Raw genomic sequence first — 55,834 nt, 5'->3', positions numbered from 1 at the left:
CGGTGGAGCGATTCACCCTGGCCAACGGATTGCGGGTGGTGCTCACCCCCGACCGCAGCGCCCCGGTCGTCGGGGTCGCGGTGGTCTACGACGTGGGCATCCGTTCCGAGCCCGAGGGCCGCACCGGCTTCGCCCATCTCTTCGAACACCTGATGTTCCAGGGCTCGGAGAACCTCGAGAAGCTGGCCCACTTCCGGCACGTGCAGGGCGCCGGGGGCACCTTCAACGGGTCGACCCACCTCGACTACACCGACTACTTCGAGGTGCTTCCCTCGGGCGCGCTCGAGCGGGCGCTCTTCCTCGAGGCCGACCGCATGCGCGGGCCCCGGCTGACCGAAGAGAACCTGCTCAACCAGATCGACGTGGTCAAGGAAGAGATCCGGGTCAACGTGCTGAACCGGCCCTACGGCGGGTTCCCCTGGTTGCGGCTGCCGCCGGTGATGTTCTCGACCTTCCCCAACGCCCACGACGGCTACGGCTCGTTCGGCGACCTCGACAGCGCCACGGTGGCCGACGCCCAGGCGTTCTTCGACCGCTACTACGCCTGCGGCAACGCCACCCTGGCCGTAGCCGGCGACTTCGACGTGGCCAAGGCGACCGAGATGATCCACCGCCACTTCGACGACGTGCCGGCCCGTCCGGCCCCGCCCCGCCCCGACTTCGACGAGCCCGACCTCACCGGCGAGAAGCGCGACGTCTACACCGACAAGCTCGCCCCGTTGCCCGGCGTGGCCAGCGCGTGGCGCGTGCCCGACCCGATCGGCGACTTCGAGGCTTACCTTCCCTACGTCGTGCTGGCCGAGGTGCTGACCGACGGCGACGCGTCCCGTCTGGTCGAGCGCCTGGTGCAGCGCGACCGCACGGTGACCAGCATCGGCGGCTACATCGGTTTCATGGGCGACGAGTTCCAGGTCCGCAACCCGACCGCGATGCTGCTCCAGGCGCACATGCCGCCCGGTGGCGACGCCGAGAAGGTGCTGCGCACGGTCGACGAAGAGATGGACCGCCTCGCCGCCGACGGCCTCAAGCCGGGCGAGCTGGAGCGGGTGCAGGCCCGCATCGCCACCCACCTGCTGCGGGACACCGACTCGGTGCTCGGCCGGGCGCTGCCGATGGCGGTGCTCGAGCTTCAGCGCGGTCGTCCCGAGATGCTCAACGAACTGCCCAAGCTGATCGGCGAGGTCACCGAGGCGCAGATCGTCGCCGCGGCCGCCACTTTGCGCCCCGAGCGGCGCGCCACCGTCGAGGTCGTCCCTGGAGCCGGAGCCGCCGCATGACAAGCAAGTCCCTGCCCGACCTGATCCCGGACGCGAAGCTCAAGCTGCCCAAGGAGGCCGAGCGCACCCTGGCCGGCGGCCTGACGGTGATCGCCATCCGGCGTACGTCCGTGCCGCTGGTCGAACTGCGGTTGCGGGTGCCGTTCGGCAAGACGCCACTGCCGCGCGCCACTGTGCTCTCCCAGGCGCTGTTCACCGGCACCAGCACCATGACCAGCGTCGACATCGCGGCCGAACTGCAGGCGGTCGGTGGCGGGCTCTCGGCCGGGCTCGACCCCGACCGGCTGCTGGTGACCGGCAACTCGCTGGCCTCGGGCCTCGACCGGATGCTCGAGATTCTGGCCGGCGTGCTCACCGACCCGGCCTATCCGAACGACGAGGTGGCGACCGAGCGCGACCGCCTGGTCGACCACATCCAGGTGGCCCTGACCCAGCCGGCCCACCTGGCTCGCACGGCGCTGCTGAAGCGGATGTTCGGCCGTCACCCGTACGCGATCCAGACGCCCGAGCCCGAGCAGGTGCGTGCCGTGCGCCCGGCCCAGCTGCGCGCGCTGCACGCCGAGCGGGTCCGTCCCGAGGGCGCGGTGCTGGTGCTGGTGGGCGACCTCAACCCGGAGAAGGCGATCGACGCCGCCGAGAAGGCGCTGGGCAGCTGGACCGGCCCGGCCAAGGCCGTGGTCGTCCCGCCCACCCCGGCCCTCGAACCCGGCCCGCTGTTGCTGGTCGACCGGCCCGGCGCGGTGCAGTCGTCGTTGCGCATGGCGCTGCCCGCCCTCGAGCGCACCGACCCCGACTACGCCGCCCTCCAGCTCGCCAACCTGGTTTTCGGCGGCTACTTCTCGTCCCGCTGGGTCGAGAACATGCGGGAGGACAAGGGTTACACCTACGGCCCGCACACCGGCATCGAGCACTATCTGGCCGGCTCCGCGCTGGTGCTCTCGGCCGAGGTCGCGACCGAGGTGACCGGCCCGTCCTTGCTCGAGACCCTGTACGAGCTGGGCCGCATCGCCAGCCTGCCGCCGGGCGAGGACGAGCTGGAACAGGCCCGCCGCTACGCGCTGGGCACCCTGCGCCTGGGCATGTCGACCCAGGCCGGTCTGGCCGGCCTGGCCAGCATGTACGCCAGTTTCGGCCTCCGCCTCGACCACCTGCGGCAATACTCGGCCGCGCTGGCCACCGCCTCCCGCGAGCAGGTGGCCGAGGTGGCCGCCCGCTTCCTGGCGCCGGCCAACGCGGTCACGGTCGTGCTGGGCGACGCCGACAAGGTCGAACGCCCGCTGTCCGCCCTCACCACGGTGGAACGAAGCGCCGCGTGAGCGCTCCCGAAGAGCCCGACGTCAGGGAGCAGCCCAGCGGTCTGGTCGACGCGCCGCCGCTGGCCCGCAGCACCCTCGACCGGGCCGCAGCGCACCGCACCGACGACGAGTGGCTGGCCGCGGCCTGGGGTAGGGGCCAGGTCATCGTCGTCGACCTGGCCAAGGGCGGCCGGGCCCTCGCCACCGAGGACCGGCTGGTGCTGCTGCCTTCGGCCGAGGCGCCCGAGGGGGAGCATTGGCTCCTCGGGCTCGACGCCGACGGCACCCCGCTCTGGACGGTCGACGCGGCGCTGCCCGAGGCCGGGGACGCCTCGGCGGTCACCCTGCGCGACGTCGGCCACCTGCTCGACGACCGCGACGCCGGAATCTTCACGACCGCCGTGGCACTGGGCAACTGGCATCGCAGCCACCAGTTCTCGCCGCGCACCGGGTTGCCGACCACGGCGGTGGAGGCCGGCTGGGCGCGCAAGGACGCCGAGGGCAACACGATGTGGCCCCGCACCGATCCGGCCATGATCGTGCTGGTGCACGACGGGGTCGCCGGTCCCGAGGGTCGCTGCCTGCTCGGGCACAACGCCGCCTGGGGCCGGGCGGCGGACGGCGGCCTGCGGTTCTCGTGCCTCGCCGGCTACGTCGAGCCGGGCGAGTCGGCCGAGGCCAGCGTCGGTCGTGAGGTCGGCGAAGAGGTCGGTCTCGACCTGACGTCGCTGCGCTACGAGGGCAGCCAGTCCTGGCCCTTCCCGGGTTCGCTGATGCTCGGCTTCCACGCCACGGCCGACCCGGAACAGCCGATCCGGCTCGACCCGGCCGAGATCGACGAGGCGCACTGGTTCACCCGGGACGACATCGCCAAGATGATTGCCGGCGATTACCACCATCCTGATACGGGTGTCCCGATGAGCCTGCCGATGCGCTCTTCCATTGCGTTCTATCTCATCGAGCGCTGGTTGGGCGGTTTGGCCCGGTAACGGAATCAAGTTCGTCTAATCAGAGAAGTTTTCTTATTACCAAGTAACCAAAAGAGGGCCCAGCCGCGTCTCGGTTTACAAAGACCGAGAGGCGGAGATCGATGACGCAGGTGCAAGCGCCCGCATGGGCCCCGATGACCGCGGACGAGCGGGCCCGTTTCGACCGGGACGGCTTTCTCGTGGTGCCCGGAGTGCTGTCCGAGAGCGAGATCGCGCTCGCGCGTGACGCTGTTCTCGGCGCCTTCGAGCGGGCCGGGCAGCCCGGTGGGCACGGCTTGGGCTCGACGGGTGCGCTGCACCAACTCTCGGCGGTGACCTCCCTGCCCGAGCTGGCGTTCCTCCTCGACCACCCGGTGGCGTTCCGCTACATCTGGTCGCTGCTCGGCTGGAACGTGCACGTCTACCACTCCCACATCGACGTGCACCCGCAGATCCACGAGAAGCAGAAGGACTGGTGGCACTGGCACCAGGACGGTGGCCGGCAGAACCGGGAGCTCGAGACCGACCCCCGCCCGACGATGTCGGTCAAGCTGGCCTACTGGCTGTCCGACGTGAGCGAGACCGGCCGGGGCAACTTCACCGTGCTGCCCGGCAGCCACAAGACCAACTGGCTGCCCGGCCCGCCGAGCCGCGGGGTCCCGTGGCCGCAGCCCGAGGGCGCGCTCCAGATCACCGCCAACCCCGGCGACCTGGTCGTCTTCGACCGTCGTCTGTGGCACGCGCGCTCCGACAACTACTCCGAGGTCACCCGCGTCGGCGCCTTCTTCGGCTACACGTACCGCTGGATCGCCGGCCGGGACGACGTCGCCGACCTGCCGGGCACCCCGGAGTGGGCCGGCTTCAACGACGTGCAGAAGCAGCTGCTCGGGCACTGCCCGCAGGGTGACGGCAGCGGCGACCACGCCTGGGGCCACTACCCCGAGACGACGCCGCTCTACGGCGCGCTCAAGGAGAAGGGCCTGCTCGACTCCAGCATCCCGGCTCTCATCCCGTAAACGCCCACATCCCGATACCCTACGCATGTGGGGCAAAGCGGGACATTAGACAAAGCGGCGACCGCGGCGGGCCGCCTTCTCCTCGATGCGCTCGGCGAGGAGGGCCCGGCGCGGTCGCTGTCGCGTCTGGGCGGCTCGCCGCAGGCCGTCCGGCTCCTGCACGAGCTCTTCACGGTGGCGGTGCGGCGCAGCTTCGTCGGGCGTGATGCCCGCGACGTCACCGGCTACATCCGCGACCTGCTCGAGTATCAGGCGCTGCCGGTCGGCGGGCAGCTGGCCCGCCAGTCCGAGGCGGTGGTGCGCTCGGCGCTGGGCGAGCCGGAGCTGGCGTACGCGATCCCGGCCCTGCGCCGGGCCGAGATCATCTGTCTGGTGGTGGGCGACCTGGCACGGCCGCCCGGCGTTCCCGCCGACGAGCTTCTCGCGCTGGTCCGTCAGGCCGAGGCGCGGGTGGCCCGGTCGTGAGCCCGGTCTTCTCGCCGGCGCCGGGCGTGCGCACCGGAGCCGGGCGCTACCTGCAACTGGTGGCGCACGAGGAGGCGCCTCAGGAATTCGACGCGCCGGACGAGGACGCGCGCCAGCTGTGGGAGATCGCTTTCGGACTCGCGGCTCGGCGCCGCTTCGAACCGGAGAGCTCCCTGGCCGAGATCAGGCGCACCGTGGCGGCCGGACTGCCGACCCTCGAGGCCGAGATGCTGCTGCGCGCCGCCCTGGGCGAGAAGGTGCCGGTGGACGAGATCGACGAGAGCGTCCGCACCGGCGCCCACCTGCTGCTCTTCGCCCGCCTGGTGGAGGAGATGGCCCTGACCGACGGCGAGCTCGAGGGCCTGGTCGCCCGGGCCGAGGAGCTCGCCGCCGAACCGGAGCTCAGCCGGCGGCCAGAGCTGACAGATGCTCCTTGACCTGGACGATCGACGGGTTGGTGAGGGCCGAGCCGTTGTCAAACTTCAGGGTCGGAACCGTCTGGTTGCCGCCGTTGACGCTCATCACGAACTCGGCCGCTTCGGGCTGCTGCTCGATGTCCACCACCTCGTAGGCGATTCCCTCGCGGTCGAGCTGCGACTTGAGGCGGTGGCAATAACCGCACCAGGACGTCGAGTACATGGTCAACATCGGTCGGGAACTCCTTCGGCTGGGTCACATGGCACAGCGCCTTCCGGCACAACGTCGGACCCGGGTGCCATGATTCCCTATCGTGCGGACTGATGCGGTGCTGGCCGGGCTCGACCCCGAGCAGCGGACGGCGGTGACCGCCCCCGCCGGCCCGGTCTGCATCCTGGCCGGCGCCGGCACCGGTAAGACCCGGGCGATCACCCACCGGATCGCCTATCGGACGCTGACCGGCGAGGTGAGCCCGCGGCACATCCTGGCGGTGACGTTCACGGCGCGGGCGGCGGCCGAGATGCGATCCCGGCTCACCGAGCTCGGGGCCTCCGGTGTGCAGGCGCGCACGTTCCACGCGGCGGCGCTGCGCCAGGTGCGCTACTTCGCGCCCCGGCTGCTCGAGGGCCGGGCGATGCCCGAACTGCTCGAGAGCAAGGCGCGCATGGTGGGTCTGGCCGCGGCCCGGGCCGGGGTGCGGGCCGACCGCACGGGCGCGCGCGACCTGGCCAGTGAGATCGAGTGGGCGAAGTCCTCGCTGGTCGAGCCGAGCGAGTACGCGGTGGCGGCCAGGAAGGCGTTGCGCGAGCCGCCCTTCGAACCGGCCAAGGTGGCCGAGGTCTTCACCGCGTACGAGTCGCTCAAGCGCCGCCAAGGCGTGATCGACTTCGAGGACATGCTGCGCGCCGCCGTCTGGGGGATCGAGGAGCACCCTGACGTGGCCGAGCAGATCCGGGCTCAATACCGTCACTTCGTCGTCGACGAGTACCAGGACGTCAACCCGCTCCAGCAGCGGCTGCTCGACGCCTGGCTGGGCGGGCGCGACGACCTCACCGTGGTCGGCGACGCCAGCCAGACCATCTACTCGTTCACCGGCGCCACCTCGTCGTACCTGATCGACTTCCCTCGGCTGCGCCGCGAGGCCGTGGTCGTCCGGCTGGTGCGCGACTACCGCTCCACGCCACAGGTGGTCGGGCTGGCCAACGCGGTGATCCGGCAGGCCCGCGGCAGCGAGGCGAGGCTGCGGCTCGAGCTGGTCGGTCAGCGGCCACCGGGCGCCGAACCCGAACTGAAGATCTTCCCGGACGAGGCGGGCGAGGCGGTCGCCATCGCCCGCCGGTGCCGCGACCTGATCGCGTCGGGCACGCCGGCCAGCGAGATCGCGGTGCTCTTCCGGACGAACGCGCAATCCGAGACGTACGAGAAGGCACTGGCCGAGGCCGAGGTTCCCTATGTCGTACGGGGGGCCGAGCGCTTCTTCGAACGGCCGGAGATCCGCCAGGCGATGATCGCGATGCGCGCCGCCGTCCGGTCCACCCCCGGCGAGACGCCACTGGTGACGGCCGTGGTCGACGCCCTCGCGGCGACCGGCTGGCAGCGCGAGCAGCCCCCGCCCGGTGGCGCCGCCCGCGAGCAGTGGGAGGCGATGGCCGCGCTGGTCGCCCTGGCCGAGGACTACGCGAAGGCCCCCACGGTCGAGCCGATCGGGCAGGCCGGGGCCGTGCAGCGCGACGTCACGCTGACCGCGTTCAACGAGGAGCTGAGCCGGCGGGCCGAGCAGCAGCATGCGCCCACGGTCGCCGGCGTGACGCTCGCCTCCCTGCACTCGGCCAAGGGCCTCGAATGGGACGCCGTCTTCCTGGCCGGCCTGGCCGACGGCACGCTTCCCACGACGTACGCCAAGACGCCGGACCAGCTCGAAGAGGAGCGACGCCTGCTCTACGTGGGGGTCACCCGGGCCCGGCAGTGGCTCTGGCTCTCGTACGGTCAGGCGCGCTCGCCGGGGGGCCGGGCCCGCCGTCCCTGCCGGTTCCTGCCGCAGCTCGAACGCACCTCGGCCACCGAGCGCGCGGGCGACCGCAGTCGGAAACCCGACCGAAGGCGCGCGCAGGTCTCGTCGTGCCGCATCTGCGGGGCCACCCTGATGGCCGGGGCCGACCGCAAGCTCGGCCGCTGCCCGACCTGCCCCTCGGACCTCGACGAGGAGCTGTTCGAGCGCCTGCAGAAGTGGCGGGCGGCCACCGCGGCCGACCTCAAAGTGCCTGCTTACGTCGTCTTCACCGACGCCACGCTGGTGGCCCTGGCCGAGCGCCGCCCGTCGTCGCCGGCCGAGTTGCTGGCGATCGCCGGGATCGGGGCCCGCAAGCTCGGTCAGTACGGGGAAGCGGTGTTCGCTCTCGTGGGTGGCGCGAGCCCCGACGAGGTCGCTCAAAAAAACTTTGAAAACTAGTCCGTTAATTCGTTTGCCTCGGTTGCTACGCCAGGCATAACCTCAGTTCACACCTCGCCGAGCAGCAATGTTCGGCGGGCCCGCAAAGACGAGTGCAACGCAACTGGAGGAGGTGGCAACGATGGAGATCTACACGATGACGATGCAGCCCTCGCTGCCGCTGACCCGTGCCTGCGCTCCGTACGCATGGCTGCCGACCGCACCCGTCATGGTGCCGGTTCTGGCTGCTGAGCGGGCTCCGGTCTCGCGGGTGCACCAGGTCTCCGTCCAGGCCGAGCTGGGCGTGGCACCGAAGCTCCCGCTGATCGATCGCACCAACGGCACCACTGGGTTCAAGGGCATCAATGTCTCCGTCGCCAAGCGCTACACGGATGGTGGCAGCGGTGTCCCGCCTCGAGGAAGGCCGGTCTGACAAACAGACCTCCGGCTCACCTCGAGGCCGCGGAACCCGTAACTGGGATCCGCGGCCTTAATTTTTTGCCGGCTCACCGGCCGGATGCACGACCTGAAGGCGATCCAGAAGATCGAAGAGAAGAGAGAGGTGACCGGGCTTTATGAGTCTGGCGCTGGCCCCACTCGACGTGAGCGTCGAGATCGAGGCAAACCTGCCCTGTCGGAAGTTCGACCCGGACCTGTGGTTCTCCGACTCCCCGGCCCAGCTGGAACTGGCCAAGTCGCTCTGCGGGGACTGCCCGCTGCGCGTCGAGTGCCTGGCCGGGGCGGTCGAGCGGAACGAGCCCTGGGGTGTCTGGGGCGGCGAGATCTTCGAGCGCGGTGCCGTGGTTCCGCGCAAGCGGCCGCGTGGCCGTCCCCGTAAGGCCGATGTGGCGCGCGACGCCGAACTGGCCCACGAGGTCGAAGAGCGGCTCGCCGCGAACGGACTGGAGTCCCGCAAGACCGTTGGTCTGGCGGCCTGAAATGACCATCGTCCCCGTCCCCTCCTACCGAAACGAGACAACTGACATGTACGCGAGTGGAGCGACCAAGATGAGACTTCTCCAAGAAGCGTTGAGCAGGGCCCGAATGCGTCGGCCTCAGAGTGACTACACACCTGAGGCACACCGTCCCGCTCGCCAGGTAGCCATGGAGGCGCGTCACACCGCCTCACGCGAACTCGGCGGTCGGCGATTCTGATACCCGAAGCTCACTGAATGCCGAACGAGATGACGAGAGGCCCGTCCGCTGTCTGCGGGCGGGCCTTTCGCTGTGGATGGAGTCAGCGCTTATCGCGACCGACCGTGCGCTCTGTGGACGACGCAAGTGCTTGCATCCGAATGTTGCGTAGGCTCTTCGCCCAGGTCCCTTGGGTGGGCGGGGGAGGCGGTGGCTCACCCGCCAAGATCGTTTTTGAGATTCCTTGTGGATCAGGCTTGTGCGGAGAGGAACACCCGGGCCGCGGCGGAGAGATGCGCCGGGTCGTCGACGTGGCAGAGCTCGCGGGCCGAGTGCATCGAGAGCAGCGGCACGCCGACGTCGAGCGTGGGGATGCCGATGCGGGCCGCGGTGATCGGGCCGATCGTCGAGCCGCAGGGCACCGAGTTGTTGGAGACGAATTCCTGATACGGGACGCCGGCGGCAGCGCAGGTGCGGGCCCACAACGCGGCGCCGGTGCCGTCGGTGGTGTAGCGCTGGTTCGCGTTGATCTTCAGCAGCGGGCCGGCGCCGGGCAGCGGGCGGTTGACCGGGTCGTGGCGGTCGGGCCGGTTGGGGTGCACGGCGTGCCCGGCGTCCGACGAGAGACACCACGAGCCGGCGATCGCCCGGGCCAGGTCGGAGCGGTCGCCGCCGAGGGCCGCCGAGATCCGCTCCAGCACGTCGGCCAGGAAGGGACCGGCCGCGCCGGAGCGGGTCTCCGAGCCGACCTCCTCGTGGTCGAAGGCGGCCAGCACGGCGATCGCATCGGTGGGCTCGGCTTCGAGCAGCGCGGCCATGCCGGCGTGCACCGACGACAGATTGTCAAGGCGGCCCGAGGCGAACAGCTTGCCGTCGGCGCCGAAGCGGGCCGGGGCGTTGGCGTCGACGGTGATGACGTCGTAGCCGGCCACGTCGGTGCTGCCGATGCCAGCCAGGCCGGCCAGATGGGCGACGATGTCGGCGTTCTCGGGGCTGCCCACGCCCCAGATCGGCTGGAGTTCGCGCTGCTTGTCGGGGGCGAACGAGTCGTTCACGGCGCGGTCGAGGTGGATGGCGAGGTGCGGGATGCGCGCGAACGGCCCGGTCCGCACCAGGTGCGGGGTGCCGTCGCGGTGCACGACGCGGCCGGCGAACTCGAGCTCGCGGTCGAACCAGGACGGGACGACCGGGCCGCCGTACACCTCGACACCGGCCTGCCACCAGCCGGACGTGACCGTCGACGGCTTGGGCTTGAGCTTGAAACCGGGGGAGTCGGTGTGGGCGCCGAGGATGCGGAACGGGGTGCCGCGACCGGCGCCGGCGGGCAGCGCCAAGGCGATGACCGAGCCGTCCCGCACGATCGTGAGCCGGGCTCCCGGGCGTACGGACCCGCCCCAGTCGGCCGTCTCGTCGAGCGGCTCGTAACCGGCCGCGCTCAGCCGGCGGGCCACCTCGGCGGCCGCGTGGTACGAGCTGGGCGACGCCGAGACGAAGGCGGCCAGGTCATCTATGTGGGCAGACGCGTCCATGCCGCCCATCAGATCATGGGTGGCTGCCGGTGGGTCACCCGACCGGCGCGAAGCCGGGCAGCCACTTCTTGAGGATCTCGCGGTAGGGCGCCTCGGCCTCGAGCTGGCTGAGGACGCCGATCGAGCCCAGCGTCACCCGGTGGATCAGCAGGTAGGACGGCGGCAGGTTGAGCTTGCGGCTGAGCTGGTAGGCCGGTGAGCGCGGGCTGCTCAACCGGGTCGCCTCGCCGCGCAGCCAACTGCGGGTGAAACGGAACCTCTCGACCGCGACCGGTTCGATCATCGGGCGCAGGAACTCGAGCAGGCCCTGAGCGTCGATCTCGTCGTCCTGCTTGACGAAGCCCTCTTCGCGGAGCCCGTCGGCGACCCCGGCGGCATCGCCGTCGAGGGCCAGGCGGACCAGCCGGCCGATCGGCTCGGGGTGGCCGCCGGGAAGCCGGGCCACCGCGCCGAAGTCGATCACACCGAGGCGGCCGTCGGCCAGCATGCGGAAGTTGCCCGGGTGCGGGTCGGCGTGCAGCAGCCCGGCCCGTGCGGGCGCCGAGAAGTGCAGCGTCGCCATCAGGCGGCCGGCCTCGTCGCGTTCCTCGACCGTACCGTCCGAAATGATCTTGGACAGCGGGGTGCCGTCGACCCATTCGGTGACCAGCACCTTGGGTGCGGCGGCGATCACCCGGGGCACGTAGATCTCGGCGTCGTCGGCGAACGCCTCGGCGAAGGCCGTCTGGGTCTCGGCCTCCATCGCGTAGTCGAGCTCTTCGGCGATGCGTTCGCGGAGCTCGGCCAGCAGCGGCTTGATGTCCATGCCGGGCTGAATGATCTTGAACATGCCGGCCAGGCGGGAGAGCTGCTTGAGGTCGGCGATCAACGCGTCGCCCGCGCCCGGGTATTGCACCTTGACCGCGACCTGAACGGTCTTGGGCTTGGCGTTCTTGCGCGCCGGCGGCAGCTTCCAGACCGCGCGGTGAACCTGGCCGATGCTGGCCGCGGCGGCCGGGCTGTCGTCGAACTCGGCGAACTTGTCGCGCCAGTCGGGGCCGAGCTGCTCGGCGAGCGCCTTGTGCAGGCTGGCCACCGGCATCGGTGGTGCGGCCTCTTGCAGCTTGGTCAGCGCCTGGCGGTAGGGGCCGGCCATCTCTTCCGGCAGGGCGGCCTCGAACACCGACAGCGCCTGCCCGAACTTCATCGCGCCGCCCTTGAGCTGGCCCAGCACGCTGAAGAGCTGCTCGGCCGTGCGGCGCTGGATGTCCTCGGAGATCACGTCGGAGGCTATTCCGACGGCGCGCTTGCCGAAGCCCAGTGCGGTGCGCCCCGCGAAGCCCAGCGGAAGCGCGGCCAGCTTGGCGGTGCGGGCCGCCGCACGCCGCGGAATGTCGCTCACCAGATCATTGTGACCGAAGTCGGAAGCTTCGACCGCCCGCCTCGATGCCATTTGTCCGCTGAGAGTGGGAAAGTCCATCACTATTCCCGGCTTCATTGGCGTGCCGGTCGGTTGCGGCGGCGTGCCGGGCGTAAACAGTCGCAGCTCGGATGAGCCGGCCACGTGCGCCGGCGCAGGCGGGACGGCGAGGTCAGCTCGGTCGAGACACCCAGAGTCTCCGGGGCGCCGCCGTCGACGAAGGTCAGAACCTCTTCGATCGCGTACGCGGTGGCGGCGAGCAGGGTCGCCACGGTGCACGGCTCGGGGCCGGTGCGGGTGGGCGGGCCCGGCCAGCCGGCGTCCCGGTCGCGGCGGTGCAGATCGAGGCAGGCCAGGCACGGGCCGCCGACTGGCGGGACCAGGGGACCGATCACCGCGGCGCCGTCGCGGATCGTCACGGCCAGGTGGGGCTGGCGGCGTTGCGCGTGGGCGGCCGCGAGCAGGGTGACCGGCATGTCGGAGTCGAGCTGCACGACCAGGGTCGCGGGCCCGCCGCGGACGGCGCCGGTCTCCATGCCTGGCACCACGCGTTCGAGAGCGGCGGTGACCGCCTTGGCGCGGGGGCGGCCGACGTCGGAGCCGCGGAGGGGGCCGCCGGCCAGCTCACCCGGGTGGACCAGCCCCGGCAGATCGGGGTGCACGTGGCCGACGCCCGCCTCGGCCAGTGCCACCGCGATCGGAGCGCCCAGCCGGCCCCGCCCGGTCAGCACCACCTGGGCGGCATGGCGGCGGCGCAGGCGGGAGGCCGGAGTGCGGGTGGTGCCGCCGCGCAGAGCGAGGACGGCAGCCTCACCGGTGAGCCGGTGGACGGACGGGATCGAGTGTGGCAGCAGCGAGGCGGCCGGCACCGCCAGCCCGGCAGCGCGCAGAGAGTCGACGATCGCCTGGGTGTCTTCCGACGGGACGCCCTTGGCGGCCGCGTGGAGCAGCACCAGTCGCTCGGGCCGGGTGCCGTCGAGCAGGTCGAGCACCAGGGCGGCGCGGGGATGAGGGAGGCGCAGCACGAACGCCCGGGACGGGTCGGAGCCGAGCTGCAACTCGCCTCCGGCACGCCAGACGCGGGGGAGGCCGGGGATGAGCGTCGGTCGGTTCACGCATCACAGGATGTCACTGCAGGGATGCGGAGCGAATAAGTTGTCCACAGGCCGCGATGGGGCCGGACACGCTCTGTCCACAGGTTTCCGCGAGTTATCCACAGGCCCGTGGGTTTATCCACAACCTCACTCAACGTGCGCCGGAGGGTGTGGATATGGCGGTGCGGAGAGATGTGCCGGGGAGGGCGACACGCCCTCCCCGGGTGGGTGAACGGCCTTGTCGCAAGCTCGATGATGGCCTAGTGGGACCAAGCTCGCGAAGCCGTTCGACTGCTCAGGCCTTGGCCTTGCCCAGAATGCGGTTCACGGTCGTGCCGCAGACCGGGCACTTGCCCTTGGCCATGTTCATACCTGTCTTCGAGACCTCTACGGTGCCCTGGAAGTCGCGCTTCTCCTTGCACTTCACGCAGTAGCCGTTGTACGTGTTGTCGGCCACGGTTCCTCCTCGTCATGTTGTCGGCCGGGTCGGCCCGATGCCTGCTCGCGGTGGCAGGCCGCGACCTGTGTTCGGCGCTGGACCGCTCCGAGACCACGTGGATGTGGCCACCCGTCGGGGCGGTCACTACCCAGGTCAGGCCAGTTCCATGTCAGCGCGGCGTCGGCGGTGTCACCGACGACGTGAGTGTGCCCGTCCGAAACGCCCTTTTTGGGATGTTGTGGCGCAACACGCCGTACGGTGCCATCAAACGGGCCGAAATGGGACGGCGAACGCGTTGGCCGACGGATCCCGCCGTGAGCTAGGTTGGCGGATCAGCGCCGATGTTGCGCCAGTGGAAAATTTTTTCGGTAATACGCGGACGAAGCACTCAAATCTCACGAGTGTCGTGCGGCGTACTCTTGCGGTGACATGGGTCTCACGGATTAGCGTCTCAACGTGAACCCGAATCTGGGCCGCGCGAGCCGGTAATGGCCCGGACGCGCAAGCCTGTCGTCGAAGTGCGGCGTAGCCAGCGCCGCCGTCGCACAGTGTCCGCGTACCGCGATGGTGAGCGCGTGGTCGTGCTCATCCCCGACCGGTTCTCCCGCGCCGAGGAGACCGAGTGGGTCGAGCGGATGCTGGCCCGCCTGGCCGCGCGCGAAGAACGCATCCAGCGCACCGACGACGAGTTGCTCATCCGGGCCCGCCGCCTGACCAGCCGCTACCTGTCCGACCACGCCGCCCGGGTGCAACCGGCGAGCGTGCGGTGGGTGACCAACCAGAACGGCCGTTGGGGCTCCTGCACGCCCGACGACGGCACGATCCGCATCTCCCACCGCATCCAGGAGATGCCGGACTGGGTGATCGACTACGTGTTGCTGCACGAACTCGCTCACCTGGTCGTGCCCAGCCACAGCGCCCGCTTCTGGGAACTGGTCAACCGCTACCCGAAGGCCGAGCGCGCCCGGGGCTACCTCGAGGGCATCTCCGCGGCGACCGGGCTGGTCCTCGCCGACGACTAGTCTGGGGCCGTGGTTCGACGGGTGGTTGCGACGCTGCTGGTGCCGGTGCGGTGGAGTCCACCCGGTGTTGATCTGAGCGCGTGGCGGGCGGCGCTCGCCGAGGACGTCGTGGATCTGCTGGCGCGGCTGTCGCAGGCCGAGGGCGCCATCGCGGCCACCGCCGACGACCTGAAGCTGGCCGAAGAGATCGCCTGGCCCGGCATGCGGATCTACGAGGTGCCCACCGCGACCTACCTGCCAGTGCTGGCCGCGGCCACCCGGGACGGCTTCGACCAGGCGGCCGTCATCGCGGGCGACGCGCCCGACGTGCCGGGCATGATCCTGGGCAAGTTGCTGCGGCCGCTCGAGAACAAGGCCGTCGCGGTGGCCCCCGGCGGCCCTGGGAACGGCCTGTTCGGGCTGGCCACGAGCCTGCCGGCGCCGGATTGGCTGGTTGATCACGAGCTCGACGACGCCACGGCCCAGGTGCTGCGCCGCAATGCGCCCCAGCCCGGGGACGTCTCGTCGACACCCGAGTGGCGGCGGCTGCGCGGGGCCGCCGAACTGGCGAGCCTGGATCCCGCCCTGGAGGGCTGGGAGAACACGCGGGCGCTGCTCGGCGGCTGAGGCCGAGCAGCGCCGTACGCGTCAATCGGTCTTGTCGCCCTGGTCGTCCCTGCCCTCGCCGGGATCGCCCTTCGCCTCGCCGGAATTGCCCTCGGCCTGGCCGGGCCCGAGGTTGTCGAGCTCGCTGATGTCCCAGTCGGCGCTGCCCTGGGCGAAGGCCTGCGGGTCGGCGAAGTCCTCATCCGTCGGCAGCAGGTCGGGGTGGCCCCAGAGGGCATCGCGGCCCTGCACGCCGCGGTGGTCGGTGACGGCGGCCCACAGCACGCCCGCCTCACGCAGGCGGCGGGGGCGGAGCTCGAGGCCGACCAGGGCGGCGAACGTCTGCTCGGCCGGCCCACCGGCGGCCCGGCGGCGGCGGAACGCCTCACCGAGCTGGACCACGGAGGGCAGGCGGTCGCCGGCGGCGCGGTCGACCACGTGGCCGACCCAGCCCTCGATCAGCGCCAGCGCCGTCTCGAGGCGGGCCAGGCTCGCCTTCTGCTGCGGGGTGTCCTCCGGGGTGAAGATGCCCTCGAGCGCCATCGCCTGCATCGACTCGGGGTCGGCCGGGTCGACCCGGCTCATCGCGTCCTCGATGGCCTCGCGGTTGACCGTGATGCCGTTCGCGTACGTCTCGACGGCGCTCAGCACGTGGGCCCGCAGCCACGGCACATGGCCGAAGAGGCGCTGGTGGGCGGCCTCGCGCAGAGCCACGTACAGGCGTACCTGGTCTTCGGGGATCTCGAGTCCGTCGCCGTACGCCTTGATGTTGGCCGGCACGAGCGCGGCGGTGCCGGTGGGGCCGAGCGGCAGGCCGATGTCGCCGGCCGAGAGCACCTCGGCCGCGAGCTGGCCCAGCGCCTGGCCGAGCTGGCCGCCGAAGAGCGCCCCGCCCAGCGTCGCGACCATCGACTGCATGGGACCGAGCTGCGCCTTCGCCTCGTCGGGGACGAGGTCGCCCATGGCGCCCACCATGCGGCCGGCGATCGGGTCGCACAGCTTCTTCCACACCTCGAGCGTGTTGTAGATCCACTCGTTGCGGTTCCAGGCGGTGGCCGTGCGGATGCCGCTGGGCAGCGCGGACGCCGGGTCGAGCCACAGGTCGGCGAGACGCAGCGCCTCTTCCACCTGATGGCGCTCGAACATGTTCACCGCGGGGTCGCCGGCGGCGGACAGCTGGCTGGCGGCGACCTGCCGGGCCAGGTCCCAGTTCACGGGGCCGCTGCCGGGCCCGGCGAACATCTGCTGCAGCTGCGCCATGAACTGCTGCATCTGCTGCGGGTCGGAGGGGTCGGGTGGCTGGGCACCCGGCAGGGAGAAGCCGAACGGGATATCAGGCACGTAGCCAACGGTACGCGCGAAACGGCCGCTCGGGACCCGTGGCGGTGTCAGCTCAGAGAGAACTCAGGCAGGGGCGATAGTCTCTCGCGCATGAGACGTCGTGGTGTCACCGTTGTCCTCGGCGCCCTGATCACCGCCCTGCTGGCCGTCGGTGTGATGGCCGCACCCCTGCCCTACGTCGTGCTGAAGCCCGGCCCGACGGTGAACACGCTCGGTTCGGACAACGGCGCCGAGGTGATCCAGGTGACGGAGGCGAAGACCACGACGTCGGCCGGTCAGTTGCGGCTGACCACCGTGAACGTGCAGTCGCAGGTCGAATTGGTGTGGGCGATCAGCAGCTGGTTGCGGTCGTCCGACGCGGTGGTGCCCCGCGAGCTGATCTACCCGCCCGACCGTACGGAAAAGCAGGTCGAGCAGCAGAACGCCGAGGAGTGGACGGCCTCGCAGGACAGCGCGATCACGGTCGCCCTGACCAAGCTCGGCTACCCGGTGCAGACCGTGGTCGCCAAGGTCGGCGACGGCAGCGCCGCGACCGGCATCCTCAAGGCCGGCGACGTGATCACCGCGGTCGACGGGACCAAGGTCACCGATCCGGGGAAGCTGACCGAACTGGTCCGGGCCAAGCCGGCCGGAACCGCGTTGACCATCGCCTACACCCGGGGCGGCAAGCCCGCCACCGCCAAGGTCACCACCAAGGCGGCCGAGGACAAGGTGCCCCGGCTCGGCATCGAGATCGACACGAAGCAGAACGCGCCGTTCAAGGTATCGATCGACCTCGACAAGATCGGCGGGCCGAGCGCGGGGCTGATGTTCACGCTCGGCATCATGGACAAGCTCGAGCCGGCCGATCTGACCGGCGGAAAAATAATCGCGGGTACGGGAACGATCGACAACGACGGCAACGTCGGCCCGATCGGCGGGATCCCGCAGAAACTGGTCGGCGCCAAAAAGGCCGGCGCTCAGATCTTCCTGGTGCCCAAGGGCAACTGCGCCGAGGCGGCGCGCAACGCTGTGGACGGACTGCCGATGGCCGAGGTGGCCACGGTGGACGACGCGCTCACCGCCCTCAAGACCTTCACCGGGGGTGGCACCCCCAAGCCGTGCTCGGCTGAGTGACTGATGACGTACTGTGAGACACCGGCCCGACTGATATGTGGAGCCTCCGTTGGTTATGCGTAACAGCCCTCTGCCAAGGATGAGCCGACGCGGTCGCGTCACCGTCGGCGTCCTGGTCGGGGTCTTCCTTCTTTTCACGCTGCTCGGGTGGGGCATCGACGCGTACACCGATTACCTCTGGTTCAACGAGGTTGATTTCGTCAACGTCTTCTCCGGTGTCCTCCTCACCCGCCTCCTTCTCTTCCTGGTTGTCGGCGTGGTCGTCGCGCTGGTCATCGCCGGGAACCTCTACCTCGCCTACCGCCTGCGCCCGATGTTGCGGCCGCACTCGGCCGAACAAGCGACACTCGAGCGCTACCGCATGATCATCGCGCCGCGCCTCGGCACCTGGATCACCGTGCTCACGCTGATCATCGGCTTCTTCGCGGGCCTGTCCGCGCAGGGCCGGTGGAAGGACTGGATGCTCTTCCGCAACGGCGGGAGCTTCGGCGTCCAGGATCCGGAACACAAGGTGGACGTCGGGTGGTACGTCTTCGAGTTCCCGATGTTGCGCTATGCGCTCGGGGTGGCCTTCACCGCCGTGGTGCTCTCGGTGCTCGGCGCGCTCGCCGTCCACTACATCTTCGGCGGCGTGCGCCTGCAGGGCGTCGGCGACCGGATGACCACCGCCGCGCGGGCTCACCTGACGTCGCTGGTCGCGCTGTTCGTACTGCTCAAGGCGGTGGCGTACGTGCTCGACCGGCGCGCGCTGCTGCTCGAGCAGCACGTCTCGCCCGGGCTCTACGGCGCCGGCTACACCGACGTCAACGCGCTCTTGCCAGCCAAAGAGATCCTCGCGTACATCTCCATCGTGGTCGCGATCGCGATCATCGTGTTCTCCAACGCGTGGATGCGCAATCTGGTATGGCCGGGCGTCTCGCTGGCCCTGCTCGCCATCTCGGCGGTGGCGATCGGCGGCATCTACCCGCTCGCCGTCCAGAACTTCTCGGTCAAGCCCAGCCTGAGCGAGAAGGAAGCGCCGTACATTCAGCGCTCGATCGACGCGACCAGAGCGGCCTTCGGAATCGACAACACCGAGATGGCGCCCTACCGGGCCAACAACGTCGTCCCGCCGGGTGGACTGGCCAGCGACAGCAGCGCCCAGAATGCGCGTCTGATCGACCCGCAGCTTGTCTCTCAAGGGTTCACCCAGTCGCAGCAGTCCCGCGGCTTCTACGATTTCGGCAAGAAGCTCGACGTCGACCGCTACACGATCGGCAACGACACCGCCGACTACGTGGTCGGCGCCCGTGAGATCAACGACGACAAGCTGACGCCGCAGCAGCGCAACTGGCTCAACCGGCACACCGTCTACACCCACGGCTACGGCCTGGTCGCGGCCCCGGCCAACCAGGTCGTCTGTGGTGGTCTGCCGTACTTCGTCTCCGGCTTCCTGGGCGACGACCGGCCGCCCGGCTGTTCCTCGGCCACCGAAGAGATCAAGGTCGACCAGCCGCGCATCTACTTCGGCGAGCAGTCCAGCGAGTACGCGATCGTCGGTCAGGAGGACGACAACCGCAAGGTCGAGTTCGACCGCCCGCAGGAAGAGAACAACGACGCCGAAGAGCTCTACACCTACACCGGTCAGGGCGGCGTCGAGATCGGCTCGTTCTTCCGGCGGCTGGTCTTCGCGATCAAGAACACCGAGAGCAACTTCCTGCTCTCCGACGCGGTCAACTCCGATTCCCGGCTCATGTACATCCGCGAGCCGCGTGACCGGGTCGAGAAGGTCGCACCGTTCCTGACGATCGACGGCGACCCCTACCCGGCGGTGGTCGACGGGCGGATCACGTGGATCCTCGACGGCTACACCACCTCGGCCAGCTACCCGTACGCCCAGAAGGTCAACCTGGCCACCGAGACGCAGGACGAGCTCACCGGTCAGGGAACGTTCGCGCTGGCCCGCGACGACGTCAACTACATGCGCAACTCGGTGAAGGCGACGGTCGACGCGTACGACGGCACGGTCAAGCTGTACGAGTTCGACGAGAACGACCCGGTGCTCAAGGCCTGGAACAAGGCCTTCGGCGGTGACCTGATCATCCCGAAGGCGGACACTCCGGCCTCGCTCGAGGCGCACTTCCGCTACCCGCAGGACCTGTTCAAGGTGCAGCGGAACCTGCTCACCCGGTTCCACGTGACCGACCCGCAGGCGTTCTTCTCCGGCCAGGACTTCTGGCAGGTGCCGAACGCGCCCGACGCGCCGTCGAGCAACCAGAAGCAGCCGCCGTTCTACCTGAACGTCGAGCTGCCCGAGCAGGGCGAAACGAGGTTCCAGCTGACAGCCGGCGTGACACCGGCCAACCGCGAGAACCTGGCCGCCTTCATCTCCGGCTCGTACGTGGACAACAAACCGGTGCTTGAAGTCCTCGAACTACCGGATCAGACGGTCATCCCCGGCCCGGTCCAGGTCCATCAGAAGATGACCAACAACGCCTCGGTGCGACAACAGCTCAACCTGCTGTCCAACAACGCGCAGAGCCAGGTGCTGTACGGCAACCTGATCTCCCTGCCGGTCGAGGGCGGCGTGCTGTACGTCGAGCCGGTCTACGTGAAGACCGGCAACCAGGAGAACGCCGCTCCGCTGCTCCAGAAGGTCCTGATGTCGTACGGCGACGGCGGTACTTACGTGGTGCTCGCCGACAACCTGAAGGACGGCCTCGACCAACTGGTCACGCAGGGCAAACGCGCCCAGACCGGGAACAACAACACCGGTGGCAACAACAACACCGACAACAACAGCGGCAATAACAACAGCGGCACCAACCCACCGCCGCCGGCCCTGACCGGCGAACTGGCCACGGCTGCGGCCGCGGTCGACAAGGCCATCGCCGACGTCCGCTCCGCCCAGCAGTCCGGCGACTTCGCCCGGTACGGCCAGGCGCTGCAGGCGCTCGAAACCGCGATGAACAACTTCGAGACCGCCAGCGAGGCCGCGGGCGGGACCCCGGCCCCTGACAACTCGACGAACCCGTCGGCGCCGGCCAATCCGTCCGGAAACCCGTCACCGACACCCAGCGGCTGACATCCGAGGGCTGGTGACCCACCCGTGTGGTGGGTCACCAGCCCTCGTTTTGCAGCCAACGGCAGGGTTGCGCTAGTCTTAACAAGCCGACGCGGGGTGGAGCAGCTCGGTAGCTCGCTGGGCTCATAACCCAGAGGTCGCAGGTTCAAATCCTGTCCCCGCTACAAGAGAAGTGCAGCTCAGAAGCCCTTCACCCATCCGGGTGAAGGGCTTCTGACATTCCACACCTCCGGCACCCGCCGCCCCACCGCGCATCCCGAACGCCGCCCCACCACCGCGCATCCCGCGTCCGCCCGCACTTGGGTTCACTCGGACCCGGGCGCCGGTTTCGCTTCAGCTCCATCGGGCGGCATGGGAGGGCCGTCTCATTTGGCACGGGCCGCGGTCGTTCGCAGTGCTCAGCTTGCCGCCCGACGATCACGCCGATCGCTTTACACCACTATCAGGGACGCCACTCGGCGGTCGGGTGCAGGGGCGCGCCGGGCACTTCAGAGGATCGATCGTCATGGGCCCCTGGTTGTGCCCGTTGTCGAGTTCCTGCCTTCGTCTTGGCGGCGCTCGCGATGGCGTCCCTTCGCCGGGCGATCGGGCCGACGGCCACCTGGTACGCCTTCACCGTCCTTGCGTTGCTCGGATTGCCGGTGTTGCTCGCTGATCAGGTAACCGGACTGCCCGCCATGGCTGTCGGCGCTCACGCATTACGTGAGCGTCAAACCACTACAGGTAGGGAAGCGCTGACACCATGGCCTGGCATGGGTTGCGAGGGCTGGTCCGGAACCGCCCCACGCCCCGGCAGGTGGCCGCCGAAACGCTGCCGTTCGAGGAATGGACGATGCGGCTCTGTCACCACCAAGGCGACGAAGGAGCCGCCCTCCTGCTCACTGCGGCGACATCAGCGAACGGCTCACGGCGCTGGCCGGGTCCGGAGCCACCCCGGCCTGCCCGAGCAACGGCATCACCAAGTCCAGGATGGATGCCGCCTGGGCCGATCGGCTGGACATCGGCGAGAACCAGGAGATCAGCATGCGCGTTCCGAGGCAACTGCCGGTCCGCTGGCAGCGAACCGTCGACACCGGCTCGTTCTTCAAAATCCGGATAGTCACCACAGAGCCCACAGAGCCCACAGAGCCCAGAGAGGGGCCGCAGAGGCCGCCTCACCAACCCGGCACCGGAACACCGAGGCGAGTCCCCCGGGTCGCGACGAAGTCGCCAACCCCCACCGCGACGAAGTCGCAGGACCCCCCGCACCCGCCCCACCCGAGCAACCACCGCACCGTGGGGTCTGGGGGCTCGGCCCCCAGGAATAAGCGAAGAGGCCCCGGTCCGCGCATTCCGCGGACAAGGGCCCCTCGACTCGTAGCGGGGACAGGATTTGAACCTGCGACCTCTGGGTTATGAGCCCAGCGAGCTACCGAGCTGCTCCACCCCGCGTCGCCAGGTAAACCCTACCCCGTGCCCTCCGCATCGACCAAAACGGGGTCGGAGGTCTCCCGAAAACGCCACCAGCGCGCGGCCATCGGCCTAGACCGTCGTCGCAGCCGCCACCGCTGCCACCAGCGACGATAACCATCTGACACCGGCACTGCCCCTACGGCCTCAGGCACCACCGCTATCGCGGCCGCATGGCCATCGGCCAACAGCCCAGTTGTCGAGGCGGCCAATATGCCCAGCGGCGACAAGAACTCCGATGATCGGCACCTCATGACCTCATGCGGATTGCCGTGCATCCCGTATCGCAGACCGCCATGTCGCTAACGGGCACCCTCGGCGACCGGGAACACCGGCATTCAACGTTCGTTGCCGGTGGCCGATGCCGCAGCCGGCTGCGGCGCCCGACGTTGGCTGGAGCTCGTGAACCGCGAGCCCCGACGCGCTGGTGCGCAACAGCGTTGGGTTGCGGTACTGCTGGTCCGCGACGCTGCTGGTCCGCGACGCTGCTGGTCCGCGACGCTGCTGGTCCATGGCGCTGCTGGTCCGCGACGCTGCTGGTCCATGGCGCTGCTGGTCCATGGCGCTGCTGATCCGCCAGCCTGGGGGTCGTGGCGGCTACGTCTGGACCTGTGGGTGGTACTCGTGGGCTTCCAGGCCGAAGGTCCAGGCGACGCCCTCTCGGGCGGTGCGGACTGTGGGTGGGACTCGGAGCCAGTAGATGCGGCTGGTGCCGTCCGGCTCGGGGGTGGCGTTTACGACCTCGACCATGGCCAGGGGCTCGTCGCCGGGTAGCGAGAGGAACCAGAGGGTGCCGGTCTCGTCTTTGTGCAGGGCGCGGGCGCCGGCTTCGCGTAGGTAGCGGTCGTAGCCGAAGTGTTCCAGCATCACTCGGCGTAGTTCGGCGTTGGTCTCGGCGCCTATGCGGTCGGCGGTCAGGGTGGGTAGTTGGGCGGCCAAATCGGTGGGGATCGGCATTCCGCGCCAGGCCCACAGGGCGTAGCCGTCGGGGAATTCCATGGCTGGGCCCTCGCCGCGGTGCAGGCGGCCGACGTTGTCCCGGGCCACTCGGGTGGGGCGGTCGGTCAGGATGGCGTAGTGGGAACCGGCCCACCACCAGCCGCTGTTGCGGGCCACTGCGGCCAGGCCGGTGAGGTCGTGCAGCAGGGCGGCGTCGGGGTGCAGGCGGTCGGCAGCCTCGAAGGTGGCGAGCCACACGCCGTCGTGCTGGCCGTAGATGGCGTCGAGCAGGCGGGAGCGGGCTGCCCGGCCCAGGGCGGCCGGTAGATCGGCGGTCAGGTCTTCGCCGAGGCGCTGGCGTAGGCGTGCGGCGACTCTGTCCATCACCAGGGACCAGGAACGTCGGCCCGCTGCGGCGGTGAGCTGGGCCCAGCCTTCGACGCCGAGCACGCGTGATGCTCGCTCGCGGGCGGTCGCCCAGGGCTCTGTGCGGATCTGCCGGCGTACGGACGTGTTGCCCGTTTCTGTCGGGGGCCGACCCTGACGCTGCAGTGCTGCCTGCACCTCGGCCACCCAGGGCGGGCCCTCGGGAGGTGCGCCGGCTAGGAGGGCGGCTGCTACCGCGCCGGCTCGGGGGGATGGCAGCCAGAAGATGTGTTGCGGTTCAGCCAGGCCTGCTTGGCGGTAGGCCTCTCGTAGACCGGCCTCGGCGGCGGGGCGGTTGGCGGGGGCTGTCTCGAGGGCGGCGGCCAGCCACTGGTCTTCGATGGCGGCGGCTGTGGCTTCCTGGGTGCTGGTCAGTCGCATGGCGGGCTCAGTCGGCGACCGGGCGGAAGGAACCGGGGACGTACTCGCGCTGGCGGACCACTCGGTAGTGGCCGGCCGGGAGCGAGATCGGGCCGTGTTCCTCGTGGGTGACTCGGCCGTACTGCGGCGCGTCGATGAACATGCGCTCGGGATCGTCGAGGTCGGCCAGCAGGCGCAGGCCGGGGCCGCCGATCACGTGGGCGTGACCGGTGGCCTCGCCGCGGGCCAGCACCATGCGGCCGCGGCGGTCGCGTGGGACGGCCGAACACTCCGGCACGTCGCCCTCTGCCACGGGCACGATCAAGACGTCACCCTGCCGATACATAGGCCCCTCCCAGCTCCAGCAACGCACGAACCGTATCGCGCATGTACGACACTTTTCCGGGTGGAGATCTGCCGTCGTCGAACTCGGCGAACAACGGATCACCGTCATGGGGACAACTGAGGTTGGCGGCCGTCAGGTGGTGGGCCAGGCGGCGGGGATGCGTTCCAGGAGGCCGTCGGTGTAGACGTCGCGCAGGGCCAGCGGCTTCAGGTGGACGTACCCGATGTGGCAGTCGCAGAGGTTGTTGGTGCAGGGGCGGGGGTGCAGGGCCGCGCGCCAGCTGTCGTCGTAGAGGTTGCCCAGCGGCGTCTGGATGAAGTGGCAGCGCCGCACCGTGCCGTCGCCCAGCACGGAGATGGCTGTCTCGCCGGCGTGGCACGGCAGGCCCAGCGACGGGTGCGGGCGGACGCTGTCGCCGAAGCGGGGGTCGAGTGCCGTCCAGCGTTTCTCTTCGTCCGCGGTGTAGACGTGGCCGTCGGCGGCGTTGATCCAGAGGTACACCGAGGGAGGCAGCGAAGCGCGTAGTGCGAGCGCCTCGTCGTAGTGGGCGGGCAGGCCGACCACGCCGACCGAATAGCGGACGTCCAGCTCGTCCAGTTCACGGCAGCGTCGCAGGAAGCGGGCCCGGGTCACCTGGCCCGGGTGGTAAGTGGCCCACAGCGCGGCGACCCGAGTGTCCGCTGTGGACAGGAACGAGACCCGGGCGGCCAGGTTGGTCTGGATCGCCACCCGGGCGACGTGCGGCAGGTGGGAGAGGCGGACGATCGTGTCGCGGTACCAGCTGCGGGTCAGGCCCTCGCCCCAGGGCGTGAACAGCACCGACAGCCGCCGATCGGCCGTCGCCTCGACCCAGCCGGCGAACCTTTCGAGGTCGGCCCGGTCGACCCGCAGCAGCTCGGGTGGGTCGACCCGCTTGGCGAAGGGGCAGTACGGACAGTCGTAGTTGCAGCTCGCCAACGGGCCGCGATAGAGGATGTAGAGGTCAGTCATCGGCCGACGTACGCGCCCATCGCCTCGCGCACCGGGCCCGAGACCAGCCACGGCCCTATCGCGTCGGAGTGGGCCAGCCCGGCCGCGGTCAGCGTGCGATGGTCGTCGTGCAGCCACCCGCGGTCGGCCAGCTCGTTCAACTGGGGAAAGTCGTCAGTGTGGGCCGTGCCGAAGCGTTCGCGGTACGCGCCGGCGTCCACCCCCGTACGCCGGAGCAGTGATTTCAGCAGCCAGCGCCGCCGCTGTTCCGTCCGGTCGAGGTCGAAGCCGATCTCGGCGTAGCGGAAGTCGTCGGCGGGCCGGGACAGGTAGTCGTCGATCACCGCCCGGACCTCGGAGACGCCGACCGCGTAGTCGAACGAGTAGTGCAGCGACGTCGTGTAGGACCGCGCGCCGCAGCCGATGCCGACCATGCCGTCGTCCTGGCAGCAGTAGTCGGGGCCCTCGACCGCCGGCGCCCCGGCCCGCCGGAACTGGCGCATCGACTGCTGCTCGTACCCGGCGGCGGTCAGCACCTCGACCGCCTGGTGGTACAGCTCTTGCCGCTGGGCGTCCCAGCCCTCGCGGCCGCCGGCGCGCCGGCCCAGACCGGTCAGCGGGCGGACGTACAGGGGATAGAGGTAGAGCTCTTCGGGCTGCCAGCGCAGTGCCTCGTCGAGCGAGTGCTGCCACGTCTGCGGGGTCTGCCCGTCGATGCCGTAGATCAGGTCGACGTTGAGGACCGGAATCCCGGCCGCACGAATGACCTCGAGCGCGGCGAGCACGTCCGCCAGCCGCTGGGGCCGGCCGGCCGCGTGCGCCTCGGCGTCGAGGAAGCTCTGGATGCCCATGCTGACCCGGGTCGTTCCGTGGGCCGCCAGCACGGCGAGCCGGTCGGCGGTCGCGGTGGCCGGTGACGTCTCGATCGACAGCGGCCGGTGTCCACTGCCGAAGGTGACCTCGACGATCTCGAACAACGACTCGAGTTCGGCCGCGGTGAGATAGGTGGGCGTGCCGCCGCCGATCGCGAGCTGCGCGAACGACGCCTCGCCGGCCAGCGACTGCCGGACCGCCACGGCCTGGCGTCTCAGCTGCGCCAGGTAGGCCGTCACCTGGTCCGCCGGCGGATTGGCGCGAGTGAAGAGATTGCAGAAGCCACACCGCATCTCGCAGAACGGCAGATGTACGTACCCGAAAAGCGCGTCCTGCCGTTCCGGGGCCCACACCTCGCTCAGCGGACGCCGCGGCGCCAGCTGCCGATAGGCGGTCTTGTGTGGATAGGCGTAGAGGTAGCCCTGGTACGGGGACTGGTCGAGGGTCATCGTGGCCTCACCACGAACTCGGCGTACGGCACTGTCCAGACCGCCTCGTGCGCGACGCGATGACCGACGTGGCCGTCCTCGCCGTAGAGCGTGCCGTGGTCGGAGCAGAGGATCACCTGGCAGGGGCGGCCCCGGCCGGCCACCAGATCGAACAGCCGGCCCAGCTCGCCGTCCACATAGCTCAGTGCCGCAGCGTGACTCTCGAGGCTGTCGGCCACCGCGCCGGGCAGGTAGTGCTTGTTGGGCTGGTGCAGGGCGGCCACGTTGACGAACGAGAACAGCGGCCGGTCGGCGGGCAGCCCGGCGACGATCGCCTGCAACCGGTCGATCTGGGCGCCGAGACAACCGGGCGCGGTCACGCCGAACGACGGCTCCCAGTGCGATTCGGTGAACAGGCCGGGCAGGACGCGGCCGAGCGGCGCCCCCGGGTTGAAGAACCCGACACCGCCCAGGCAGACCGTGTGGTAGCCCTCTTTCGCGAGCGCCGACGGCAGGTCGGCGGCGTCGAAGACGTACGTCGCCGGACCGCTCGTCTCGCTGCCGGCGAACCGCGCGGCGAAGAGCCGTTCGTGCGGCCCCGGCGTCACCGGCGTGGGCAGGAAGCCGGCGAAGAATGCGTGGTGGGCCGCGTAGGTGAAGCTGGCCGGAGTGTGCCGCCGCTGCCACCGGCCGCCGGGGAGCACGCGGGCCAGCGTGGGCGTGCGCCCTGCCGCCAGCGCCGCCGCCGCGACGTCGTAACGCAGCGTGTCGAGCGTGACGAAGAGCAGGTCGTGACTGCCGATCAGCTCATGCATGCGCCTGCCCACCGGTCGAGCGCGGCCACCTCGGCGTCGTAGGTGTCGAGGCCCACGAGCAGGTCGCCGAACGCGTTGACCTCGGCCACCGCGTGTCCGCGCCAGCCCGAACGGAACATCAGGTCGACACCCACATGCAGGCTGCCCGGGAAGCACTCGGCCACCGACGCGCAGGTCGCCATGGCTTCCGCCCAGGCTTTCGGGCCGGCCGCCGCCCGCACCGCCGCCACGTCGCCGCGTGAATTGCCCAGATGCAGGTTGGTCAGCGGCGTGCGGCCGGCCCGCGCCACCACGTGCGACGGCGAGCCGGCGATCATCAGCACCCGCAGGTCGAGCACGCGGTCGCCCAGGCTCGCCTTGGGATACCAGCGTTCGACGTGCAGGCCGTCGGGGGCGAGCCGGTCGACGATCCGCGCGATCGCGGCTTCGTCTTCGTAGCGGCGCACGCGCAGGTTGTTGTAGAGCCGGCCGTCGTCGCCGGTCTCGACCGAGGTGGTGGCCTGGATGCGCGAACCCGCGACGGCCAGCGCCAGCACACCGGAGGCCGAAGATCCGTGCGCCGGCTTGACGAAGACCCGCGCCCACCCGCTCGCGCGCATGGCGGCGCGCAGCGAGGCGTAGCCGTCGATCGGGGGCAGCGCGGGCGGCACCGGAATTCCAGCCTCGTGCAGCAGCGCGTGGCAGCGGCGCTTGTCGCTCATGGCCAGGATGTCGCCGGGCGGATTGAGCAGCCGGCCACCGCCCGACGCGATGCGGTCGAGGGCGACACCCAGACCCGCGTACGCCGCCGCGCCCCCGACGATCTCGCCCGGCGCCGCCGCTGTGGCCGCCCCGCGCAGCAGCCGGTCGACCTCGGCGTCCTCGCCCGGCGAGTCGACGCGCACAGTCTCGCCCACGCCGGGCACCGGGCCGCCGCTCAGCACCGAATGCCACGGGTAGACCGCTGGCGCGGGTAGCCCGGCCCGAGCGACAGCCGCCGCGAAGAGCGCGACGCGGCGGTTTCCCGGGTTGCCGACCACGGCGAGCCGCATCATTCCGCGACCGCGGTGTAGCGGCCCCACTCCTCTTCCTGCTGCCGGTCGGAGACGTCGACACGGACACCGGGCAGCTCCTCGACCAGGCGCTGGGCCAGCTCTTCGGAGAGGAAGTGGTGGCTGAGATCGAGCGACTTGAGATGGGTGAGCGGCTGACCCGCCAGCAGAGCCTCGCCGCCCGCGTCGGACAGCGCGCCCATCGAGAGGTCGAGCTCGGCCACCCGAGCCACCACCGGCGCGGAAGCGAGGGCGGCGGCCACCTCGTCGGCGATCTCGGCGTTGCGCAGGCCGAGTGACGTGAGCGCGGGCAGGGCCCGGCCGGCCAGGATCGGCACCAGGTCGTCGGCGCGAGCGTCGCCGCCGTAGTTGTCGACGCCCAGCCACAGCTCGAGACGGCTCAGACGGGGAAAGTCGCTCGCCCCGACGGCCCGCACGACCTCGACCGGCAGGCCGCCGGACTGCAGAACCAGCTCGCGCAGGCCCTCGTGGCGCAGCGGGCGCAGCACCAAGCCGTCGGCGCCGCGCACCCACAGTGCCTCGAGCTGCGGGAACGCCTCGAGCAGGGGAGTGAGATCGGCCTGTTTGATCCAGGAGATCTCGCACTGCTCGAAGGTGAGCTCGGCGGCGAACAGGGACCGTAACCGGCCGAGCCGCGCGGCGTTGCGCACGAGCAGATCGACGGGGAAGCTGCGCTCATACGCCTCGCCCCACTCGCCGACGACCAGCGCCACCGGCCCGCCCTCGCCGGTGCGTTTCAGCAGCTCTTCGAAGGCGCGCTCGAACTCGGCGGCGTCGGCGTCGAACTCTTCCAGCTCGAGGCGCCAGGCCACGGAGGCCGGGTCGGCCGGGGTCTCCTCCGAGTCCCAGGCCACGATCGGCAGGCCGGCGAACGTGCTCAGCTTCGCGTTGATCGTCACGGGCGTGACCCTAACAACGCCCCCCGACAGTTTCGGCGAAGGCCGGAGCGGATCGTCGGCCGCCCCGGACCGTCAGGCCGCCAGCTGGGGGTAGAGCAGCGTGATGTCGCCCGACAGGGCCGACTTCACCCCGCGCGACACGTCATCGGCCAGCACCTCGAACGCGTCGGTCTCGACGCCGTCCAGCGCGGCCGCGGCCACGTCCACCGCGGCCGACTTGGGGGCGTCGATCTTCGCGGTCATGTCGGTATCGACGTACGCGACGTGCAGGCCGGTGACCACGATGCCGCGCGGGCGCAGCTGGAGGCGCAGCGAGTTGGTCTGCGACCAGAGCGCGGCCTTCGAGGCGCTGTACGGGCCGCCGTCCGCCAGCCACGACAGAGCCGAGTGCACATTGAGCAGGTGGCCGCCGCCGTTGCGCTCGATCACCGGAACGAAGGCCCGGGTCACGAGCAGCGGGCCGTAGAAGTTGGTATCGAGGTCCCGCCGCACCTCGTCGAGCGGCGAGTCCAGGTACGAGGCGCCGGCCGCGGCGCCCGCGTTGTTGATCAGGATGGTGACGTCGGTGGCCCGGGCGGCCACGTCGGCCACGGAGTCCTCGTCGGTGACTTCCAGCTTCAGCGGTACGGCGTCGGGGTGTGTCACGGTCCGCGGGTCGCGCGCGGTGGCGTAGACCTTGGCCGCCCCACGCCGGAACAGCTCGTCGACCAGCGCCTTCCCGATGCCGCGGCTGCCGCCGGTGACGAGGACGACGGAGTCTTTGATCGCTGTCATGGCATTCCCTCTTCGCTTCGGTGCCGGAAACCGATCGGTTTCTGTGGTCGACCGTAAACCGATCGGTTTCCGCTCGGCAAGGCGATGTGACGTGGGAAACCGATCAGTTTTCAGGCGGAGTAGTCTGGTCGGCGTGACTGACACGCGTGACCGCCTCCTCGACGCGGCGGCCGACCTCTTCTACCGCGAGGGCGTCAACGTCGGCGTCGAGGCGCTGACCAAGGCGGCGGGCGTCTCCAAGCGCTCGATGTACCAGCTCTTCGGCAGCAAGGACGACGTGCTCGCGGCCAGCCTGGAGCGAGTGGCCCCCGGCTACAGCGCCACGTTGCTGCCCGAGGGCTCCGCGGGAACACCGCGGGAACGAATCCTGCACGTCTTCCGCGTGGTGGAAGAGGTCGCCCCGCAGCCCGGCTTCTACGGCTGCCCGTTCCTGGCCACGTCGGTCGAGATCAAGGCGGCCGACCATCCGGCGCGGGCGGTGGCGCGCCGCTTCAAGGACGGTCTGACCGAGTTCTTCCGCCGCGAGGCAGCCGCCGGTGGCGCCGTCGATCCCGGGCAGGTGGCTCAGCAGCTGGTGATGACGTTCGACGGTGCGAGCGCCTGGGGTGTGATGCACGGCGACGGGGTCAACGGTCAGGCCGTACGCATGGCCGAGCTCTTGCTCGACGCGGCCGGCGTCACCCCGGACAGGGAGCCTGGGGCCGGGCAGTAAAAGGCCCGGCCTCCCGAAAGGGGAGACCGGGCCTCAGGTGAGAGCGCGCTCGGGAACCGGTCAGCAGTTGGTGTAGCCGGGGCCCAGCTTGGTCCACTTGCAGATGTCGACGTTGCCGCCGGCCGGGTTGCGCAGGTAGGCGATGTCGCCCAGGTTGTCCCAGACGTAGCCCGCCTTGCCGGCGCGGCCCCAGTGCCGGAACGAGCCGTTGTCCTTGCCCTTGCCCGTGCGCACCAGGTAGGACTGGCCGACGTTGATGTTGATGTTCGGGAACCGGTAGACGATGCCCTTGCCGTCCCGGACGGTCCAGCCGTTGATGTTGATGGCCTTCTTCGTCATGTTCGTGATCTTGAAGTACTCGTTGAGCAGGCTGCCGTTGCTGCCCGAGTCGGTGCCCGGCGGGTCGGCCTGGATCCGGGTGAACTGGATCGGCGGCGTGACCGTTGTCGGCGGCTTGGTCGTCGGCGGCGTTGTCGGCGGCTTGGTGACCGGCGGCGTCGTGGTCGGCGGCTTGGTCGTCGGCGGGGTGGTCGTCGGCGGCTTCGTCGTGGGCGGGGTCGTCGTGGGCGGGGTCGTCGTGGGCGGGGTGGTGGTGGTGCCACCCGGCGTCCAGATGGTCACTTCGCCCGAGGTGGTGCCGCGCACACCCTGGGTGGTGTCTCCGCTGAAGACTGCCCGGTAGGTCTGGTTGCCGCCCGGCTGGCCGGTCACGGCCTTGCTGAAGGAGGCGGTTGCGCCGGCGGTCTCGGTGGTCGTCACCGTCGTCCAGGTGCTGCCGGTCTTCCGCTCGATGGTCACCGGCAGGCCGGGCTGAGCCGGAAGCGCGTCGCCGTTCACGGTGAACCGGCCGGCGGTGGTCGTGCTCGAGTCGGTGATCCAGAATTTGACCTTGAGCTTGCTGTACACGGTGATCTTGTTGGAAACCTGGTCGCCCTGGTGAACCTCGAAGAAGAAGCCGGAGTCGAGCCAGCGGTTGATGGTGAACTTGCCGGAGGCGTCGGCGGTCGCCTTGACGGTGCCGCCACCGCCTTCCCAGTCCTCGGCCGGCTTCATGTCGTTCCAGCCGATCGCCGTTTCCCACAGCTCAACGGTCGAGAGAGGGTCGGCGGTGCCGGTCATTTCGAACTGGCTGTAACCCTCGACCTGTTCCGGACCTTTGAGGGTGGGTTTGGCGGCAGCCGAAGCGGGGGCGGCGATGGCGAAGGTCGCCGCGACCCCGATGACGACGGCCTTGGTCACGAGCCTGGAGATCATTCGCAGCAGTGTAGTGACCATGGACTACCTCAGGATGGCCCGGTCGGACAATTCCGGACACCGTCAGGGCACCGGCGACGTCGCCTTACGGCGATGGCTGCCGGCACTGTTCGGCCGATTTATGCCGTCGATATTTTCGAGCGCTGGTTGATCAAGAGAAATGCGGTAGCGGTACGTGATTCCCTCGTCACGGACAATGAAATCATCGGCGTCCGGGCGGCGCCAGGTGAGGATCATCTGGCCATATCGCTCAGCCAGCTTGACCAGCGCGGGGAAGTTGTCGACGTTGACCACGGGCTTGCCCGGAGGGCTTGACATCGGCTCGACGTGCACCAGCAGTTGCGGATGGCGTCGTTCAATCTCCGCCCGTGTCCGTAATGGCGCGCTTCGGCGGATGAAAAATGTGATACCGACCGCACCTAAGGCCGCGACGAGAAACACCAGAATCGCGTACGAGCGTGCGGTGCCCGCATTCATGACTTTGTGTCCGAAGACGGCAATTTCGCGAGGCTTTACTGTTGTGACGGGAGTGGCGCCGGACGATCCGCTGAGCGAACTGCCCTGGGCCAGGCCCAGTTGCACCTCGTTGAGCTGTAGCTGGGTCGTCGACGTGAACGGGGCGATGCCCTCGGACGTGACCCTGGCGCGCACGGCGATCGTGACCGGGTTGCCGGCCTGGACGCCGATCGCCCGTGCTGCCGCGTCGGCGCGGTTGCTCAGCGACCGCAGGTTCAGCTTCGCCGTGGCCTCGTGCGTGGGGCCCGGGAAATTCTGCGGCGGGAGCAGGGTGATGGTCGAATGCCAGCCTGTGCCGTTGGTGAGCTCCGCCGTGAGGTCGAAGGTGCCACCGGGTCCCGCGTACGCGGCTTTCAGGTCGACCGTGTTCACGAGCCGCCGGAAGACCGGGTCGGGCGAGTTCACCGTGGTGCCGTCGTAGGCGGCCGACCTCGGAACCGTGGTCGTGTAGGAGAACGTCGTCGACTGGCTCGCGCCGGCGGCCGCGGTGACCGTCTCGGTGATCGGCTTCGTCCAGCCGACGAGCGCGAGGCCCAGGGCCAGGCCGATGAGGGCGGCGACCACTGCGGCCAGGGCGCGCGCGGGGGCAGGCATGCGTTCGAAGGTCCGTACGACCTCGGCTGCCTGAGCCCACGAGCCGCCTTGGCGCGACATGGCCTTCACTTTCTTCTTCCGCCGGCCCCTCGGAATCTGCCGGCGCGTCACTGTCGCGGTCGCCCCACCGCCGACGAACAAAAAACCGATCATCCCTAGGCCGGTCGGGCTCAGCAGCGGCTTCAGCCAGACGCCGCCCTTCGGGACGTGCAGGACGGCGCGGCCGAGCAGCTGATCGGCGGTCGGCCGCTCGGCGTCGACAGAGGTGTTGTTGTCGCCTTGGAAAACGAATCCCGAGGACGCGCTGCCGCCGATGATGCGGTGCAGCACCTCGAGATCAGCGCCAGAGCCAGGATAAGCGGCGATCTGCCCCACCCGGTACGAATCGGCTTTCAAGATGACCACCAGGTCGTCCTGGTAGTAGACCGGATTCATGCTGACGCCGTGTGTGATGACGTAGGAGACCCGGCCGGTGCTGATCGCCCAGGCGCCGATGGCCGCCATCACGAGGATGGCGGCCATGGCTAGGCGCTTGGGCGGCACGGCTGCGGTGGCTCCCACCGGGCGAGGGCCGGTGGAGCCAGCCCTATTTGTCCGAGATTAGACGGTGGCGGGCCCCTGGACGGTCAGGGTGAGGGAACTCATGGCCGTGATGTTCCCGGCTTGAGTGCTTGCGTCGGTTCCGAAGACACAGACGGCCTTCTGGAAGCCGGAACCCGTGTCAGCGACCGAGGGGTCGCAGTAGAACTCATTGGGGGCGGACTTCGTGCCGACCGAGGCAACCGTGACGCGAGAGCCCACAGGCAGCGTGCCGCCGCTCCCCAGCATGCGCACCGTCATTCCGATCACTTCGCTGCTGTTGGGGTTGTAGTCGAAGGTCAAGCCCTCCAACGACGCTCCGACGATGCTCGGCGACAGTGAGCCACCGACGACCACCGGCGAACCGATGGTGTTGGTGAAGCCGGCCGCGGTGAAGGCTGTCGTGCCGGCTGCTACGGCGCCGGCCACTGCGATGCCACCGACAAGCTGAAGCATGTTGCGCATAGAGTTCGTTCCCCCCGTTAGCGTTCTTGGACACTTGTTGAATCGGCCCCGGAGCACCTGCAGTGGAGTGCAGAAAGGGTGCGAACTTCGTCACTCCGCGCTCGACGGGCTCGGCGGCTCCGGGGGCCTCACAGGCCCGCCCAGTACGGTCTGGGACAGTGGGGGAAATGCCTGAACGAGAACTCCACGCCGACTGCTCGCGCTGCGCCGCGCTCTGCTGCGTCGCCCCGGCCTTTGCGAAGAGCTCGGACTTCGCGATCAACAAGGCGGCCGGTACGCCGTGCCGCAACCTCGGCGGGGACTTCGGCTGCACGATCCATGAGCGGCTCGATCAGAGCGGCTTTCACGGGTGCGTCGTCTTCGACTGCTTCGGGGCGGGGCAGCGGCTCACCCAGGAGACGTTCGGCGGCCGTACGTGGCGGGAGCAACCGCGGATCGCCGGCGACATGTTCGCGAGCCTGCCGGTCATGCGGCAGCTGCACGAACTGATGTGGCTCGTGCGTGAGGCCCTGACGTTGCCCGAGGCTCAGCCCGTACACGGGAAGCTGCGGGACGCTCTCGCCCGGATCGACCACCTCGCCGCCGGGTCTGCGGCGGACCTTCGCGCCCTCGACGTCGATGCTCAGCGCCGGCGGGTCAATCCGCTGCTGCAGCGGGCGAGCGAACTGGCCCGAGCCTCGATCAAGGGGCGCCAGGACCATCGCGGCGCCCAGTTGATCGGGCGCAAGATGCGGGGCGCCGATCTGCGCGGGGCGAGCTTTCGGGGCGCGCTGCTGATCGGAGCGGACCTGCGTGACGCCGACCTGCGCCGGGCCGACTTCACCGGTGCCGACCTGCGGGGCGCCGACCTGCGCGGGGCGGACCTGACCGGAGTGCTCTTCCTCACCCGATCGCAACGTCGCGCGGCGGTCACATCGAGCGGGTAGAAACACGTGAGCCCTAGGATGGCCTGATGCAGGATGTGTCGGGTGTGGTGTGGCTGCTGACTGTTCTCGGCATCATCGGTTTGTTGCTGTACGACTTCTTCTTCCACGTACGCAAGGCGCATATCCCGTCGCTCCGTGAGGCCACCCGATGGACGGTGGTCTACGTGTCGATCGCCGTGCTCTTCGGCGTCGGGGTGTGGATCTTCGGCGGCAGCGACATGGGCGCGGAGTACTTCGCGGGCTACGTCACCGAGAAGGCGCTGTCGGTCGACAACCTCTTCGTCTTCCTGCTGCTCTTCTCGAGCTTCAAGGTGCCGCGGGCCGACCAGCAGAAGGTGCTGCTCGTCGGCATCGTCGTCTCACTGCTCGCCCGTACGGGCTTCATCTTCCTCGGCTCGGCGCTGATCAACTCGTTCGCCTGGGTGTTCTACCTGTTCGGCCTCATCCTGCTGATCACGGCGGGCAACCTGCTGCGCGAGCAGCACGGCGACGACACGCCGCCCGACAACATCGTGATCCGGCTGGCCCGCCGAGTGTTGCGCACGTCCGACCACTACGACGGCGACAAGCTGGTCACGTACGAGGACGGGCGCCGCGTGCTCACCCCGATGCTGCTGGTCATGGTGGCGATCGGCGGCACCGACATCCTGTTCGCGCTCGACTCGATCCCGGCCATCTTCGGCCTCACCCAGAACGTCTACCTGGTCTTCACGGCGACCGCGTTCTCGCTGCTCGGCCTGCGTCAGCTCTACTTCTTGATCGACGGCCTGCTCGACCGGCTGGTCTACCTCTCGTACGGCCTGGCCGCGATCCTGGCCCTGATCGGCGTGAAGCTGATCCTGCACGCCATGCACGAGAACAACGTGCCGTTCATCAACAACGGCGAGTCGATCCACGTCGTCGAGATCTCCACCGCGCTGTCGCTCTCGCTGATCATCGGCATCCTGGTCGTGACCGTGGTGGCGTCGCTGCTCAGCCCCAAGGGCCGGGCCCAGACCTACGTCGCGGCGGCCCGCCGGCACGCGAACGAGTTCCTCGACATCGAGACCGACCCGGCCTACTGCGACGAGATTTTCCACCGCCTCCTGGACGGGGAGGCGCGCCTGAAGAGCCTGCCCGAGAAGTACCGGGCGCGGATCCGGGCCGAGGACGAGCTGATGGAGCTGCTGGGCCGCGCGCACCGCCTGCACGACGAGCGGGTCGCCAACGGCAGCTGCTTCGTCCCCGCCGGTGGCCCGCTGGAGACCAAGACTCCCCTGAAGAGCGCCGAGCAGTAGGCCGGCCGCGTCGCGGTGGCTCAGGGAAACGCCGAGCCGCGGACGCCCAGGCGGCGCCAGGCCGGGCCCAGCCGTCAGCGTGGGGGGCGCTGGGTCTAACAGTCTGCGTGGGGGCGGCGCTGGGCCGAGCGGAAGCATGAAGGCAGCGCCAGCTGGGACGCCTGGTTGAGCGCCGGGTGGGGAACAGCGGAAGACCGGGCCGCCCCGAGACGGCCCGGTCTATCTCAGCCCTGGCGGTGGCTGCCCCGCCCGCTGCTGCCCACTTCGCCGTCGAGCCGCGGGGCGTTGCCGCGCCCGCGGGCCGCGTTGCCGGCGAACCGGGCGGCGGTGCGGCGGACCGATTCGGCCCGGCCGCTGGTCTCGTCGCTGTCGTCGGCGGCCTCGCGCGGCCGGGGAGCGGCGGGCGGCGGGACGTCGAGGTAGGCCGAGAGATTGGTCTGGTTTTCCGGCTCGGGCCGCGGGGCGCCGCCGAGCGGGACGTCGCCGCCGGCGACCAGGCTGGCCACGCGGGCCGCCAGATCGGCCGCCCGCGCGTCGAGGTCGGGATGGCCGTGCAGGGCGGTGGACTCGGCCGGGCGAGCCGACCACGCCTCGCGCTGTGGCGTTACCGGGAGGCGGGCCGTGCGCTCGTAGGACCGGCCCTCGGGCTCGGGCGAGGGAGCGCCCCACGCCGACTCAGCGGCCGTGGCCGGCGCGGTGCCGTCGCGCCCCGGAGCAGCAGCGCCAATGACCGGCGCGGTGTTGCCCGAAGTATTGGTCGGCGACGAACCGGGCCAGGCGGAAGTGGTGGGCAGCGACGAGATCTCGCGCGCGGAGGGAGTGGCCGCAGCCGGCGAGGAGCTTCGCCACGCTGAAGGGATGGCGGCCTGCGGCGCGCTGTCGCGAGCCGGCGAGGAACTTCCCCAAGCTGGGGAGACCGCGGACGCTGCCGGGTCGGCGACGGGCGACTGCGGGGCGACGACCGGTGCGATCGGCGCGTAGCCCGGAGCGGCCTCGGCGTGCACGGGCGACGAGGGACCGGGCTCCGAGTGCACGGGTGACACGTAGGCCGGCGAAGCGGAACCGGGTGACACGTAAGCCGGCGAAGCGGACCCGGGTGACCCGTGGGCCGGCGAAGCGGATACCGGCGACACAAAGGCTGGCGAAGCGGACCCGGGCGACGTGTAGGCCGGCGAAGCGGGCTCGGGCGACACGTAGGCCGGTGCATCGGAGCCGGGCGACGTGTACGCGGCTGAGGCGGATTCGGGCACCGGGTGGGCGGGCGTGGTGGGCTCGGGCGACGAGTGCACGGGTGCGGGTACGGCGTGGGACGGTGTCGCGTGCGTCTCGACCGAGACGGCGCCGATCAGGGAGACCGTCTGGCCCTCGCCGCCCTGGAAGTTGTTGAACTCGGGGCCGATCACGAGCCGGGACAGCATGCGGACCTGTGGGGGCGCGATGCCGAGCTCGCTCGCGTGCTCGACCCGGTAGCGCGCGATCGCCTGGCGCAGCAGGTTGGCCACCCGGTCGGCGTCGCGGACGGTGGTGAGGTCGCCCCCGGCGAACACCAGCGCCGGGAAGGTGCCGTTGGGGCCGGCGCAGACGAGCTGGATCTGGGTGACGGTGGCCTGCCGGCCGGTGTCGCGGCTGCCGGGCTGCACACGCAGGTGCTGCGGCCACGGCCAGCGCAGCTCGCCGGAGTCGGCGGCGCCCGGGCCGAGGTAGAGGACGCGCTGGTCGCTGATGACGACCGCGGTCTCTTCGGGCAGAGTCCACCGGGGGAGCGAGGCGGGCTCGTCGAAGGCGTACTCGGCCACGGCGCAGCGGCCGCTCCAGAGCACCCGCTCGTCGGCGTCCAGCACGATCTGCGGCGCGGCTGAGGCCGCGTCGCCCACGTAGTAATGCTCGGACATGCGCGTCTCTCCCCCAGTACGCGCCGCGCCCCAGGGCACACGCGGCCTACCGATTACAACCGTGGGAGGGTTCCCAAACAAGTCGGCAAGCGCGAATCACACGAGATTTCCTGACGGCAACACGACAGGCCGGAAATCCTTGCCTCTTTGGGGGAAGAAGTGTTACGTACGGTTACCGAACAGCGCCGCAGGTGGAGGCGGTGAGGCCACCGCAACACTGTCTGTGACGGGTGCGGCCCCGCCGGCGAAGCGGTCGAGGTCGGTCTCGAGCCGGCCGGGGAACCAGTCGCCGGCCGCCCGGCGGGCCAGCCCGGCCACCGGCGGCTGGGTGTGACCGGCGATGACCACGAGGTTGCCGAAGCGGCGGCCGCGCAGCACGGACGCGTCGGCGATCAGGCAGGCCTCGGGCAGCGCGGCCCGGATCGTGGCGACCTGGGCCCGGGCGTGCCGCAGCGGAGGACCGTCGGTGATGTTGACAACCAGGTGACCGCCCGGGTCGAGCACCCGGGCCAGCTCCCGGGCAAACTCGACCGAGGTCAGATGGGCCGGGGTGCGGGCGCCGGCGAAGACGTCCAGCACGATCAGGTCGTAGCCGGCGTCGCGCATGCCCTCGACCGCGGCTCGCGCGTCCCCCACCCGTACGCGGATGTTGGCCTTGGCGGGAAGCGGCAGGGTCCGCCGCACGAACTCGACCAGCGGGCCGTCGATCTCGACCACGCGCTGGGCCGAGCCGGGCCGGGTGGTGGCGAGGTAGCGGGGGATGGTCAGCGCGCCGCCGCCCAGGTGCAGCGCGCGCAGGGGCTGCCCGGGCGGAGCCAGCAGGTCGATCGCGGCCGCCATCCGGCGTACGTACTCGAATTGCAGGTGGGCGGGGTCGGCCAGGTCGACGTGGGACTGCGGGGCGCCGTCGAGCAGCAGGGTGTACGCGGTGTCGCGGTCGGGGTCGGGCAGCAGTTCGGCCACCCCGGAGGCCACCGTCTCGACCTGTCGTTCCGATCTTTTACGCTGGGCCACGCACCCATTATCCCCGGCAGCAAGAAGTCTCCCCGCAGCAACAAGGGCGGCGAAAAGCGCCCCTGGGTGCGATCGGGGAGCATCGCCGCCGATCCACGACGGAGTTCGGCGCACCGGCCGACGTCGTACGGTGTGACCGCGTCTGACCTTTCGCCCGCCGACCCGCTGTTGCACCTGCTGCGCCGGGCGACCTTCGGGCCCTCGCCGGCCTCGGTGGCCGAGATCCGGCGACTGGGCTCGACCGCCTGGCTCGACCGCCAGCTCAGGCCCGCCTCGATCCCCGACCCGGTCGGCGACGACCTGATGCGCCGGTTCCCGTTCGCCCGGCTCTCCATCTCGGGTCTGCGGCAGCAGATGGCCGCCGGCCGGCTGAAGAAGTACGACTGGCGGCCGATGTGGCAGCTCGGCCAAGCCGCGGTGGCCCGGGCCGTCTGGAGCGAGCGGCAGCTGTTCGAGGTGATGGCCGACTTCTGGTCGAACCACCTCAACGTCACCTGCCCGACCGGCGACGTCTGGCCGACCCGCACCGACTACGACCACAACGTGATCCGGCGGCACGCCCTGGGCCGCTTCGCCGACCTCCTCAAGGCCTCGGCGAAGCACCCGGCGATGCTGACGTATCTGGACAACCGCTGGTCGACCAAGGCCGCGCCCAACGAGAACTACGGCCGTGAGCTGCTCGAACTGCATACGGTCGGCCTCACCTACACCGAGGCGGACGTCAGGAACGCCGCTCGCCTGCTGACCGGGATGACGGTCAGCAACGAGACCAACTTCTACGTGTACGACGCCCGGAAGCACTCGGTGGGCGCCGTGCGGGTGCTCGGCTTCCGCCACGCCAACGCGACCGCCGCCGGGGGCGAGAAGGCCGCCCTCGCGCTGCTCGACTACCTGGCCCTGCACACCGCGACCGCGCGCCGCATCGTGACCAAGCTCTGCGTCCGGTTCGTCGCCGATCAGCCGCCCACGAGCCTGATCACCCGGCTGGTCAAGGTCTATCTGGACAACCGGTCGGCGATCGTGCCGGTGCTGCGGGCCCTGTTCACGTCGCCCGAGTTCGCGGCGTCGATCGGGGCCAAGACGCGGACGCCGTTCGAGGACGTCGTGGCGACCGTGCGCACCCTGAATTTGCGGCCCGAGCCGAGCGGCACGAAGGCGATCGAGAGCCTCTATTCGATGTGCCGCAACGCCGGGCAGGCGCCGCTGGGCTGGGCCCCGCCCAACGGCTACCCGGACGTGGCGAGCGCGTGGGCGTCGTCGTCCGGGCTGCTGGTGCGGTGGAACCTGCATCTGAGCCTGGCCGCGGGCTGGTGGCCGGCCTCCCTCGTCCGGCCGGAATCGCCGTTGCGGGAGTTCGTGGGCGGCCCGCTGCCGGCCACGCACGGCGCGCTGATCGACGCGGTGTCGACCCGGCTGATCGGCGGCACCCTGCCGCGCTCGTCGGTGGAGGCGCTGGCCCGGTTCTTCGGCAAGACGGCGGCCTCGCCACTGAAGTCCTCCGACCCGGCCGTCGGCTGGAAGTTCCCCTACCTGATGGCGATGCTCTTGAACTCGCCCTCGTTCGCGCTGAGGTGACGATGCTGAACTGCGAATGCAAGCGACGGACGCTGGTCGGCGGCGCACTGGCCGGGCTGACCGGCGCCATGCTCTCGACCAAGCTCGCCTTCGCCGCCGGCAACAGCCCCGGCGGCGACGTCTTCGTGCTGCTCTCGCTGCGCGGCGGCTTCGACGGGCTGTCCGCCGTGGTGCCGGCCGGCGATCCCGCGTACTACCGGGCCCGGCCCGGCACCGCCGTGCCCCGGTCGAAGCTGATCGGCGGCGACCGGTTCTGGGGGCTGCACCCCGCGCTCGCCCCGTTGCTGCCGTTCTGGAAGTCGGGCCGGCTCGGCGCCGTGCAGGCGGTGGGCCAGCCGGCGCCCAACCGCTCCCACTTCGCGGCGATGGAGGAGCTGGAGCGGGCCGCTCCCGGCACGTCGACGCGTACGGGCTGGCTCGACCGGATGGCCGGCGGGCTGGGCGTCACCGACCCGTTCGGCGCGGTCTCGGTCGGCTCGGCGCGCCCGGCCCGGGTATTGGACGGCCCGGTCCCGAACGTCGGACTGAGCTCGGTGGACGCGTTCGTGCTGAACGGCGAGGCCGACACCAAGCCGATCGCGGCCACGATGGCGGCGTTGTGGGCGGACGCGCCCGCGGCCCTGGGCGGCGCCGCGACGCAACTGCTCGGCGCGCTCGACACGGCCCGGACCGTGCAGGCGAACGGTTACACGCCGGCCCACGGCGCGTCCTACCCGGACACCGAGCTGGGCCGGGCGCTGCGCGACGTAGCCCGGTTGATCAAGGCTGAGGTCGGGCTGACCACGGCCACGGTCGACGTCGGCGACTGGGACATGCACGAGAACCTGAATCGGCGGATGCCCGGGCAGCTGGCCGATCTCGCGGCGGCGCTGGCCGCGTTCGCCACCGATCTCGGGCCGGACGGCCTGGACCGGGTCACCCTGGTCACGGTCAGCGAGTTCGGACGGCGGGTGGCCGAGAACGGCTCGGGCGGGCTCGACCACGGTTACGGCAACGCGATGTTCCTGCTCGGCGGGCATGTCAACGGCGGCCGGGTGCACGGCCGCTGGCCCGGGCTGGCGGCGGCCAAGCTGGTCGGCGGCGATCTTGCGGTCACCACGGACTACCGCTCGGTGATCGGCGACGCCCTGCGTACGCGGTGCGGGATGACCGACACCACGGCGGTCTTCCCGGGTGTCCGACCGGCCTCGTTGGGGCTATTTCGGTAAAAACGTCACATTTGACGGAGGTTATCGCTCGACACTGATCGGGTGTCTACGAGCAACGTATTGGCGCACATCATCGGCGACCAGAAGCGTCCACCTGTTCCCCCGGTTCCCCCGGCCGCAGGCGAAATGCCCGCGATCCTGGCCGCGGCTCAGGAGGAGGCCGGCCCGCCGCTGAAGATCCGGCGGTTCCCGTCCGAGGACGGCCCGGCCTTCTGGCGGTGGGACTGCGCGAACTGCGGTGAGTACGGCGGCGGCCGGCACCACTCCGACGCGATCAACCGGGCCACCCGGCACTGCGCCGAGCACCCGGAGCACCGTTCCTCGCTGCTGCCGCCGATGCTGTGCAAGCAGCGCGACGCCTACATGCCGCTGCACCCGATGTTGTTCGCGGTCGACGACGACCCGCCGCCCCCGCCCCTCGCGAGCTGAGCGGCGGGTCGTCGTCCGCGCTTACTGCTGCTGCGTGTCGCCGGTGCCGGTGCGCTGCTGAGCGGCGTCCTGCGCCTTGTCGACCTGCGAGTCGTACTTGTCGCCGGTGCGCTGGTCGACCTGATCGCCCGCCTTCTCGATGCCCTGGTCGACCTGCTCGTCGTGCTTGTCGGCGAAGTCCTTGGCCTTGTCCATGAAACCCATCTCATGCTCCTTCGCTTGCCAGGGATACGAGGTAGGGGTGCCCGGTCGAGGCCGTCGGAAACGTCAGCGGCCGGTGGTGTCCCCCTGGCCGGTGCGCTTCTGCGCCTCGTCGACCGCCTTGTCGATGTGCGCGGTGTGCTTGTGGCCGGTGCGCTTGTCGGCCTCGTCGCCGATCTTGTCGAGCGCCTGGTCGACCTTGTCGTCGTGCTTGTCCAGGAAGTCCTTGGCCTTGTCGAACAAGCTCATCGGTGTGCCTTTCGCTGGGTTCGTCCTCGTCGGCTGAGAATCGCGGCGACCGCGTGGACGCGCGGATCCTTCGCTATCTCCTCGAGACCGGCGGTCAACGGCATCCGCCAGTTCGGGTACTCGTCCATAGTGCCGGGAAGGTTGGGCTGCGCGAGCTCCCCCAACACGTCATACAGCGAGGCTGTCACGAAACGGCACGGCGTACGGGCGAGAAACTCGTGCATGGCCAGGATGATCTCCTCGTCCGTGCTGTCCTTGCTGATCAGCCCCTCGGCACGCAGCGCCGCCAGCAGCTGGTCGCGGTCGCGCTCGGCGTTACGCTGCTCCTGTTCGACCGGCCCGGCCAGCTGACCCAGCTCGGCCCGCACCCGCACCTGCTCGCCGGTGAGAAAGCCTTGCGCCGTCGGCAGGTCGTGCGTCGAGATCGAGGCCAGCGCGTTCCGCTTGTACTGCGCGGGCGGATAGAAGACGTCGTCCGGGTCGTCCCAGTCGCGGGTGAACCAGAGCACCGCCGAGCCCAGCATGTTGCGCTGTTCCAGGCCCTCGGTCATCTCGGGCAGCACGGTGCCCAGGTCTTCGCCGATCACGACGGCCCCGGCCCGCTGCGCCTCGAGGGCCAGGATGCCGAGCATCGCCTCGGGGTCGTAGTGCACGTACGTCCCCTCGGCCGGTCCCATGCCCGGCGGCACCCACCACAGCCGCCACAGCCCGGCGACGTGGTCGACGCGCAGGCCGCCGGCGTGCCGGAAGATCCGCTGGAGCATGTCGCGGTAGGCCGCGTACCCGGTCTCGATCAGCCTGTCCGGCCGCCAGGCGGCCAGTCCCCAGTCCTGGCCGAGCTGGTTGAACGCGTCCGGCGGAGCGCCCGCGTGCACACCGGCGGCCAGCACGTCCTGCAGCAGCCAGCCGTCGGCGCCGGCCGGGTCGATGCCCACCGCCAGGTCGTGGACCACGCCGACCGGCATCCCGCTCGCCCGGGCGGCGTCGTTCGCCTCCTCCAGCTGGGCGTTCAGCAACCGCTGGAGCCAGGCGTGGAAGGCGACGCGGTCGCTGGAGAACTCGCGGACCGCGGGCGAGTCGGGCCGGCGCAGCTCCGCCGGCCACTCCTGCCAGTTGGCGCCGTGCCGCTCGGCCAGCGCGCAGAACCGGGCGTAGTCGGTGAGGCCGGGGTCGCTCTCGAGGTCGACCTCGCCCGCGAGCGGCCACAGCAGCTCGAGCGCGGCCCGCTTGGCCTGCCACACCGCGGAGTAGTCGATCAGCCCGTCGGCCGTCGGCCCCGGCTTGAGCGCGTCCACCATCGCGCGCAGCGGCGGGTCGGCCCGGCGGTACTCGTCGGTGTCGGCGATCCGCAGATAGAGCGGGTTGGCGAACCGGCGGCTGGACGGCGAGTAGGGCGAGGCCGGCACCGGCAGCGTCGGTGTGATCGCGTGCAGCGGGTTGAGCAGCACCAGGCCCGGGCCACCCGAGTTGCCGAGGAACTCGCGCAGGTCGCCGAGGTCGCCCATGCCCCACGAGCGCTGCGAGTGCAGCGCGTACAGCTGAAGCATCCAGCCCCAGGTCTGCGGCGGCTCGGGCAGCTCACCGGGCACCACGATCAGGGTTGTCCGCTGGCCGTCGAGGTGCAGCGTGTGCCAGCCGAGCGGCAGGTCGCCGGGCACTTCCTCGCCCTGGAGCTCCGTGCCGTCCTCGAGAACGATCGTGGCCGGTCCCGGCAGTTCCCGCGACTGCCCGGAACGCACCACCACCGTGCCCGGCATCCGGCCCAGCCGCTCGCGTTCGCGAACCGCAACGAGCCCGTCGGCGACGGCTTCCGGAGTGGTCGCGTCGACCCCGAGCAGGCCCAGGACCCCCACCACCGACTCCTCGGCGACGTCCTTGCGCTCGCGATGCCAGTCCTCGTACCAGGTGGCCACCCCGTGTGCCGTCGCCAGTGCCGCCAGGTCGGCGTCCATCCGTTCCCCTCTCGTCGGTGCGCTGCTCATACCCTGCCTGATAAGGGGTAGTCGTGGGAGAACCTGTTGCGAGAGTCGGTCAGGATGGAATGCATGTCTTCCGTAAGCAAGGTGTGGTCCCGGATCGCCGCCGTGGTGACCGGAGCGGTGCTCACGCTGGTCGTGCCGGCGCATGCCTGGGCCGCGAGCAGCGGTCTCGACACCGTGATGGTCGAGGCGGCGCGGTCCCGGCGGCGTGGCGGTTTCGGGGTCTTCGGGCTGTTCGGCGCCCTGTGCTGCCTGTTCGTGGTGGCCGCGATCGTGCTGACGTTCGTCCTGGTATCCCGCAACCGCAAGAAGTCCAGGGACCCCAGAGACCCCCGATAACGCTCGTTCGGCCGAAGCCCGGCGATCATGGCCGGGCTCGACCTAGCGTTGAAGGATGCGGATCCGCGCCAACAACGTCCGGGCGGTCGCGCTGGCCGGTGGCGTGGGCATGACGCTCTGCGTCCCGCTCGCCATCTCGGTGGCCGCCGCCGGCAACAACACCGTGATGATCAGCCGGGGCCGCCCGGCCGTCGCCTCGTCCGTCGCCGGCGGCGAGGTCGCCGCCCGCGCCAACGACGCCAGCACGGTCACCCGGTGGGCCAGCGTGGCCGGGCCCGGAACCCAGTGGGTGCGGATCGACCTCGGCGCGGTCAAGCGCATCGACCGGGTCCGCCTGCAGTGGTCGGGCGCCTACGCCCAGACGTACCGGGTGCAGGCCTCGACCGACGGCTCGAATTGGACCAGCCTGTACGCGACCAGCGCCGGCAACGGCGGCGCGGACGACCTCAAACAGTTGGGCGGCACCGGCCGCTACCTGCGGGTGCTGGCCACCCAGCGGGCCCGGACGACGGGTGGCTACGCGCTGGCCGACGTGCGCGCGTTCGGCCCGTCGTCGCAGGCGCTGCCGGCCGCCGCGCCCGCCACCGGCTCGCTGGCCTCCGGCTTGGAGGACCGCGGCAAGAAGGAGCGCGCGCTGGCGCTGATCTCCAGTGCCGAGAACTCGACGCTGGGCTGGCGCGGCCAGTTCGGCTACATCGAGGACATCGGGGACGGCCGCGGGTACACCGGCGGCATCGTCGGCTTCACCTCGGGCACGGCCGACATGCTGGCCGTCGTCACCGCGTACGCGAAACGCAAGCCCGGCAATGTGCTGCAGAAATACCTGCCGGCGCTGCGTGCGGTGAACGGTTCCGACTCGCATGCCGGGCTCGACCCGGGCTTCCCGGCGGCCTGGCGCGCGGCGGCCAAGGACCCGGTCTTCCAGAAGGTGCAGGAGGACGCGCGGGACGCGTACTACTTCAACCCGTCCATACGGATCGCGCGCGACGACGGCCTGCGGGCGCTGGGTCAGTTCGCCTACTTCGATGCGGCGGTGATGCACGGCGTCTCGGGGCTCCGGGCCATTCGAACGGCGGCCCTGCGTACGGCGAAGACCCCGGCCCAGGGCGGGGACGAGCCCGCGTACCTGAACGCCTTCCTCAACGCCCGGGTGGCCGAGATGCGCACCGAGACGGCCCACAACGATGTCAGCCGGGTCGAGACGGCCCAGCGCCTCTTCCTGCGCCGCAGCAACCTCGACCTGACCACGCCGCTGACCTGGCAGGTCTACGGAGACTCGTTCCGGCTGACGGGCTGACCCGGTGCGTCACACCTTCGCGAAGAGGTTGGGCAGCGCGGAGGGCTCCCAGCCGGGCAGCGCGGTGTGCGCCTCCTTGACCTTGTAGGTCACACCCTTGTAGGTCACCAGGTCGCCGGCCTTGTAGTCGGTGTACGTCTTCCAGGCCGCCGCGGGCTTCTTCGTGGGCGGCTTGCTCGTGGACGGTGCAGTGGTGGGCGGCGCGGTCGTGGGCGGCACAGTGGTGGGCGGCGCGGTCGTGGGCTCGCTCGAGGGCGGCGCGGGCTCTGACGGCGCCGGCGTCGTGGGCAGCGGCATCGGCTTGCGGCCCGCGGTCACCTTGACGAAGTCGACGACCATGCGCGCCGGGCGGCGGCCGTCGGTGGCCAGGTTGAGCACCAGCGCGATGGGCAGGCCGGACTCCGCGGGCGTCAGCTTGAGGGCGGCCTTCCCGTCGACCGACCACACCACCGCGGTGGGGGACCAGTCGATCGCGTACGTGTGGAACTCGCGGCCCGAGGTCGGGTCGGCGTTCTCGTCGAGCGTCTCCACGTCGCCGCGCAGCACCCGCCCGTACTTGTCCACGACGCCGAACGCCCGCCACGGCCCACCCGCGCGGCGCACCTTGATCCGGGCCTCGGCGTGCCCGTACGGCTCGGCGAACGCCTTGCGCGTGCTGACCAGCCGGTCGACCACCAGGCGGCCCTGACCGTCCTGGACGCCGTTGCGGGCGTCGCCGTCGAGCAGCCACTTGGACGGGTCGAGGCCCGTCCCGCGCCCGGCGCCGAAGTCGTCGTCGAAGACCGGCCGGTGTTCCGACGCGACGGCGACGTCACCCTGCCCGGTGACGGCGATGGCGCCCACCAGGCCGACGCTCGCCACCGCGAGCGCGAGCAGCGCACGCGGACGGATCAGCCAACCCGAGGTTCCCGAACGGTGACGTGCTTCCACAGCAGGAGACCTTCATCGAAAGTGAGACCATCTCGCAAGATCGGTCGACAGACTTAAGGCTGGCTTAAGGAAGTTCGGCTGGAGACCCGGACCGTGGTCCCGTCGCCGCCGGTGACGATGTCGAACGTGTCGGTCAGTTCCTCGGCCAGCCACAGCCCCCAGCCGCCCGGGGTGTTGGCCGGCGGCCGCACCATCGGCTCGGGGCGCTCGGCCGGAAGCCCGCGGCCGGAATCGCTCACCTCGCACACCACGCCGCCGTCCTCGGCCCACACCGCGACCCGGCCCGTCCCGCCGCCGTGCCGCACGGCGTTGGTCAGCAACTCGTTGACCGCGACCACGAAGTCGTCGAGGCGGTCACCGGTCAGGCCGGCGGCCCCGGCGCAGGACGCGACCGAGTGCCGCAACGCCGTGATGGCGTTCCGGTCGAAGGTCTCGGAGAGCAGAATCCTGGTGCCGATGACACCGACGGTAGGCCACGCCTGATCTTCCCGCAGGGCGGGCCACCGGTGGATCCGATCGTGTGGGATTGTCGCCCCATGGCGGACGCACGCGACAGCGGTCTCCAGGCGCCGCTGTGGCGGGCGATCGCGATCTACCGGCTGGCCGCGCTCGCCTACGCCACTTTCCTGGTCGTGAGCAATGTCAGCGCCTACGCGCGGCCGATGCTGGCCTGGCCCGTGCTGGCCGCGATGGCTGCCTGGACGGTCCTCACCACCTATGCGTACGCCGACCCGGCCCGCCGCAGGATCCCCCTTCTGGTGACCGACCAGCTGATCACCATGGGCGCGCTGACCGCCAGCGTCTGGGTCGTCGGCCGTTCCGGGCTCGAGTCGGGCCTGCCCACCCTGGCCGTCGCCTGGCACGTCGCGCCGGTGATCTGCTGGGCGGTGGCCGGCGGGCGGCGCGGGGGCATCGCGGCCGCCCTGGCCATGGGGGCCACCGATCTGGCCGTCCGGGCCCACTACGACCAGGCCGCGTTCACCGGCGCCGTGCTCATGCTGCTGGCCGCGATCGCGGTGGGCAACCTCGTGCGGATCGCCGAGGTCGCGCAGCAGCGGCTCGAGCGCGCGATCGAGCTCGAGGCGACCACCCGCGAACGGGAGAGGCTCGCCCGCGACATCCACGACTCCGTGCTCCAGGTGCTGGCGCTGGTCAAGCGGCGCGGCGCGGGGCTGGACGGCGAGGCCGGCGAGCTGGCCCGGCTGGCCGGCGAGCAGGAGGCGGCGCTGCGCACCCTGGTGGCCGGGCGGCGGGCGAGCGATCCGGGCGGGGACGACCTCGATCTGATGGCGCTGCTGCAGCCGTACGCGTCCCCGGCCGTCACCGTCTCGGGCCCGGCCGGCGCTGTGCGTCTCCCTGCCCGTACGGCCCGGGAACTGACCGCCGCGGTCGCGGCCGCTCTCGACAACGTGGCCCGGCACTGCGAGCCCGGCACCAAGGTCTACCTGTTCGTCGAGGACGAACCGGCCGAGGTCGTGGTGACCGTCCGCGACGACGGCTGCGGCATCGAGCCCGACCGGCTGGCCCAGGCCCAGGCGCAGGGCCGGCTGGGCGTCGTGCAGTCGATCCGCGGGCGGGTGGCCGACCTCGGCGGCCGGGTGCAGATCATCTCGGCGCCGGGCGAGGGCACCGAGGTCGAGATGACCGTGCCTCGCGCACCGATATCGTGACTGCCATGAGCGCGATCCGGGTGATGGTGGTCGACGACCACCCGATGTGGCGCGAAGGCGTCAGCCGCGACCTGACGGCGGCCGGCTACGACGTGGTCGCCACCAGCGGCGAGGGGCGGCAGGCGGTGCGCATCGCGGCCGCGGCCCGTCCCGACGTGGTGATCCTCGACCTGCAGCTGCCGGACATCTCCGGCGTCGAGGTGATCAACGGCTTGCTGACCGAGGTCCCCGGCGTACGGATTCTCATGCTCTCGGCCAGCGGCGAACAGCAGGACGTGCTGGACGCGATGAAGGCCGGCGCGACCGGCTACCTGCTCAAGTCGGCCGGGCCGGCCGAGTTCCTCGACGCGGTGAGCCGCACGGCCGCCGGCGACACCGTTTTCACGCCCGGCCTGGCCGGGCTGGTGCTGGGCGAGTTCCGCCGGCTCGCGGTCACCGAGCCGGCCGGCCCGCGGGTGGACGCGCCGAAGCTCACCGAGCGCGAGACTGAGGTGCTGCGCCTGGTGGCGAAGGGCCTGTCGTACCGGCAGATCGCCGAACGACTCGTGCTCAGTCACCGCACGGTGCAGAACCACGTCCAGAACACGCTCGGCAAGCTCCAGCTGCACAACCGCGTAGAACTAACCAGATACGCCATCGAGCAGGGGCTCGATTAGCCGCTATTCGTACCTGGGGGCGTTGGTCTTGTGGATGGCCAGCTCCTCGGCGCTGGCGCCGCCGCCGGCTGCGCCGGCGTCGTAGGCCACGCTGTCGGCCTCGTCGTCGAAGCCGTAGCCCTCGTCGGGCGCGACCAGGCGGCCCACCGTCTCGGGGTTGTCGTCGTCGAGCTGGCCGTCGTCGTAGAGCGAGATCTGCGACTCCGGGTCGGAGGTCGGGCTCTGGCCCCACACGTCGGCGTCGAAGTTGCGCTGCTCGGAGCTGTCGACGGTCTCGTCGATCGGGTCGCGGCGCGCTGGGATGGGGTCTTCCGCGCCGAAGTCGGGCTCCTCCTGGCGGAGCCGGCGGTCGAGGGACTCGCCCTCGCGCTGCTCCTCGGCGGTGTCGCCGAAGCGGTTGGAACCGCCGGGGCCGACACCCGCGAGCGCCGCCGGGTCGGGTCCGTCCGCCCAGCGAGGGCTTTCCACCTGGTCGTACGCGGTCGAATCGTCATCCGCGGTGTCGGGCAGACCGGAAGCCTCCGGGTCGGACACCTCGGCGGGATAGTCGTTGTCTCGCATTACCGCAATCTACCCGTGTGCGGGGTCGGTCATGCCCGCCGCGGCCCCGGTCTGTTCGCCGGGCCGGGCGAGGCCGGCCTCCGCGTCGTCGGCGATCAGCAGGGCCCAGACCACCTTGCCGTCGTCGAGCGGCAGGTTGCCCCACCGCTCCGACACCGAATCGATCAGCAGCATCCCCCGCCCGCCGTACGCGGTGGACGGCACCGGACCCCCGGTGTAGGTGGGCGTGTGCGTCGAATGGTCGCGCACCGCCACGCTGATGCCCGAGCCGTGCTTGGCGACCAGAACGTTCATGGCCGTACGGGCGTGGACGACCACGTTGTTCACGAGTTCGGTGACGACGATGCACGCGGGCCCGGCCAGATCGTGCCGGTCCCACCGGCCGCAGACCTCGGTGATCAGCTCGCGGGAGCGGCGGGCGGCGCCCACGACGGGGTCGAGGGCCAGACTGTGCCGCCGATCGGGGTCGGGCCGCCCGAGCTCGGCCGTGGCCGCGCCGGTGTCCGGCCAGACCGGCCAGCCGACGCCGGGCCAGGCACTCGCCCCGCGCGGGTCGCACAGGGCGAGGTGCGCGGCGGGCCAGTCGGCGGTGTCGCGGCGCAGTTCGCGCAGCATGGCTGCAGCCTCGGGGGCCGGGGTCGTGACCTCGCTGACCTCGACCAACAGGGCTTCGGGCTGTTCGGCGAGCACGCTCAGCAGCGCGGACCGCACCGTGCGGGCGGTGGCGGCGTCGAGCACCCCGGTCAGCCGGACCAGGGGGTAGTCCGACCCGTGGTCCACCGGCTGTCGCACCTCGCTCGCCATGATCGCTCCATTGTGCCTAACGTGTCCGAATTTCGCATTTCCCGCGCGTCCGGGGACCCGCGAACGCCCTCGCCTACGGCAGGATCTACGCGCTAATCGGGACATAACCTCCGGAGGGGCATGGTCAGCATGTACCCGGCCGGGGATGACTCATGCCGTGCGGCGGTGAAATTGCGCGGGTCGGCTTTCGGGAACTGCGCGGTTCCGGTATGAGCGTCAGCGCGTGGTCGGCGCGGTGCGCAGCGGGGCCGGCTCGGGCCGGCGGGCCGGCGGCGGGGCGGGCGCGCAATGGTGCTGCGGCTCGGCGTACCGGGTCAGGGCGATGACCGAGGCCAGGGTCACCACGAAACCGAGCCCGGCCAGCCATTCCTTGCCGGGCTCGATGCGGTCGCCGAGCAGCAGCAGGCCGACGACAGCGGCCGGAACGGCGCCGGCGGCGTCCATGGCGGCCACCGCGGCCGTGGTCGAGCCGCGTTGCATGGCCAGCCCCAGCAGCAACTGGCCGACCAGCGAGTGCACGACGAGCAGGTAGAGCAGCGGGTTGCCGAAGAAGCCGCCGGCCGAATGCTCGTTGGCCAGCGGGCGGGCCGCGATGGCGGCGGCGCTGAACCCCACGCCGGCCAGGGAGCCGAGCACGACCGAGCCGAGTGCGCCCTCGAGCCGTACGGCGAAGAAGCCCAGACCCGCGATGACCAGCAGGGCCACCGCGAGGCCGGCGATCGCGGCCGCTCCCAGCGGCCGCGCATGGGCCGGCTGGGCCGATTTGACCAGGGCCGCGATGCCGACCATGAGCAGCCCCAGCAGCACTATCTCGGCGGCCGGCAGCGACCACTTGAGCAGCACGACGCCGAGCACAGCGGTTACGCCCAGCCCGGCGGCCACGCTGGCCTGCACGAGGAAGAGCGGCAACTCCTCGCGGGCGAGGAAGGCGAGAACGAAGCCGAGAACCTGGCACCCGAGGCCGAGCAGGTAGGTCCGCTGCCCGGCGAGCCGCACGAGCAGTCCGGGATCGAAGGTGTGGTGCACGGTGGTGCGCGCCGCAGCCGCTGACTGCAAGAGGTTCGCCACCCCGTACGCCAGGATCATGGCGGCGAGGAAGGCCCAGCCCGAGGACACCACGTGACGCACGATAGACCAGGCTCAGCCGGGCATCAGCGGTTCGGGGGACACTCTCGGCGCGGGGTACGCGAGGGATTACGCAGTGCTACCGGTTTCGGGCTTTTTGTCCGATCAGCGGGCCGGTGTGGCAACCGGCGTTCAGCGGCTGAGGGCGGTCAGCACCGTTTCGTGCAGCAGCCCGTTCGTGGCGATCACCGACGACTTGTCGACCGGCGGCCGGCCCGACAGGTCGGTGATGCTGCCGCCGGCCTCCCGCACGATCGGGATGAGGGCGGCCACGTCCCACAGCGACAGCTCGGGCTCGACCATCGCGTCGAGCGCGCCCTCGGCCAGCAGCATGTATCCGTAGAAATCACCGTAGGCCCGGCTCCGCCACATCGCCAGGCTGAGGTCGACGATCTTGTGCAGGCGCCCGATCTGCTGCCACCCGTCAAGGCTGGCGTAGCTCAGGCTGGCGTCGGACAGCCGCCCGACCCCCGAGACCTGGATCCGGGTGGCGGCGTGCTGATGCTTTCCCGCGTACGCGCCATGGCCGCGCGCCCCCCACCACCGCCGGCCCAGAGCGGGCGCGCTCACCAGCCCCGCGACCGGAGTGTCACCCTCGAGCAGCGCGATCAGCGTGCCCCAGATCGGCACCCCGCGTACGAAGTTCTTGGTGCCGTCGATCGGGTCGATCACCCACCGCCGGCTGCCCGGCCCGGCCGCCGCGTGCGTCAGTCCGAACTCCTCACCCAGCACCCCGTCGCGCGGCCGGGCCCGGGCCAGGGTGGAACGGATGGCCTGCTCGACCGCGGTGTCAGCGTCCGAGACGGGCGTCAGGTCGGGCTTGGACTCGACCCTGAGATCGAGCGCCCGGAACCGGCCCATCGAGATCGAGTCGGCGGTGTCGGCGAGCAGGTGGGCGAGCGAGAGGTCATCGGCATAACCGGCCATGCCCGCACGCTAGCCGAGGCCGGTCGGCTCGTCATCCGCGGGCGTGTCGCGTTGGTCGGTTTCGCCGGCTCGGGAGGCCAGCAACCGCCGGTAGGACCCCAGACGCCGGGGGTCGGCTTTGCCCCGCGCGACCCATGCGTCCAGGTGGCAGTCGATGTCGTTCGCCGTGTGGCCGCAGTTGGGCGGATCTTCCAGCGTGCCCTCGACCAGGTCGGGAAAGCCGTGCAGCAGGCTCTCGGCGCTCACGTGGGCCAGGCCGAAACTTCTGATGCCGGGTGTGTCGATGATCCAGCCCGGGTCTGTGCGCGACCGCCCCACCGGCGGCAGCCGCAACGCGACGGCACTGGTCGACGTGTGCCGGCCCTTGCCGATCGCGCTGACCACCCCGACCGCCCGCAGCGCCTCGGGTACCAGCCGGTTGACCAGGGTGGATTTGCCCACCCCGGAGTGCCCGACCATGACCGAGATGTTGCCGGCCAGCCGCCTCCGCAGCTCGCCGAGGTCGCTGTCCGGACGGACCAGCACGTACGGCAGGTCGAGCTCGGCGTAGTAGTCGAGCACCGCCTCCGGCCCGGCCAGGTCGGCCTTGGTCAGGCACAGCAGTGGCTCGATGCCGGCGTCGTACGCGGCGACCAGGCAGCGGTCGATGAAGCCGGTGCGCGGCGGCGGATCGGACAGCGCGCTGACGATCACCAGCTGGTCGGCGTTGGCCACCACGACCCGCTCCAGGCGGCCCTCGGGCGTCGTGTCGTCGTCGTCGGCCGTGCGGCGCAACACCGACGTGCGTTCGCTGATCCGCACGATCCGGGCCAGCGCCCCCGCCGCGCCGGTCACGTCGCCGACCAGCGCCACGCGGTCGCCCACCACGACCGACTTGCGGCCGAGCTCGCGGGCCCGCATGGCGGTGATGATCGGGCTGTCGGGCGGGGCGTCCTCGCGTACGCAGCCGTACCGCCCCCGGTCGACCGTGATCACCAGGGCGTCGACGGCGTCGTCGTGCCTGGGGCGGGTGCGGGTGCGCGGGCGCGACGAACGACCGGGCCGCACCCGGACGTCGTCCTCGTCGTACTCCCGCTTGCGTGCCGGCAGATCTAGCTCCTCGCCACGAGTTCCGCCCAGAGTTCGGGGAACTCGGGCAACGTCTTCGACGTACACGCTACGTCGGTGAGGGAGATGCCTGGCACGGCGAGGCCGATAACCGCGGCCGCGTGCGCCATCCGGTGGTCGGCGTACGTCTCGAACTCGGCCCCGTGCAACGGCCGCGGCACGATGCGCAGCCCGTCCCGGAACTCGGTGACCTCGGCGCCGACCTTGCCCAGCTCGGTGGCCAGGGCGGCGATGCGGTCGGTCTCGTGCCCGCGGATGTGCTCGACCCGGCGCAGCTCGGACGGGCCGTCGGCCAGCGCGGCCAGGGCGGCGACGACCGGGGTGAGCTCGCTGACCTCGGACAGGTCGGCCGTGACGCCGTGCAGCCGGCCCGTGCCGCGCACCGTGAGCCCGTCGGCCGACCGGGTGACCTCGGCGCCGAGCGCGGTGAGCAGCTCGGTCAGCCGGCCCACGGGCTGCCAGCTCTCGGCCGGCCAGCCGCTGAGCGTGACGGCGCCGCCGGTGACCATGGCGGCGGCGAAGAACGGCGCGGCGCCGGAGAGATCGGGCTCGATCACCCACGTACGGCCGGAGGTCTCGCCGGGCTCGACCGCCCAGACGTCGGGCACGGACTCGTCGACCACGGCGCCCGCGGCGCGAAGCATGTGGGTGGTCATGCGCAAGTGGGGCGCGGACGGCACCGGCGGCCCCTCGTGACGCAGCACCAGGCCCTTGGTGAAGCGCGGCGCCGACAACAGGAGCCCCGAGACGAACTGGCTGGACGCGGACGCGTCGATGACCGCCTCGCCCCCCTCGACCAGGCCGGCGCCGTGCACGGTCAGCGGCAGCCCGCCGATCGCGGACGCGTCGATCGACACACCCAGCGAGCGCAGAGCCTCGACGATCGGGCGCAGCGGCCGGTTGCGCGCGTGCGGGTCGCCGTCGAACTCGACCGGGCCGTCGGCCAGCGCTGCCGCCGGCGGCAGGAACCGCATGATCGTGCCGGCCAGGCCCACGTCGACCCGGGCCGGACCGCGCAGCGGCCCCGGCTCGACCAGCCAGCGCTCGTCGTCGTCCGTGTCGAGCCGCACGCCGAGCGCCCGCAGACCGGCCGCCATCAGCTCGGTGTCGCGGGCGCGCAACGGCCGCTCGATCGTCGACGGGCCGGACGCCAGCGCGGCCAGCACCAGGGCGCGGGCCGTCATCGACTTGGAGCCCGGCAGCCGGACGCTCGCGCTGACCGGGCCGGACGCCGGCGGGGCCGGCCAGGGGCGGGGTTGTGCAGTCACGTGGGCCATTGTGCCGGGGCCGACCGACAATTTCGCGGAGCGTTCCCGCACCCCGGGACGCGTGTACCGTTCGGGGACATGTGCGGGCGGTACGCGACGACCAGGACCGAGGCCGATCTCGAAGACCTGTTCGAGGCGGTGAGCGTGCTCGAACAGCTGGGCCCGAGCTGGAACGTGGCGCCCACCGACCCGGTGCCGGTGGTGCGGGAATCCAGGAGCCGCGAGGCCCGGGTGCTCGACTCCGCCCGCTGGGGCCTGGTGCCGCCCTGGGCCAAAGACCTGCGCGCCGGCGCCCGCATGATCAACGCCCGCTCCGAGACGGTGGCGACGTCGCCCGCCTTCGCCCCGTCGTTCGCGCGTC

55 protein-coding genes and 2 tRNA genes (2 of these 57 cut by a window edge) are annotated in these 55,834 nt (G+C 70.8%); 25 read left to right on the top strand and 32 right to left on the bottom strand.

Translation table 11 applies throughout. From position 1 onward, the window contains the following. From LXN57_RS05420 to LXN57_RS05395, 6 genes are all read left to right on the top strand, one after another. Positions 1-1,277 carry the 3' portion of a M16 family metallopeptidase gene (locus tag LXN57_RS05420; protein ID WP_251796858.1) on the top strand. 37 nt of this gene lie to the left of the window's left edge, so the window shows 1,277 of its 1,314 coding nt (coding positions 38-1,314); its start codon lies off the left edge, out of view; its stop codon occupies positions 1,275-1,277. After that, entirely contained in the window at positions 1,274-2,593 is a 1,320-nt protein-coding gene (locus LXN57_RS05415) for a M16 family metallopeptidase (RefSeq protein WP_251796857.1), read from the top strand. Before LXN57_RS05420 ends, LXN57_RS05415 begins: the two co-directional genes overlap by 4 nt. Further along, complete coding sequence (gene nudC, locus LXN57_RS05410) at positions 2,590-3,561, top strand: NAD(+) diphosphatase (protein ID WP_251796856.1); 972 nt, start codon at positions 2,590-2,592, stop codon at positions 3,559-3,561. The genes LXN57_RS05415 and nudC overlap by 4 nt, the downstream gene beginning before the upstream one ends. A 101-nt stretch (positions 3,562-3,662) precedes the next feature. Next, positions 3,663-4,556 carry a phytanoyl-CoA dioxygenase family protein gene (locus tag LXN57_RS05405; RefSeq protein ID WP_251796855.1) on the top strand — a complete coding sequence of 298 codons (894 nt, stop codon included), beginning with the start codon at positions 3,663-3,665 and terminating at the stop codon, positions 4,554-4,556. 27 nt (positions 4,557-4,583) lie between these two features. Beyond that, positions 4,584-5,021, top strand: a complete 438-nt coding sequence (locus LXN57_RS05400) for a hypothetical protein (protein ID WP_251796854.1) — start codon at positions 4,584-4,586, stop codon at positions 5,019-5,021. Next, positions 5,018-5,458 carry a hypothetical protein gene (locus tag LXN57_RS05395; RefSeq protein ID WP_251796853.1) on the top strand — a complete coding sequence of 147 codons (441 nt, stop codon included), beginning with the start codon at positions 5,018-5,020 and terminating at the stop codon, positions 5,456-5,458. Before LXN57_RS05400 ends, LXN57_RS05395 begins: the two co-directional genes overlap by 4 nt. Here LXN57_RS05395 and LXN57_RS05390 read toward each other — a convergent pair. After that, positions 5,424-5,669, bottom strand: a complete 246-nt coding sequence (locus tag LXN57_RS05390) for a mycoredoxin (protein ID WP_251796852.1) — start codon at positions 5,667-5,669, stop codon at positions 5,424-5,426. The genes LXN57_RS05395 and LXN57_RS05390 overlap by 35 nt on opposite strands. A gap of 82 nt (positions 5,670-5,751) precedes the next feature. On the opposite strand from LXN57_RS05390, the gene LXN57_RS05385 reads away from it, so the two are divergent. The 3 genes from LXN57_RS05385 to LXN57_RS05375 all read left to right on the top strand — a co-directional run bounded on the left by LXN57_RS05385 (position 5,752) and on the right by LXN57_RS05375 (position 8,804). Beyond that, positions 5,752-7,887 carry an ATP-dependent DNA helicase UvrD2 gene (locus LXN57_RS05385; protein WP_221375699.1) on the top strand — a complete coding sequence of 712 codons (2,136 nt, stop codon included), beginning with the start codon at positions 5,752-5,754 and terminating at the stop codon, positions 7,885-7,887. Between the two features lie 121 nt (positions 7,888-8,008). Beyond that, positions 8,009-8,299, top strand: a complete 291-nt coding sequence (locus LXN57_RS05380; protein WP_251796851.1) for a hypothetical protein — start codon at positions 8,009-8,011, stop codon at positions 8,297-8,299. A gap of 142 nt (positions 8,300-8,441) precedes the next feature. After that, positions 8,442-8,804: a WhiB family transcriptional regulator gene (locus tag LXN57_RS05375; RefSeq protein ID WP_221375701.1), complete on the top strand. Its 363-nt coding sequence runs from the start codon at positions 8,442-8,444 to the stop codon at positions 8,802-8,804. A gap of 447 nt (positions 8,805-9,251) precedes the next feature. On the opposite strand, the gene LXN57_RS05370 is transcribed toward LXN57_RS05375, so the two are convergent. From LXN57_RS05370 to LXN57_RS05355, 4 genes are all read right to left on the bottom strand, one after another. After that, positions 9,252-10,529 (bottom strand): M18 family aminopeptidase, encoded by a 1,278-nt coding sequence (locus LXN57_RS05370; protein WP_251796850.1) that lies wholly within the window; start codon positions 10,527-10,529, stop codon positions 9,252-9,254. Between the two features lie 34 nt (positions 10,530-10,563). Continuing rightward, on the bottom strand, positions 10,564-11,910 hold the full coding sequence (locus LXN57_RS05365) for an ABC1 kinase family protein (protein WP_251796849.1): 1,347 nt from the start codon (positions 11,908-11,910) through the stop codon (positions 10,564-10,566). A 92-nt stretch (positions 11,911-12,002) separates the two neighbouring features. Further along, positions 12,003-13,043 (bottom strand): hypothetical protein, encoded by a 1,041-nt coding sequence (locus tag LXN57_RS05360; RefSeq protein ID WP_251796847.1) that lies wholly within the window; start codon positions 13,041-13,043, stop codon positions 12,003-12,005. 274 nt (positions 13,044-13,317) lie between these two features. Further along, positions 13,318-13,479 carry a DUF5679 domain-containing protein gene (locus tag LXN57_RS05355; protein WP_015625326.1) on the bottom strand — a complete coding sequence of 54 codons (162 nt, stop codon included), beginning with the start codon at positions 13,477-13,479 and terminating at the stop codon, positions 13,318-13,320. Positions 13,480-13,949: 470 nt separating this feature from the next. Here LXN57_RS05355 and LXN57_RS05350 point away from each other — a divergent pair, with 470 nt between their 5' ends. Then, positions 13,950-14,483 (top strand): M48 metallopeptidase family protein, encoded by a 534-nt coding sequence (locus LXN57_RS05350; RefSeq protein WP_221375705.1) that lies wholly within the window; start codon positions 13,950-13,952, stop codon positions 14,481-14,483. Between the two features lie 9 nt (positions 14,484-14,492). After that, positions 14,493-15,089: a hypothetical protein gene (locus LXN57_RS05345; protein ID WP_251796846.1), complete on the top strand. Its 597-nt coding sequence runs from the start codon at positions 14,493-14,495 to the stop codon at positions 15,087-15,089. Between the two features lie 21 nt (positions 15,090-15,110). Here LXN57_RS05345 and LXN57_RS05340 read toward each other — a convergent pair whose 3' ends face one another. Further along, positions 15,111-16,340, bottom strand: a complete 1,230-nt coding sequence (locus LXN57_RS05340; protein ID WP_507185023.1) for a zinc-dependent metalloprotease — start codon at positions 16,338-16,340, stop codon at positions 15,111-15,113. A 159-nt stretch (positions 16,341-16,499) separates the two neighbouring features. On the opposite strand from LXN57_RS05340, the gene LXN57_RS05335 reads away from it, so the two are divergent. The 3 genes from LXN57_RS05335 to LXN57_RS05325 all read left to right on the top strand — a co-directional run bounded on the left by LXN57_RS05335 (position 16,500) and on the right by LXN57_RS05325 (position 20,753). Further along, positions 16,500-17,525, top strand: coding sequence for a YlbL family protein (locus tag LXN57_RS05335; protein WP_251796844.1), 1,026 nt, complete (start codon positions 16,500-16,502; stop codon positions 17,523-17,525). A gap of 79 nt (positions 17,526-17,604) precedes the next feature. Further along, on the top strand, positions 17,605-20,589 hold the full coding sequence (locus tag LXN57_RS05330; RefSeq protein WP_251796843.1) for a UPF0182 family membrane protein: 2,985 nt from the start codon (positions 17,605-17,607) through the stop codon (positions 20,587-20,589). 90 nt (positions 20,590-20,679) lie between these two features. Then, positions 20,680-20,753 (top strand) — tRNA-Met (locus LXN57_RS05325). A gap of 714 nt (positions 20,754-21,467) precedes the next feature. Here the strand turns inward: LXN57_RS05325 and LXN57_RS05320 are convergent. The 10 genes from LXN57_RS05320 to LXN57_RS05275 form a co-directional block, all read right to left on the bottom strand. Then, the gene (locus tag LXN57_RS05320) at positions 21,468-21,677 is read right to left on the bottom strand and encodes a hypothetical protein (protein WP_251796842.1); all 210 of its coding nucleotides are present in this window, start codon (positions 21,675-21,677) and stop codon (positions 21,468-21,470) included. A gap of 269 nt (positions 21,678-21,946) precedes the next feature. Continuing rightward, positions 21,947-22,020 (bottom strand) — tRNA-Met (locus LXN57_RS05315). 615 nt (positions 22,021-22,635) lie between these two features. Further along, positions 22,636-23,784, bottom strand: coding sequence for a DUF6745 domain-containing protein (locus LXN57_RS05310; protein ID WP_251796841.1), 1,149 nt, complete (start codon positions 23,782-23,784; stop codon positions 22,636-22,638). Positions 23,785-23,791: 7 nt separating this feature from the next. Continuing rightward, on the bottom strand, positions 23,792-24,109 hold the full coding sequence (locus tag LXN57_RS05305; protein ID WP_507185022.1) for a DUF8820 family protein: 318 nt from the start codon (positions 24,107-24,109) through the stop codon (positions 23,792-23,794). A gap of 132 nt (positions 24,110-24,241) precedes the next feature. Further along, positions 24,242-25,099, bottom strand: coding sequence for an STM4011 family radical SAM protein (locus LXN57_RS05300; RefSeq protein ID WP_251796840.1), 858 nt, complete (start codon positions 25,097-25,099; stop codon positions 24,242-24,244). Continuing rightward, positions 25,096-26,400 (bottom strand): STM4012 family radical SAM protein, encoded by a 1,305-nt coding sequence (locus tag LXN57_RS05295; protein WP_251796839.1) that lies wholly within the window; start codon positions 26,398-26,400, stop codon positions 25,096-25,098. Before LXN57_RS05295 ends, LXN57_RS05300 begins: the two co-directional genes overlap by 4 nt. Continuing rightward, positions 26,397-27,194 carry an STM4013/SEN3800 family hydrolase gene (locus LXN57_RS05290; RefSeq protein WP_251796838.1) on the bottom strand — a complete coding sequence of 266 codons (798 nt, stop codon included), beginning with the start codon at positions 27,192-27,194 and terminating at the stop codon, positions 26,397-26,399. The genes LXN57_RS05295 and LXN57_RS05290 overlap by 4 nt, the downstream gene beginning before the upstream one ends. Further along, on the bottom strand, positions 27,182-28,228 hold the full coding sequence (locus LXN57_RS05285) for an STM4014 family protein (protein ID WP_251796837.1): 1,047 nt from the start codon (positions 28,226-28,228) through the stop codon (positions 27,182-27,184). The genes LXN57_RS05290 and LXN57_RS05285 overlap by 13 nt, the downstream gene beginning before the upstream one ends. Next, positions 28,225-29,145, bottom strand: coding sequence for an STM4015 family protein (locus LXN57_RS05280; protein ID WP_251796836.1), 921 nt, complete (start codon positions 29,143-29,145; stop codon positions 28,225-28,227). Before LXN57_RS05280 ends, LXN57_RS05285 begins: the two co-directional genes overlap by 4 nt. Positions 29,146-29,217: 72 nt before the next feature. Continuing rightward, a complete protein-coding gene (locus LXN57_RS05275) occupies positions 29,218-29,919 on the bottom strand; it encodes an SDR family oxidoreductase (RefSeq protein ID WP_251796835.1) in 702 nt (233 codons plus the stop codon). A 133-nt stretch (positions 29,920-30,052) separates the two neighbouring features. Between LXN57_RS05275 and LXN57_RS05270 the strand changes: the two genes are divergently transcribed. Beyond that, complete coding sequence (locus LXN57_RS05270; protein ID WP_251796834.1) at positions 30,053-30,631, top strand: TetR/AcrR family transcriptional regulator; 579 nt, start codon at positions 30,053-30,055, stop codon at positions 30,629-30,631. A gap of 60 nt (positions 30,632-30,691) precedes the next feature. Here the strand turns inward: LXN57_RS05270 and LXN57_RS05265 are convergent, their stop codons facing one another. From LXN57_RS05265 to LXN57_RS05255, 3 genes are all read right to left on the bottom strand, one after another. Further along, the gene (locus tag LXN57_RS05265; RefSeq protein WP_251796833.1) at positions 30,692-31,885 is read right to left on the bottom strand and encodes a lamin tail domain-containing protein; all 1,194 of its coding nucleotides are present in this window, start codon (positions 31,883-31,885) and stop codon (positions 30,692-30,694) included. Positions 31,886-31,948: 63 nt separating this feature from the next. After that, positions 31,949-33,517, bottom strand: coding sequence for a DUF5305 family protein (locus tag LXN57_RS05260; RefSeq protein ID WP_251796832.1), 1,569 nt, complete (start codon positions 33,515-33,517; stop codon positions 31,949-31,951). 78 nt (positions 33,518-33,595) lie between these two features. Continuing rightward, a complete protein-coding gene (locus LXN57_RS05255) occupies positions 33,596-34,030 on the bottom strand; it encodes a hypothetical protein (protein WP_251796831.1) in 435 nt (144 codons plus the stop codon). 176 nt (positions 34,031-34,206) lie between these two features. Between LXN57_RS05255 and LXN57_RS05250 the strand changes: the two genes are divergently transcribed. Continuing rightward, positions 34,207-34,965 (top strand): pentapeptide repeat-containing protein, encoded by a 759-nt coding sequence (locus tag LXN57_RS05250; protein WP_251796830.1) that lies wholly within the window; start codon positions 34,207-34,209, stop codon positions 34,963-34,965. A 26-nt stretch (positions 34,966-34,991) separates the two neighbouring features. Beyond that, on the top strand, positions 34,992-36,242 hold the full coding sequence (locus tag LXN57_RS05245) for a TerC family protein (protein ID WP_251796829.1): 1,251 nt from the start codon (positions 34,992-34,994) through the stop codon (positions 36,240-36,242). 224 nt (positions 36,243-36,466) lie between these two features. Here LXN57_RS05245 and LXN57_RS05240 read toward each other — a convergent pair whose 3' ends face one another. Further along, entirely contained in the window at positions 36,467-38,134 is a 1,668-nt protein-coding gene (locus LXN57_RS05240) for a hypothetical protein (RefSeq protein WP_251796828.1), read from the bottom strand. A 162-nt stretch (positions 38,135-38,296) separates the two neighbouring features. After that, complete coding sequence (locus LXN57_RS05235; RefSeq protein WP_251796827.1) at positions 38,297-39,148, bottom strand: spermidine synthase; 852 nt, start codon at positions 39,146-39,148, stop codon at positions 38,297-38,299. A 132-nt stretch (positions 39,149-39,280) separates the two neighbouring features. On the opposite strand from LXN57_RS05235, the gene LXN57_RS05230 reads away from it, so the two are divergent. The 3 genes from LXN57_RS05230 to LXN57_RS05220 are packed head-to-tail and all read left to right on the top strand — an operon-like array spanning position 39,281 to position 42,360. Then, positions 39,281-40,723 carry a DUF1800 domain-containing protein gene (locus tag LXN57_RS05230; RefSeq protein ID WP_251796826.1) on the top strand — a complete coding sequence of 481 codons (1,443 nt, stop codon included), beginning with the start codon at positions 39,281-39,283 and terminating at the stop codon, positions 40,721-40,723. Positions 40,724-40,725: 2 nt separating this feature from the next. Further along, positions 40,726-41,931: a DUF1501 domain-containing protein gene (locus LXN57_RS05225; protein WP_251796825.1), complete on the top strand. Its 1,206-nt coding sequence runs from the start codon at positions 40,726-40,728 to the stop codon at positions 41,929-41,931. 42 nt (positions 41,932-41,973) lie between these two features. Continuing rightward, positions 41,974-42,360: a hypothetical protein gene (locus tag LXN57_RS05220; RefSeq protein WP_251796824.1), complete on the top strand. Its 387-nt coding sequence runs from the start codon at positions 41,974-41,976 to the stop codon at positions 42,358-42,360. A gap of 21 nt (positions 42,361-42,381) precedes the next feature. Here the strand turns inward: LXN57_RS05220 and LXN57_RS05215 are convergent, their stop codons facing one another. From LXN57_RS05215 to malQ, 3 genes are all read right to left on the bottom strand, one after another. After that, a complete protein-coding gene (locus LXN57_RS05215; protein ID WP_221375727.1) occupies positions 42,382-42,564 on the bottom strand; it encodes an antitoxin in 183 nt (60 codons plus the stop codon). A gap of 63 nt (positions 42,565-42,627) precedes the next feature. Continuing rightward, positions 42,628-42,810: an antitoxin gene (locus LXN57_RS05210; protein WP_251796823.1), complete on the bottom strand. Its 183-nt coding sequence runs from the start codon at positions 42,808-42,810 to the stop codon at positions 42,628-42,630. Next, on the bottom strand, positions 42,807-44,762 hold the full coding sequence (gene malQ, locus LXN57_RS05205; RefSeq protein ID WP_251796822.1) for a 4-alpha-glucanotransferase: 1,956 nt from the start codon (positions 44,760-44,762) through the stop codon (positions 42,807-42,809). Before malQ ends, LXN57_RS05210 begins: the two co-directional genes overlap by 4 nt. A gap of 93 nt (positions 44,763-44,855) precedes the next feature. On the opposite strand from malQ, the gene LXN57_RS05200 reads away from it, so the two are divergent. Both LXN57_RS05200 and LXN57_RS47830 read left to right on the top strand, forming a co-directional pair. Next, complete coding sequence (locus LXN57_RS05200; protein WP_251796821.1) at positions 44,856-45,128, top strand: hypothetical protein; 273 nt, start codon at positions 44,856-44,858, stop codon at positions 45,126-45,128. Between the two features lie 55 nt (positions 45,129-45,183). Beyond that, positions 45,184-46,425: a chitosanase gene (locus LXN57_RS47830; RefSeq protein ID WP_285904593.1), complete on the top strand. Its 1,242-nt coding sequence runs from the start codon at positions 45,184-45,186 to the stop codon at positions 46,423-46,425. Between the two features lie 9 nt (positions 46,426-46,434). Here the strand turns inward: LXN57_RS47830 and LXN57_RS05185 are convergent, their stop codons facing one another. After that, positions 46,435-47,355: a carbohydrate-binding protein gene (locus tag LXN57_RS05185; RefSeq protein WP_251796820.1), complete on the bottom strand. Its 921-nt coding sequence runs from the start codon at positions 47,353-47,355 to the stop codon at positions 46,435-46,437. 53 nt (positions 47,356-47,408) lie between these two features. Further along, entirely contained in the window at positions 47,409-47,849 is a 441-nt protein-coding gene (locus LXN57_RS05180; protein ID WP_251796964.1) for an ATP-binding protein, read from the bottom strand. 42 nt (positions 47,850-47,891) lie between these two features. Here LXN57_RS05180 and macS point away from each other — a divergent pair, with 42 nt between their 5' ends. Both macS and LXN57_RS05170 read left to right on the top strand, forming a co-directional pair. Next, positions 47,892-49,025 carry a MacS family sensor histidine kinase gene (gene macS / locus LXN57_RS05175; RefSeq protein WP_251796819.1) on the top strand — a complete coding sequence of 378 codons (1,134 nt, stop codon included), beginning with the start codon at positions 47,892-47,894 and terminating at the stop codon, positions 49,023-49,025. Positions 49,026-49,030: 5 nt separating this feature from the next. Then, complete coding sequence (locus LXN57_RS05170) at positions 49,031-49,681, top strand: response regulator (protein WP_221375734.1); 651 nt, start codon at positions 49,031-49,033, stop codon at positions 49,679-49,681. 3 nt (positions 49,682-49,684) lie between these two features. On the opposite strand, the gene LXN57_RS05165 is transcribed toward LXN57_RS05170, so the two are convergent. The 6 genes from LXN57_RS05165 to aroA all read right to left on the bottom strand — a co-directional run bounded on the left by LXN57_RS05165 (position 49,685) and on the right by aroA (position 55,482). Further along, positions 49,685-50,242, bottom strand: a complete 558-nt coding sequence (locus LXN57_RS05165; RefSeq protein ID WP_251796818.1) for a DUF5709 domain-containing protein — start codon at positions 50,240-50,242, stop codon at positions 49,685-49,687. Between the two features lie 9 nt (positions 50,243-50,251). Then, positions 50,252-51,046, bottom strand: a complete 795-nt coding sequence (locus LXN57_RS05160; RefSeq protein ID WP_251796817.1) for an anti-anti-sigma factor — start codon at positions 51,044-51,046, stop codon at positions 50,252-50,254. 216 nt (positions 51,047-51,262) lie between these two features. Continuing rightward, positions 51,263-52,165 carry a hypothetical protein gene (locus LXN57_RS05155; RefSeq protein WP_251796816.1) on the bottom strand — a complete coding sequence of 301 codons (903 nt, stop codon included), beginning with the start codon at positions 52,163-52,165 and terminating at the stop codon, positions 51,263-51,265. A gap of 138 nt (positions 52,166-52,303) precedes the next feature. Next, positions 52,304-53,098 carry a histidinol-phosphatase gene (gene hisN, locus LXN57_RS05150; RefSeq protein WP_251796815.1) on the bottom strand — a complete coding sequence of 265 codons (795 nt, stop codon included), beginning with the start codon at positions 53,096-53,098 and terminating at the stop codon, positions 52,304-52,306. 9 nt (positions 53,099-53,107) lie between these two features. Further along, on the bottom strand, positions 53,108-54,187 hold the full coding sequence (rsgA, locus tag LXN57_RS05145) for a ribosome small subunit-dependent GTPase A (RefSeq protein WP_251796962.1): 1,080 nt from the start codon (positions 54,185-54,187) through the stop codon (positions 53,108-53,110). A 2-nt stretch (positions 54,188-54,189) separates the two neighbouring features. Further along, positions 54,190-55,482: a 3-phosphoshikimate 1-carboxyvinyltransferase gene (gene aroA / locus LXN57_RS05140; protein ID WP_251796960.1), complete on the bottom strand. Its 1,293-nt coding sequence runs from the start codon at positions 55,480-55,482 to the stop codon at positions 54,190-54,192. A gap of 69 nt (positions 55,483-55,551) precedes the next feature. Between aroA and LXN57_RS05135 the strand changes: the two genes are divergently transcribed. Beyond that, positions 55,552-55,834: the beginning of an SOS response-associated peptidase gene (locus LXN57_RS05135; RefSeq protein WP_251796814.1), read on the top strand. The gene runs 416 nt beyond the window's last position; the window shows 283 of its 699 coding nt (coding positions 1-283); it begins with the start codon at positions 55,552-55,554; its stop codon lies beyond the right edge, outside the window.

Source organism: Paractinoplanes hotanensis, from assembly GCF_023717965.1.
GTDB classification, from domain to species: Bacteria; Actinomycetota; Actinomycetes; order Mycobacteriales; family Micromonosporaceae; genus Actinoplanes; species Actinoplanes polyasparticus.
The sequence above is the reverse complement of the archived record's forward strand: the minus strand, read 5'-3'. Positions and strand labels throughout refer to the sequence as shown.

Bases quoted from the DNA above. Each gene is read 5' to 3' on its own strand.
- LXN57_RS05260 (WP_251796832.1), bottom strand. From the start codon at position 33,517: ATGGCCGCCATCCTCGTGATGGCGGCCATCGGCGCCTGGGCGATCAGC.
- LXN57_RS05415 (WP_251796857.1), top strand. From the start codon at position 1,274: ATGACAAGCAAGTCCCTGCCCGACCTGATCCCGGACGCGAAGCTCAAG.
- LXN57_RS05225 (WP_251796825.1), top strand. From the start codon at position 40,726: ATGCTGAACTGCGAATGCAAGCGACGGACGCTGGTCGGCGGCGCACTG.
- LXN57_RS05300 (WP_251796840.1), bottom strand. From the start codon at position 25,099: ATGACTGACCTCTACATCCTCTATCGCGGCCCGTTGGCGAGCTGCAAC.
- LXN57_RS05380 (WP_251796851.1), top strand. From the start codon at position 8,009: ATGGAGATCTACACGATGACGATGCAGCCCTCGCTGCCGCTGACCCGT.
- LXN57_RS05240 (WP_251796828.1), bottom strand. From the start codon at position 38,134: ATGTCCGAGCATTACTACGTGGGCGACGCGGCCTCAGCCGCGCCGCAG.
- LXN57_RS05390 (WP_251796852.1), bottom strand. From the start codon at position 5,669: ATGTTGACCATGTACTCGACGTCCTGGTGCGGTTATTGCCACCGCCTC.
- LXN57_RS05200 (WP_251796821.1), top strand. From the start codon at position 44,856: ATGTCTTCCGTAAGCAAGGTGTGGTCCCGGATCGCCGCCGTGGTGACC.
- macS (WP_251796819.1), top strand. From the start codon at position 47,892: ATGGCGGACGCACGCGACAGCGGTCTCCAGGCGCCGCTGTGGCGGGCG.
- LXN57_RS05160 (WP_251796817.1), bottom strand. From the start codon at position 51,046: ATGGCGAGCGAGGTGCGACAGCCGGTGGACCACGGGTCGGACTACCCC.
- LXN57_RS05255 (WP_251796831.1), bottom strand. From the start codon at position 34,030: ATGCTTCAGCTTGTCGGTGGCATCGCAGTGGCCGGCGCCGTAGCAGCC.
- LXN57_RS05310 (WP_251796841.1), bottom strand. From the start codon at position 23,784: ATGCGACTGACCAGCACCCAGGAAGCCACAGCCGCCGCCATCGAAGAC.
- LXN57_RS05305 (WP_507185022.1), bottom strand. From the start codon at position 24,109: ATGTATCGGCAGGGTGACGTCTTGATCGTGCCCGTGGCAGAGGGCGAC.
- LXN57_RS05405 (WP_251796855.1), top strand. From the start codon at position 3,663: ATGACGCAGGTGCAAGCGCCCGCATGGGCCCCGATGACCGCGGACGAG.
- LXN57_RS05265 (WP_251796833.1), bottom strand. From the start codon at position 31,885: ATGATCTCCAGGCTCGTGACCAAGGCCGTCGTCATCGGGGTCGCGGCG.
- hisN (WP_251796815.1), bottom strand. From the start codon at position 53,098: ATGGCCGGTTATGCCGATGACCTCTCGCTCGCCCACCTGCTCGCCGAC.
- LXN57_RS05370 (WP_251796850.1), bottom strand. From the start codon at position 10,529: ATGGACGCGTCTGCCCACATAGATGACCTGGCCGCCTTCGTCTCGGCG.
- LXN57_RS05170 (WP_221375734.1), top strand. From the start codon at position 49,031: ATGAGCGCGATCCGGGTGATGGTGGTCGACGACCACCCGATGTGGCGC.
- LXN57_RS05330 (WP_251796843.1), top strand. From the start codon at position 17,605: ATGAGCCGACGCGGTCGCGTCACCGTCGGCGTCCTGGTCGGGGTCTTC.
- LXN57_RS05210 (WP_251796823.1), bottom strand. From the start codon at position 42,810: ATGAGCTTGTTCGACAAGGCCAAGGACTTCCTGGACAAGCACGACGAC.
- LXN57_RS05245 (WP_251796829.1), top strand. From the start codon at position 34,992: ATGCAGGATGTGTCGGGTGTGGTGTGGCTGCTGACTGTTCTCGGCATC.
- LXN57_RS05215 (WP_221375727.1), bottom strand. From the start codon at position 42,564: ATGGGTTTCATGGACAAGGCCAAGGACTTCGCCGACAAGCACGACGAG.
- LXN57_RS05335 (WP_251796844.1), top strand. From the start codon at position 16,500: ATGAGACGTCGTGGTGTCACCGTTGTCCTCGGCGCCCTGATCACCGCC.
- LXN57_RS47830 (WP_285904593.1), top strand. From the start codon at position 45,184: ATGCGGATCCGCGCCAACAACGTCCGGGCGGTCGCGCTGGCCGGTGGC.
- LXN57_RS05165 (WP_251796818.1), bottom strand. From the start codon at position 50,242: ATGCGAGACAACGACTATCCCGCCGAGGTGTCCGACCCGGAGGCTTCC.
- aroA (WP_251796960.1), bottom strand. From the start codon at position 55,482: ATGGCCCACGTGACTGCACAACCCCGCCCCTGGCCGGCCCCGCCGGCG.
- malQ (WP_251796822.1), bottom strand. From the start codon at position 44,762: ATGGACGCCGACCTGGCGGCACTGGCGACGGCACACGGGGTGGCCACC.
- LXN57_RS05350 (WP_221375705.1), top strand. From the start codon at position 13,950: ATGGCCCGGACGCGCAAGCCTGTCGTCGAAGTGCGGCGTAGCCAGCGC.
- LXN57_RS05295 (WP_251796839.1), bottom strand. From the start codon at position 26,400: ATGACCCTCGACCAGTCCCCGTACCAGGGCTACCTCTACGCCTATCCA.
- LXN57_RS05275 (WP_251796835.1), bottom strand. From the start codon at position 29,919: ATGACAGCGATCAAAGACTCCGTCGTCCTCGTCACCGGCGGCAGCCGC.
- LXN57_RS05290 (WP_251796838.1), bottom strand. From the start codon at position 27,194: ATGCATGAGCTGATCGGCAGTCACGACCTGCTCTTCGTCACGCTCGAC.
- LXN57_RS05375 (WP_221375701.1), top strand. From the start codon at position 8,442: ATGAGTCTGGCGCTGGCCCCACTCGACGTGAGCGTCGAGATCGAGGCA.
- LXN57_RS05250 (WP_251796830.1), top strand. From the start codon at position 34,207: ATGCCTGAACGAGAACTCCACGCCGACTGCTCGCGCTGCGCCGCGCTC.
- LXN57_RS05340 (WP_507185023.1), bottom strand. From the start codon at position 16,340: ATGCAGCAGTTCATGGCGCAGCTGCAGCAGATGTTCGCCGGGCCCGGC.
- LXN57_RS05285 (WP_251796837.1), bottom strand. From the start codon at position 28,228: ATGATGCGGCTCGCCGTGGTCGGCAACCCGGGAAACCGCCGCGTCGCG.